At 72.7% G+C, this 46,941-nt stretch carries 39 protein-coding genes and 1 pseudogene; 27 read left to right on the forward strand and 13 right to left on the reverse strand.

The features are described from left to right. The 16 genes and pseudogenes from FJ694_RS26155 to FJ694_RS36810 form a co-directional block, all read left to right on the forward strand. A pseudogene (locus tag FJ694_RS26155) lies at nucleotides 1-608 on the forward strand (hypothetical protein); the annotation flags it as partial. Nucleotide 609: 1 nt separating this feature from the next. After that, nucleotides 610-1,206: a hypothetical protein gene (locus FJ694_RS26160; protein ID WP_157270345.1), complete on the forward strand. Its 597-nt coding sequence runs from the start codon at nucleotides 610-612 to the stop codon at nucleotides 1,204-1,206. Further along, the gene (locus FJ694_RS26165; protein ID WP_157270347.1) at nucleotides 1,203-4,625 is read left to right on the forward strand and encodes a serine/threonine-protein kinase; all 3,423 of its coding nucleotides are present in this window, start codon (nucleotides 1,203-1,205) and stop codon (nucleotides 4,623-4,625) included. The genes FJ694_RS26160 and FJ694_RS26165 overlap by 4 nt, the downstream gene beginning before the upstream one ends. 5 nt (nucleotides 4,626-4,630) lie before the next feature. Next, entirely contained in the window at nucleotides 4,631-6,805 is a 2,175-nt protein-coding gene (locus FJ694_RS26170; protein ID WP_157270349.1) for an RHS repeat domain-containing protein, read from the forward strand. A gap of 11 nt (nucleotides 6,806-6,816) precedes the next feature. Continuing rightward, complete coding sequence (locus FJ694_RS26175) at nucleotides 6,817-7,887, forward strand: hypothetical protein (RefSeq protein ID WP_157270351.1); 1,071 nt, start codon at nucleotides 6,817-6,819, stop codon at nucleotides 7,885-7,887. Then, nucleotides 7,884-8,588 (forward strand): phage baseplate assembly protein V, encoded by a 705-nt coding sequence (locus FJ694_RS26180; RefSeq protein ID WP_157270353.1) that lies wholly within the window; start codon nucleotides 7,884-7,886, stop codon nucleotides 8,586-8,588. Before FJ694_RS26175 ends, FJ694_RS26180 begins: the two co-directional genes overlap by 4 nt. 1 nt (nucleotide 8,589) lies before the next feature. Next, nucleotides 8,590-9,024, forward strand: a complete 435-nt coding sequence (locus tag FJ694_RS26185) for a hypothetical protein (protein ID WP_157270355.1) — start codon at nucleotides 8,590-8,592, stop codon at nucleotides 9,022-9,024. Further along, nucleotides 9,021-9,767, forward strand: coding sequence for a hypothetical protein (locus FJ694_RS26190; RefSeq protein WP_157270357.1), 747 nt, complete (start codon nucleotides 9,021-9,023; stop codon nucleotides 9,765-9,767). The genes FJ694_RS26185 and FJ694_RS26190 overlap by 4 nt, the downstream gene beginning before the upstream one ends. A 16-nt stretch (nucleotides 9,768-9,783) precedes the next feature. Beyond that, nucleotides 9,784-10,245 carry a GPW/gp25 family protein gene (locus FJ694_RS26195; protein ID WP_157270359.1) on the forward strand — a complete coding sequence of 154 codons (462 nt, stop codon included), beginning with the start codon at nucleotides 9,784-9,786 and terminating at the stop codon, nucleotides 10,243-10,245. Continuing rightward, nucleotides 10,242-11,996: a baseplate J/gp47 family protein gene (locus tag FJ694_RS26200; protein WP_157270361.1), complete on the forward strand. Its 1,755-nt coding sequence runs from the start codon at nucleotides 10,242-10,244 to the stop codon at nucleotides 11,994-11,996. Before FJ694_RS26195 ends, FJ694_RS26200 begins: the two co-directional genes overlap by 4 nt. A gap of 25 nt (nucleotides 11,997-12,021) precedes the next feature. After that, nucleotides 12,022-13,344: a hypothetical protein gene (locus tag FJ694_RS26205; RefSeq protein WP_157270363.1), complete on the forward strand. Its 1,323-nt coding sequence runs from the start codon at nucleotides 12,022-12,024 to the stop codon at nucleotides 13,342-13,344. A 42-nt stretch (nucleotides 13,345-13,386) separates the two neighbouring features. Next, entirely contained in the window at nucleotides 13,387-13,860 is a 474-nt protein-coding gene (locus FJ694_RS26210) for a hypothetical protein (RefSeq protein WP_157270365.1), read from the forward strand. Between the two features lie 53 nt (nucleotides 13,861-13,913). Next, nucleotides 13,914-15,308 (forward strand): hypothetical protein, encoded by a 1,395-nt coding sequence (locus FJ694_RS26215; RefSeq protein ID WP_157270367.1) that lies wholly within the window; start codon nucleotides 13,914-13,916, stop codon nucleotides 15,306-15,308. A 35-nt stretch (nucleotides 15,309-15,343) separates the two neighbouring features. Beyond that, nucleotides 15,344-15,544, forward strand: a complete 201-nt coding sequence (locus tag FJ694_RS26220) for a hypothetical protein (protein ID WP_157270369.1) — start codon at nucleotides 15,344-15,346, stop codon at nucleotides 15,542-15,544. Between the two features lie 34 nt (nucleotides 15,545-15,578). Then, nucleotides 15,579-16,358 carry a hypothetical protein gene (locus tag FJ694_RS26225; RefSeq protein WP_157270371.1) on the forward strand — a complete coding sequence of 260 codons (780 nt, stop codon included), beginning with the start codon at nucleotides 15,579-15,581 and terminating at the stop codon, nucleotides 16,356-16,358. 758 nt (nucleotides 16,359-17,116) lie between these two features. Beyond that, on the forward strand, nucleotides 17,117-21,430 hold the full coding sequence (locus tag FJ694_RS36810) for a S8 family serine peptidase (RefSeq protein WP_198321005.1): 4,314 nt from the start codon (nucleotides 17,117-17,119) through the stop codon (nucleotides 21,428-21,430). A gap of 27 nt (nucleotides 21,431-21,457) precedes the next feature. Here FJ694_RS36810 and FJ694_RS26235 read toward each other — a convergent pair whose 3' ends face one another. The 4 genes from FJ694_RS26235 to glgX form a co-directional block, all read right to left on the reverse strand. Beyond that, nucleotides 21,458-22,432, reverse strand: coding sequence for a hypothetical protein (locus FJ694_RS26235; RefSeq protein WP_157270373.1), 975 nt, complete (start codon nucleotides 22,430-22,432; stop codon nucleotides 21,458-21,460). An 805-nt stretch (nucleotides 22,433-23,237) separates the two neighbouring features. Then, nucleotides 23,238-28,325 (reverse strand): malto-oligosyltrehalose synthase, encoded by a 5,088-nt coding sequence (locus FJ694_RS26240; protein WP_157270375.1) that lies wholly within the window; start codon nucleotides 28,323-28,325, stop codon nucleotides 23,238-23,240. Further along, entirely contained in the window at nucleotides 28,318-30,144 is a 1,827-nt protein-coding gene (gene treZ, locus FJ694_RS26245; RefSeq protein ID WP_157270377.1) for a malto-oligosyltrehalose trehalohydrolase, read from the reverse strand. The genes FJ694_RS26240 and treZ overlap by 8 nt, the downstream gene beginning before the upstream one ends. A gap of 227 nt (nucleotides 30,145-30,371) precedes the next feature. Continuing rightward, complete coding sequence (gene glgX, locus FJ694_RS26250; protein ID WP_157270379.1) at nucleotides 30,372-32,504, reverse strand: glycogen debranching protein GlgX; 2,133 nt, start codon at nucleotides 32,502-32,504, stop codon at nucleotides 30,372-30,374. Nucleotides 32,505-32,605: 101 nt separating this feature from the next. Between glgX and FJ694_RS26255 the strand changes: the two genes are divergently transcribed. Next, the gene (locus tag FJ694_RS26255; RefSeq protein ID WP_157270381.1) at nucleotides 32,606-32,845 is read left to right on the forward strand and encodes a ribbon-helix-helix domain-containing protein; all 240 of its coding nucleotides are present in this window, start codon (nucleotides 32,606-32,608) and stop codon (nucleotides 32,843-32,845) included. Continuing rightward, a complete protein-coding gene (locus FJ694_RS26260) occupies nucleotides 32,845-33,264 on the forward strand; it encodes a putative toxin-antitoxin system toxin component, PIN family (protein WP_157270383.1) in 420 nt (139 codons plus the stop codon). Before FJ694_RS26255 ends, FJ694_RS26260 begins: the two co-directional genes overlap by 1 nt. A 30-nt stretch (nucleotides 33,265-33,294) precedes the next feature. On the opposite strand, the gene FJ694_RS26265 is transcribed toward FJ694_RS26260, so the two are convergent. From FJ694_RS26265 to FJ694_RS26290, 6 genes are all read right to left on the reverse strand, one after another. Further along, complete coding sequence (locus tag FJ694_RS26265; RefSeq protein WP_157270385.1) at nucleotides 33,295-34,413, reverse strand: aldose 1-epimerase; 1,119 nt, start codon at nucleotides 34,411-34,413, stop codon at nucleotides 33,295-33,297. 91 nt (nucleotides 34,414-34,504) lie between these two features. Then, nucleotides 34,505-35,212 (reverse strand): hypothetical protein, encoded by a 708-nt coding sequence (locus FJ694_RS26270; protein ID WP_157270387.1) that lies wholly within the window; start codon nucleotides 35,210-35,212, stop codon nucleotides 34,505-34,507. A gap of 126 nt (nucleotides 35,213-35,338) precedes the next feature. Beyond that, complete coding sequence (locus tag FJ694_RS26275) at nucleotides 35,339-35,677, reverse strand: STAS domain-containing protein (RefSeq protein ID WP_157270389.1); 339 nt, start codon at nucleotides 35,675-35,677, stop codon at nucleotides 35,339-35,341. A 70-nt stretch (nucleotides 35,678-35,747) separates the two neighbouring features. Further along, complete coding sequence (locus FJ694_RS26280; RefSeq protein WP_157270391.1) at nucleotides 35,748-36,053, reverse strand: Hpt domain-containing protein; 306 nt, start codon at nucleotides 36,051-36,053, stop codon at nucleotides 35,748-35,750. Beyond that, on the reverse strand, nucleotides 36,040-36,453 hold the full coding sequence (locus FJ694_RS26285) for a response regulator (protein ID WP_157270393.1): 414 nt from the start codon (nucleotides 36,451-36,453) through the stop codon (nucleotides 36,040-36,042). Before FJ694_RS26285 ends, FJ694_RS26280 begins: the two co-directional genes overlap by 14 nt. 15 nt (nucleotides 36,454-36,468) lie before the next feature. Further along, nucleotides 36,469-38,259, reverse strand: a complete 1,791-nt coding sequence (locus FJ694_RS26290) for an ATP-binding response regulator (protein ID WP_157270395.1) — start codon at nucleotides 38,257-38,259, stop codon at nucleotides 36,469-36,471. 477 nt (nucleotides 38,260-38,736) lie between these two features. On the opposite strand from FJ694_RS26290, the gene nifB reads away from it, so the two are divergent. The 8 genes from nifB (at nucleotide 38,737) to FJ694_RS26330 (ending at nucleotide 43,422) form a co-directional block, all read left to right on the forward strand. Then, a complete protein-coding gene (gene nifB / locus FJ694_RS26295; protein WP_157270397.1) occupies nucleotides 38,737-40,323 on the forward strand; it encodes a nitrogenase cofactor biosynthesis protein NifB in 1,587 nt (528 codons plus the stop codon). 50 nt (nucleotides 40,324-40,373) lie between these two features. Next, entirely contained in the window at nucleotides 40,374-40,568 is a 195-nt protein-coding gene (locus FJ694_RS26300) for a 4Fe-4S binding protein (RefSeq protein ID WP_157270399.1), read from the forward strand. 33 nt (nucleotides 40,569-40,601) lie between these two features. Continuing rightward, entirely contained in the window at nucleotides 40,602-40,982 is a 381-nt protein-coding gene (locus FJ694_RS26305) for a HesB/IscA family protein (RefSeq protein ID WP_157270418.1), read from the forward strand. An 8-nt stretch (nucleotides 40,983-40,990) separates the two neighbouring features. Next, nucleotides 40,991-41,557 carry a hypothetical protein gene (locus FJ694_RS26310; RefSeq protein WP_157270401.1) on the forward strand — a complete coding sequence of 189 codons (567 nt, stop codon included), beginning with the start codon at nucleotides 40,991-40,993 and terminating at the stop codon, nucleotides 41,555-41,557. Between the two features lie 17 nt (nucleotides 41,558-41,574). Then, entirely contained in the window at nucleotides 41,575-42,339 is a 765-nt protein-coding gene (locus tag FJ694_RS26315; RefSeq protein ID WP_157270403.1) for a 4Fe4S-binding leucine-rich repeat protein, read from the forward strand. After that, nucleotides 42,332-42,667, forward strand: a complete 336-nt coding sequence (locus FJ694_RS26320; RefSeq protein WP_157270405.1) for a nitrogen fixation protein NifZ — start codon at nucleotides 42,332-42,334, stop codon at nucleotides 42,665-42,667. Before FJ694_RS26315 ends, FJ694_RS26320 begins: the two co-directional genes overlap by 8 nt. A 13-nt stretch (nucleotides 42,668-42,680) precedes the next feature. Further along, nucleotides 42,681-43,040 (forward strand): DUF3024 domain-containing protein, encoded by a 360-nt coding sequence (locus FJ694_RS26325; protein WP_157270407.1) that lies wholly within the window; start codon nucleotides 42,681-42,683, stop codon nucleotides 43,038-43,040. Between the two features lie 76 nt (nucleotides 43,041-43,116). Then, on the forward strand, nucleotides 43,117-43,422 hold the full coding sequence (locus FJ694_RS26330; protein WP_157270409.1) for a 2Fe-2S iron-sulfur cluster-binding protein: 306 nt from the start codon (nucleotides 43,117-43,119) through the stop codon (nucleotides 43,420-43,422). Between the two features lie 154 nt (nucleotides 43,423-43,576). Here the strand turns inward: FJ694_RS26330 and draG are convergent, their stop codons facing one another. The 3 genes from draG to FJ694_RS26345 all read right to left on the reverse strand — a co-directional run bounded on the left by draG (nucleotide 43,577) and on the right by FJ694_RS26345 (nucleotide 45,984). Further along, the gene (gene draG / locus FJ694_RS26335) at nucleotides 43,577-44,494 is read right to left on the reverse strand and encodes an ADP-ribosyl-[dinitrogen reductase] hydrolase (RefSeq protein WP_157270410.1); all 918 of its coding nucleotides are present in this window, start codon (nucleotides 44,492-44,494) and stop codon (nucleotides 43,577-43,579) included. Next, on the reverse strand, nucleotides 44,484-45,302 hold the full coding sequence (locus tag FJ694_RS26340; protein WP_157270412.1) for an NAD(+)--dinitrogen-reductase ADP-D-ribosyltransferase: 819 nt from the start codon (nucleotides 45,300-45,302) through the stop codon (nucleotides 44,484-44,486). Before FJ694_RS26340 ends, draG begins: the two co-directional genes overlap by 11 nt. 61 nt (nucleotides 45,303-45,363) lie before the next feature. Then, complete coding sequence (locus FJ694_RS26345) at nucleotides 45,364-45,984, reverse strand: hypothetical protein (RefSeq protein WP_157270414.1); 621 nt, start codon at nucleotides 45,982-45,984, stop codon at nucleotides 45,364-45,366. 466 nt (nucleotides 45,985-46,450) lie between these two features. On the opposite strand from FJ694_RS26345, the gene FJ694_RS26350 reads away from it, so the two are divergent. Continuing rightward, nucleotides 46,451-46,941, forward strand: a 491-nt coding sequence (locus FJ694_RS26350) for an AAA family ATPase (protein ID WP_157270416.1), incomplete at its 3' end; no start/stop codon positions are given.

The raw sequence follows: 46,941 nt of genomic DNA on the forward strand, positions 1-46,941 counted from the left end.
GCCCGCGCGACGCCGTCCCCGCGCCCCTTCCCGAGGCGACCGCTCCCGTTGCGCCGCCATCGCCCCTGCCGCCCCATCCGCTCCTTGCTGCCGCGGCACCGGCGCCGCGGCCCGGGGTGCCGCAGCGGCGGCACGCCGCCGCGCCGGCCGATGCAACGGGACTGCCCGCCATGGACGCGGCGCCGTCCCGCCCCGACGCGACCGCGCCGCGTCCGGCCGGACCTTCCCTGATACCCGCCTGGCCGCCAGAGACCCGTGCGGCCACCGCTGCCGCGGCGCAGCCGCTGCGCCTGGTGCAGGGCGTGTCCGCGCTGCAGGGCCTGCTGCGCGCCGCGGTGGACGGCGGCCATGCGCCGGTGCTGCCGGCGCAGCCCGTGCCCTCGTCCCTGCCACCGGCCGGCGCGCCGGCCGGGCCCGCGGTGGCGGCGGCCATCGCTGCGCGCCCGCAGGCGTCGCCCTCCGCCACGCCCGACGCCGCGCTGCGCGCGCTGCCGCAGCTCGACGCCCTGGCCGAGGACATGCTCGTGGACCGTCTCGCCGACCGGCTGCAGGAGCGGCTGCGCGAGCAGGCGCTGCGCCAGTTCGGCTTCACCGGGGGGCTGACCTGAAATGGCACTGGAGATCGCCGGCGTGGCCCTGGACAAGCTGCTGGGCATCGACGTCACCGAGGGCGCGCGCTTCGTGCGCCATGCCGTGCCGGGACTGCAGGGCGAGTACGCCCAGGCGCTGGGCCGGCCCAGCGTGCACATCCGCGTGCGCGGCCTGTTCTACGGCCCCGGCGCCACCGACGCCATGGCCACGCTGCGCGGCCACCTGCTCGGCCGCGAGCCGGTGGACTTCATCTGCGAGATCACCGGCCAGGGCTACTTCTCGCAGGTGCTGGTGGACCGGCTCGACTTGGCCCAGCGCGCCGGGCGGCCCGACGAGTTCGAGTTCGAGTGCGCGCTGGTGGAGTACGTGCCGCCGCCCCCGCCGCCGGCCACCGACGTCTTCGCCGGCATCGACGCCGGGCTGCTCGACGAGGCCGCGGCGATGATGGACGACGTGCAGAACGCGCTGGCCGAAGTCGCGGCGCTGGCCGACCTGGTGGCCGGCGCCTCCGACTTCGGCAACCCCGCCACGCGGCTGCCCGCCATGCTCGACGCCGTCAAGGGCGCCACCGCGGGCGCCGGCGGCGTCCTCACCGGCATCCGGGAGCTGTTGTGAGCGGTGCCAGCGCCAGCCTCCCCGACCTGCGCCCGGCGCTGGACGCGGCCACCAACGTCGGCAACGGGCTGGCCTCGTTCACGCAGGTCGTCGCCTCGCTGTCGCAGGGCGGCGCCGGCTCGCCGCTGCACGGCGTGCAGCAGGCCTTCGGCGGCGTGCAGGCCGCGCTCGACATCGACCTGAGCGGCCTGTCGCAGCGGCTGCCGCGGGCGATCGCCACCATCGAGCACGCGCTGCCCGCCGACGCGCTGGCCTTCGTCGAGGATCTGCAAGGCAGCTACCGGTCGCTGCAGGCCTTCATCACCGACAGCCCGCTGGTGCAGCAGGTCGGAAAGAACGGCGACCTGCAGCAGACCGCGCTGGCGCTGCTCGAAGCGGTGCTGCAGCCCTTCGCGCAGCGGCTGCAGCAGCTCGGCGCCTCGCTACTGGATGCCGACACGCTGCAGCAGGTGCGCGACGCCCTGGCGCTGCTGCAGCAGCTCGCCGCCGGGCAGGTGCCCGCCGCGGGCGAGCTGCTCGAATTCCTGTCGAAACAGCTTGTGGGCGTGGCGCCGGACCTGCTGGCCGATGCGCGCGCGCACCTCGACACCGCGCTGGCGCTGCTGCAGCCGTTGTCGGCGGCAGCGCTGGAGGCGCGCATCGGCGCCGTGCGCGACGCGGCCGCCGCGGCCTTCCAGCAACTGGTCGTGGCGCTGCGCGACTTCGACCCGGCGCAGGCCGGCGCCTATCCCGCGCTGGAGGCGCTGCTGCAGGCCTGGTCCGATGCGCTGGCACTGGCCTTCGACGCCATCGACGCCGCCTGCGCCGCGCTGGAGGCGGTGGTGGCGGCGCCGGCCTGGGATGCGCTCTTTCCGGCCCATGCCGCGGTGCTCTCCGCCGTGCCGCTGGACGCGGTGCCCACGGTGGACGCCGCCGTGGCCGCCATTGCCGAGCCCATCGAGGGACTGATCCAGCGCCTGGGCATGGTGCTGTCGCCGCAGGACCTGGCGCGCGAGGTCGCTCGCGCCACGGCCACGCTGCACGCGTTCTTCGCCGAGTCGCCGCTGGCGCAGGTGCGCGAGGTGCTGATCGGCTTCATCGAGCGCATCCGGCAGGCGGTGGAAGCGATTCCCGCCGAGCGGGCGCAGCAGGCGGTCAGCGGCATGCTGCAGCGCGCGCAGCAGGAGCTGCAGGCGCTGGGCATCGACCAAGTGCGCAGCGGCATCGCCGGAGCCTTCGCGTCGGCCAGCGACTTCATCGACCAGAACGTCGGCGACCAGTTGCTCGGGGGCGTCAACGATGCGCTCGACGGCGTGCTGCAGCAGTTCCGGCAGCTGCCCATCGACGACCTGGGCCAGGCGCTGGCCGGCGCGGTGCAGCAGGCCGGCGCGCTGATCCAGCAGCTCGCGGGCGAGCTGTCCTCGGCGCTGGACCAGCTGCGCGAGCTGCTGGCGCAGCTCGACGGCCTGGACTTCAAGCCGCTGGCCGACGAGGTCATCGACGAGATCGACGCGATCAAGGCGCGGCTGGCGGCGATCAAGCCCGAGGCGCTGTCGGACGCGGAAAGGATCGCGATCCAGGCCGGGCTGTCGCTGCTGCGCGCGGTGGACCTGGACACCCTGGTCGAGAACCAGCTCAAGAAGGGCTATGCCGAGATCGACGCGCAGCTCACCGGCGCCGTCAACGCCGTGCTGGCGGCCTGGAACGACTTCCGCGGCCGCATCGTCGGCTTCGACGGCGGCGCCATCACGCAGCCCGTCAACGCGCTGCTCGACCAGGCCGCCGGCGCGGTCAACCAGGTCAACGGCACGCGGGTGCTGGCGCCGCTGGACGCGCTGGTGGACGAGGCGCTGGCACAGGCCCAGGGCCTGTCGCCGGCTGTGCTCCTGGAGCCGCTGAAGGCGCCCTACGCCCGGATGATGGCCACCGTCGGGCGTGCCAACCCGGACGTGTGGGTGCAGCCGCTGCGCGCGCTGCACACCGAGATCGACCGGCTCGTCACCCTCATCGACATCACGCCGCTGCTCGACACGCTGGAGCAGAAGGAGCGCGCGCTGTTCAAGCAGGCGCGCGACGGCCTGGCCGCGGCCCTGGACGGCCTGCACCTGCCCGCGCCGCTGGACACGTTCCTGGACACGATGAAGGCGCTGATGCTGGGCCTGGCCGACGCCGTCTTCGCCGACCCCGACACGGCGCTGCGCCAGTTCAACGCCACGCTGCTGGACAGCGTGAAGCCCAGCTCGCTGTTCAAGCCGCTCGACGACGCCTTCGACCAGCTGCTGGCCGCGGTCGAGAAGCTGCCCGCCGCCGACGTGCTGGCCGCGCTGGAGGCGCTGCGCGCCGGCCTGGGCGCGGCGCTGCCCGCCCTCGACCCCGGCAACGTGCTGGGGCTGATGCGCGCCGCGCAGGCCCGGCTGGAGGCGCTGTCGCCGGGCGCGCTCGCCGGGGCGGCCACGCTGCCGGCGCTGCGCGCGCGGCTGGAGGCCAGGCTCGAAGCCTCTGCCGGCCACGGCGCGGCCAAGGTGTCGCTGCGTGCGCGCTTCGACGCGGTGCTGGTGCCGCTGAACGTGGACGACGCCAACTCACGCCTGCGCCGGCTCGATGCGCGCGTGCGCGCCCTCTCCGACGCGCTGCGCCGCCGCATCAACGGCCTGGACGCCGCCGCGGCGCAGGCCGCCTACGCGCGGCTCGATGCCCACCTGTCGCGGCTGCTGCCGGCCTTCCTGCGCCAGCCGCGGCCGCTCACGGCCGACGACGTGCGCGCCGGGCTGGCGACGCTGCGGCCCTCGACCCGGGCGCGGCGCATCGACGCGGCGGTGGAGCGTTTCCTGGCCGACCTGAAACCGCTGCAGGCGCAGCTCGACGGCGCGGTCAATGGCTTCTTCGGCGAGGTGCGCGAGGCCGCGCAGGTGCTGCACCCGGCCGGGCTGAAGGATGCGGTGTCGGGCGTCTATGCCGCGCTGCGCCAGAAGCTGCAGGTGCTCGACCCCGACGAGCTGGCCGGCGAGCTGCGCGCCACGCTGTGGGAGCCGCTGATGGACCCGCTCCAGGCCATCGACCCGGCGGCGATCCAGGTGCAGCTCGACGCCCTGTACCAGCAGCTGCTGGCGAAGCTCGCGGGCAGCCTGCGCGCGCTGCTCGCGCAGCTGCGCCAGGCCATCGACGGTTTCCTGGCCCAGGTGCGCGCCGCGCTCAAGCAGCTGCTCGACGCGCTCAAGGCGCAGCTGCAGGCCGTGCTGGCCAACGTGACCGCGCTGCTGAAGCAGCTCGACGAGCTCGTGGTGCACGACCTGCTGGAGCGGCTGCTGACGCTGCTGGACAACCTGGAGGCCAGCTTCAACCGCGAGCTCGAGCGCGTGCGCAACGAGTTCGACGCCATGCTGGACGCGATCCCGCTCCAGTCCTCCCGGGCTTCCGCCTCGGCCGCCGTGGCCCTGTGACGGCGATGGACGCACTGCAATGTCTCCAGGCCTTCGACGCGCAGCGCCGCGCCGCCGGTGCCACGCTGCGCCGCGACGGCGCGGGGCTGCCGGTGGAGGTGCGCGAGGGCGCGTCGCTGTGCGCCTATGCCTGGGACCAGGGCGAGCTGGCGTCCATCACCGAGCCCGACGGCAGCCGCTGGGACTACCGCTACGGCGACGATGGCCGGCTGCTGGCGGTGGACCGCGACGGCCGGCCCTGGGCCCGCTACGCCTACGACGCGCATGGCCGCCTCACGGCCGCGGACCGCGCCGACGGCCGCCGCGCCTGGGACTACGACGCGCAGGGCCGCCTGGAGCGCGTGCGCCGCGGCGACGCCGGCCCGTGGGCCTACCGCTGGCAGGACGGCCGCGTGTCGGAGGCCTACTGCGAGCACGAGCACAGCGCCTTCACCTACGACGCCGCCGGGCGCCTCACCGGGCTGGTGCAGCGCGTGGCCGGCGTGGCGCTGGCCGTGAGCTTCCGCTTCGACGGCGAGGGCCGGCTGTCGGCGGTGGAGTTCCCGGACTGGGGCCAGCGCATCGACTACGGCTGGGACGCGCGCGGGCGCGCCGCGTCGGTGGGCTGGAACGGGCGCGAGCTGATGCGCCTGGGCAGCGACGACGACCGGCGCCTGGCCTGGAGCGAGGGCATCGACGGCGTGCGCGCGCAGGCCTGGCACGAGCGCGCGTCAGGACGCGCCTGCGCGGTCGAGTTCAGCCGCGGCGGCGCGCCGCTGTGGCGCGCCGACCTGGAGCGCGACGAGGCCTTCAGGCTGCGCCGTGAAGGGAGCCGCCGCCACACCTACGACGCTCAGGGCCGCCTGGTGGGCGCCGAGGACGGCGACCGTTGCTGGCGCTACCACTACGACGCCGCCGAGAACGTGCGTGCCGAAGGCGACGATTTCGAGGTCGAGTGCGACGCGCTGGGCCGCGTGCGCCGTGTCCGGGATGCCGCGAGCGAGCGCGTCTACCGCTGGGGCGAGGACGGCGACCTGGAGTCGCTGCTGGTCAACGGCGAGTGCGTGGCGCGCTGCCGCTACGACCACAAGGGCCGCCTGGTCGTGAAGCAGGGCCCGGACGGCACGGGCGAGCGCTACCTGTACGGCGCCGACGACGCGCTGCTGGCCGTGGCCGACCTGGACGGCCGGCCGCGGCTGCTGGTGCTGCGGCTGCCCACCGGCATCGTCGCCCTGATCGACTTCCGCCGCGACGCGGCTGGCGCCGTGGTGCGGCTGCACCTGGATGCCGGGGGCAACCTGGTGCTCGCCGGCGACGCGCGCGGGCGCATCGAGGGCCCCTTCGAATACGACCCCTTCGGCGTGCCCCTGCAGCCCGACGGCAGCGTGCCGGCGCTGTACCGGGGCCGCATGTGGCACGCCGAAGCGGGCCTGTACCGCCTGGGCGGGCGCTGGTACGACCCGCGGCTGCGCCGCTTCCTCACGCCCGACAGCCACACCGGCGCGCCCGACGACGCGCGGCTGGTCAGCCCCTTCGTGCCCGCGGCGGCGCAGCGCATGGCGCGCGCGCGGCTGCTGGCCGACTGGCTGCGCGAGCCGCGGCTGCGCTGCCGCTTCGCGTACTGCGCCAACGACCCGGTCAACCGCTTCGACCCCGACGGGCACTGGAGCTTCGGCGGCGTGCTGCTGTCGCTGCTGGGCGTGCTGTGGACGCTGCCCAACACCGCCTTCGGCCTGGCCGTGGAGGTGAGCTGCCTGGTGGGCGAGGTGGTGCGCTGGCTGGCCTGGGTGTTCACGGCGGGACACGCCACATGGCAGACGCCGGGCTTCGACGTGGCGGCCTCGGGGCGGCTCAACGCCTTCGCGCTGGTGTTCAAGGGCGGCTGGCTCGGCTCCTTCAGGAACCTGCTGGGCATCACCTTCGGCAACGTCTTCTTCGTCAACGGCGAGTACCAGGACCACGAGGCCTGGAAGGCGCTGCCCGCCGAGGTCGCGCCGCCGGCCTATGGCGGCGAAGTCAAGATTCCCAAGGAGCAGGTGCTGTACGAGCACGAGCTGCGCCACGTGCAGCAGTACGGCTGGCTCGGCCCCTTCTTCCACCTCGGCCTGCCGCTGTTCGGCGTGTACGAGTGGGACGTGATCCTGCACGGCTACCAGGAAGCCGCGCTGGAGCGCGACGCGCGCGAGCACGCCGGGTTCTGAGCGCCATGGCCATGCTGCAGCCCCGCTTCTCCTTCACGGCCGGCGCGCTGCGCAGCGACAGCGACGCGCCGGTGGCCGCCCCGTCGCGCTTCGTGGTCGAGCGCAGCCTGGAGGTGCCCGTCGACGCGCTGCGCGTGCTGCTGGGCGACAGCGGCAAGGCCGAACCCGGCGACCCGGTGCAGCTCGACCTGGGCGACGCCGACGGCCTGGAGCGCGTCTTCACCGGCCGCGTGGCCGAGTTGCGGCCGCACCTGGGCGGCTGCCGCATGCTGTGCCTGGGCACGATGCTGGCGCTGGTGGACCTGCGCGCCAGCGGCTTCTACCAGTCGCAAAGCGCGGGCGACGTGGCGCGCGACCTGGTGCGCCAGGCCGGGCTGGAAGCCGGCGACATCCAGGACGGCATCACGCTGCCGCGCTACGCCGTCGAGCGCCGCGTCGGCGCCCACGCCCAGCTGCGCCGCCTGGCGCAGCGCCTGGGTTTCAGCCTCTTCAGCGACCGCGAGGGCAAGGTGCATTTCAAGGGGCTCGGAGCCGCGGCCTCGCTGGGTGGCGGCGGGGGGCTGGGCGGGCTGGCGGGGGCGGCGGGCGGTGCGCTGGCCGGCGCGGCCGGTGCCCTGGGACTCGGCGGCACCGGCGCGGGCCTGGCTTACGGCACGCACCTGCTGGCGGCGGAAGGGGCGCTGCAGCCGGCCTTCGCGCGCCGGGTCACCGTCGGCGGCGAGAGCCCGATGTCGGGGCAGGGCGAGGACAAGAGCTTCTGGCTCACCGCCACCGACCGCGACTACGAGGACTCGGCCGGCAGCGGCGACGAACTGCTCATCACCGACAGCGCCGCGCGCACCAAGGACATGGCCGGGCGCTTCGCCGCCGGCTATGCCGCGGCCTTCGCGCGGCGCGGCGCCGCGGTACGCCTCACGGCGCTGGGCCTGCCGGCGCTGGAGCTCGGCGGCACGCTCAGCGCCAGCGGCGCGCCCGAAGGCGGGCTCAATGCCGGCGGCACCATCGTCGCGCTACGGCACCGCTTCGGCGCGCGCGAGGGTTTCGTCACCGACGTGACCATCGCGCCGGAGTCCGGGGCATGAACGAGCTGCTCGACCTGGTGCGCCGCGCCGTGCGCGAGGAGCTGGCGCTGCGGCGCGGGCCGCAGCTGGCGGTGGTCACGGCGCTGGCCGCGCACGAGAGCGCCGACGACACCCACAACCACGAGGTGGACCTGCGCCTCAAGCACGACGGGCTGGAGCTGCTGAAGGTGCCCGTGGCCGTGCCGCACGTGGGCGTGGCCGCGCCGCCGCGCGTGGGCGACCTGGTGCTGGTCGCCTTCGTGGACGACGACCTGCAGCAGCCCGTGGTCACCGGCCGCTTCTATCACGACCAGGAGCGCGCCCCGCTGTTCAAGGACGGCGAGGTGCTGTTCGAGCACCGCCTGTCCGACGGCAAGGTGAACCAGCTGCGCATGGCCGCCGACGGCAGCCTGCTCCTGCAGCGCGACGTCACCAAGCCGGAGGACAACAGCGAGTGCCTGGCCGGCATCCGCATCGACCCGCAGGGGCTGATCGAGCTGAAGTCGGGCGACGATCTCGTGCTCACCATCGACCCGCAGGGCGGCAAGGTGTCGCTGCTGGTCAAGGACAAGCCGCTGGACATCACCTGCAGCAAGCTCACCGTGGACGGCGACGTGCAGGTGAAGAAGACGCTCACCGTGGACGGCGACGGCACCATCAAGGGCACCGGCAAGATCAGCAGCGTGACCATCTCCGGCACCGACATCTCGGGAGGCGCCTGAGATGGCCGACATCACGCTCAAGGGCAAGCTCAACCTGATGGGCACGCTCACCTTCAAGCCCGGCGCCGGCGGCAAGGTGAAGGTCGGCGCCGTGGAGGCGCTGGTCGAGGTGCTGCCGTCGGACCCGCCGCAGTGCAGCGCCGCGCCGCCGGTGATCCTGCCGCCGCCGCCGGCCTCGCCGCTGGCGCCGCAGCCCACGGTGTGGATCGTCAACAGCTTCAACAAGACGGTGAAGGCCGGCACGCGCCCCATCGCCGCGCTGGGCATGGTGATGCAGGGCGCCAGCGGCGCGCCGGTCTGGCCCGGCATGCTGCTGCCCAGCGCCGGCAACGCCACCGTCACGATCAACCACGTGCCCGTCAACGTGGTCAATGACCAGGCCGTGATCCTGCCCTCCGGCGGCTCGGCGGCCTTCTCGGCGAGCGGGCAGACATGAGCGGCATCACGCTCGCCATCACCCAGCCGGCCCACGGCAGCGGCCTCGACGGCCCGGTGGCGCTGCGCGGCACGGCCACGGGCAATGTCGCGGGGCTGTTCTTCAAGTGGTATTCACCGCTCAATCCGGCCGCGACCCAGGCGCACCCGGAGATCAACATTGCCGACCACGGCCCGAACTGCCTCAATGGCACGGTGTCGGCGCTGGCCGAGTTCGGCACGCATGCCCTGACGCTGGCGGCCACCGACCGCGACGGCACGGCGCTGGCCGACATCCGGGCCATCCGCCGCTCCGCGCTCGCCGGCGGCGCGCCGCCGGCCGCGCCCGCGCCCTGCGTGGTGCACCAGCTGCGCGGCGCGGCCTTCCGCACGCCGGCCGCCGACGGCCAGGGCCTGTCCCGGGCCAGCGCCACCATCGAGGTGCTGGCGCCCGGTGTCTGGGCCCGGCCCGGCGCGGCGCCGGGCAGCTGGGTCGCCAATGCCGACTACCAGGCGCTCAACGGCGTGGCGCTGGCGCTGCGGCTGGAGCCGGCCGTGGCCGCGCCCGATCCGGCGAAATGCGCCGACATCGCGCTGGCGCCGCTGGCCGGCCTGCCCTTCTTCCACGCCGAGGACAAGACCTGGCTGCGCCTGACGCGCGCGCTGCCGGCCAACCTGGGCAACGGCGCGCACCGGCTGCTGCTGCGGGCCAGCGCGGGCGGCGCCAGCGTCACCGTCGCGCGCCAGGTCGTGCTCACCGCCTGAAAGGACCGACACCGCCATGCCCCGCGACGACCGCGCCCTGTTCGGCACCGACCTGGCCCTGCTCGACGTGGGCGGCGCGGCCGACCTGACCATGCTCGGCCATGCCGGCGCCTCGGGCGACCTGGCGCTGGCCGTGGGCAACGCCAACGCCGTGCAGGCGCTGACGATGCGGCTGCGCGTGCGCCAGGGCGAGCTGGCCGCCCTGGGCTGGCCCGACTACGGCTCGCGGCTGCATGAGCTCATCGGCGAGCCCGACGTGGCGCGCACGCGGCTCAAGGCGCAGGTCTTCGCCCGCGACGCGGTGCAGGCCGACCCGCGCGTGCTCAAGGTGGAGCAGGTGGAAGTCACGAGCATCCCGGGCGAGCGCTCGGTGCTGCGCCTGGCGCTGCTGGTCACGCTCATCGACGCGCCGCAGCCGCTGAACCTGGTGTTTCCCTTCGCGCTCGACGGCGCCGCCGTGGAGGCTCAACGCTCATGATCGACGTCGGACATCCCTTCTCGCGGCCGTTCCAGTCGCTGGTCGAGTCGCTGCAGGACAGCCTGCTGCTGGGCGTGGAGCAGCCCGGCACGGTGGAGCTGCTGTTTCGCAGCGGCACCGCCGCCTACCCGCTGGCCGGCGCCGGCCCGGTCAGCGGCCTGGCGCCGCAGGCCAGCGGCTTCGTCAAGGGCAAGCCGGCGGTGTTCGACCTGGGCCGCCACTACACCTACGCCGTCGGGCAGCTGGTGTGGCAGGCCCCTGACGCCGCCGACCCCGACGCGGCCGAGGGCTGGTTTCCCGACGACAACTCGCGCCTGACCGTCGGCTATTTCTGGCGCGGGCTGCCTTCGGGCCTGACCGACTTCAACGCCGGCAGCGTCGCCGGCACGCTGGTGCGCGCCGTCGCGCGCGAGCTGAAGCTGCTCTACGAGCAGATGGACCAGGCCTACCGCCGCGCCTTCATCGACCACGCCCAGGGCGTGGCGCTGGACAACGTGGTGGCGCTGCTGGGCGTGGCGCGCAACCCGGCGCTACCGGCCCAGGGGCACGTGACCTTCTGGTGCAAGCGGCCGCCCAAGGCCGACGTGACCATCGCCGTGGGCACGCGCGTGGCCGACGCGCGCGGGCGCATCTTCCGCGTCACGGCCGCCGGCACCATCGCCGCCGGCGCGGCCAGTCCGAAGGTGACCGTGCCGGTGGTGGCGCAGGACACCGGCCCCGAGGGCAACCTCGGCTCGGCCAGCCTCACGGTGATGCCCACGCCGCCGCGCGGCGTGGACGGCGGCGTCAGCAACGAGCTGCCGCTCACCGGCGGCGAGGACGCCGAGGGCGACGACGCGCTGCGCGAGCGCGCTCGGCACGCGCTGGAGAGCGCCGGCAAGTCCACGCTCAACGCCATCCGCTTCGCGGTGCTCAGCGTCGATGGCGTGGACAGCGTGGAGGTGCGCGACTTCTCGGTCGATCCGGCCATCGCGCCGGGCGAGATCCGCGTGCGCTACGCCACGGGCAAGCCCGAGGTGGTGGGTCCGCAGGTGCTGCAGGCGGTGGAGTCCACGCGGGCGGCGGGCATCCGCGCGCGCGTGAGCATGGTGTCCACGGTGACGCTGTCCGGGCGCTTCCTGGTCATTCCGGACACCGCCGGCGCCACGCGCCAGGCCTTCGAGCGCTACAAGCAGGAGGTGGTGGACGCGCTGCGGGCGCTGGGCATCGGCGAGGCGGTGTCGGCGCGCAAGCTGGCCGCGCTGGCCTTCAAGGTGCCGGGCCTGGCCGACGTGGGCGAGGTGCAGCTGCTGCGGCGCGGCCCCGAAGACCCGGCGCCGGTGCCCGTGGTGGCCGACCCGCTGCTGGTGGACGCCGACGCGCAGGCGCGGCCCGACCCGGGCGCGATCCAGGTGCTGCCGCTGCAGGCGCTGTCGGTGTCGGCGGCGCAGCTCGGCGCCGGCGGCACGCTCACCTGCACGGTGAAACTGCTCGACGACGGTGGCGCAGCCTTGAAACTGCTGGGGCTGAAGCTGGCGCTGATGGCGGCCGTGCGTGGCCGGCCCAGCGCCACGCCGAACCAGCCGCTGCAGCAGGTGGCGCAGACCAGCGGCAGCGTGCAGTTCGCCGGCACCGACGGCGCCGCGGCCACTTTCGCGCCGCTGGCCATCCCGAACCTGGACGCGCTCGACGCGGCGACGCTGGAGCTGCAGGTGCAGGCCGCCGCCTATCCCGGCATCCGCGCCGCCACGGCGCCGCTGGCCCAGGCCTGACGCGGGCGCGACGGAGCACGGCCCCATGTCCTTCAAGACCGACCGCCTCGCCGCCCTGTTTCCCGACGCCTATGCGGCCGGGGAGGGCGGAGCGCTGCTGCACGGCGTGCTCGACGCGCTGGGGGCGGAGCTCATGCGCTGCGACGCCGCGGTCAAGGACCTGCTCAAGTCGCACTGGATCGACCACGCGCGCGGCGGCGGCCTGGACGGCCTGGCCGCGCTGCTGGGCCTGCAGCGGCGGCTGCTGCCCGACGGCACGCCCGAAGGCGACGACACGTTCCGGCCGCTGGTCAAGTCGATGGTGTCCTCCTTCGTCGGCGGCGGCACGGTCGAGGCGGTCAAGGGCGCGGTGCGCGCGGCGCTGGGCCTGCCCTACGACCTGCGCCTGTTCGAGCAGCAGCTGGCCGCGCGCGGCGGCAGCACGGCCGCCATCGCGGCGCTGGTGCAGGGCCTGCGCGAGCTGGTGCGGGTCGAGGAGTTCGCGCCGCGGCTGGAGGTGATGCTCGGCAGCGCCCAGCCCACGGCCGACGGCACCCGGCTGCTGCTCGACGTGGAGACCGCCAGCGTCGAGGCCGTGCCGCCGCGCGTGGAATGGACCTTCACGAGTGGCACCGGGCGGTCCTTGTCGCTGCAATTGCAGGGCAGCGGTGCCGGCGTGCGCGCCGACGCCGACTTCACCGTGCCGCAAGGGCGCACGCTGGTGCTGGCGGGCGCGACGCCGGCCGAGTTCACGGCCTCCATCGACAGCGTGGACGTCAGTGCGCGCTTCAAGGCGCTCGACGGCGTCAGGCCGCCCGCGCTACCGCTGGTGCCCTCGGGGCTGTCGAAGTGGGAATTCGCGGCCGCGCGCGGCGCGGCCTTCGACGCCGCCGCCTTCGATCGCGACGAGACCCTCGACGGCGCCGCGTTCTCGGTGCGGCTGCAATGGTTGCGGCTGCAGCCGCTGGTGTTCGACGTGATCGTGCCGTACTTCGTGGACGCGGCCGTGCAGCGCGTGGTGGCGGCCAGCGGCTACGGCGGGCGCTTCCGACTGTTCAAGGGCCTGACGCTGGACGCGCTGCAGCGCGTAGTGGACGGCGCGCGCGCCGCGGGCGTGCGCGGCATGGTGCAGTACGCCATCGCGCTGCCGGCGGAGTCGTCGGAGCGCGCGGCCTGGGAGGACCAGGGCGCGCAGGAGCGCTTCGGCGCGGAGCTGCTGCAGCGCCGGCAGGAGACGCACGATGCCGGCGAGAGCCTGAACGTGGGCGCCCTGGAGAGCGAGGTCGAGCGCCACGACGCCAGTGAAAGCTTTGCCATCGGCGGCGTCTGGGGCGTCGCCGTGTTCGACGGCAGTTTCGGATTCCAGTGAGGCCCGCGCCGGTTCCGGGGAAGACGGGGAAGGAGAAGCCAGATGCTTGAGACGATGGACATGCGGGGCCGGGTGCGGCTCCTGGTGGAAGACCGCGACGGGCGCGTGCTGCTCGACCGCAGCCATGCCAACCGCATCGTGCAGTCCGGGCGCGACCTGGTGGCGCGGCGCTTCGCCGGCGTGCCCGGCACGCCGCCGGCGATCGTGAGCCACATGGCGGTGGGCACCGGCGCGGCGGCGCCCACCGACGCCGACGTGAAGCTCGTGGCCGAGCGCGCGCGCAACGCCATTGCCGCGCCGGTGTACAGCGCCGTCGTCGATGGCGGCGTGCAGCGCGTCAAGGTCAGCCTGCAGACGGTGTTCGACTTCGGCGAGGCCAACGGCGCGGAGCCGCTGCGCGAGGCCGGCATCTTCACCGCGGCGAGTGCCGGCACCATGTACAACCGGGTGGTGTTCGACCCGGTGACCAAGGCCAACACCTTCAAGCTCACGCTGATCTGGGACATCGTGTTCTGAGGCCTTGAGGCCGAGAAGGTTGCGCCAGACAACGACACCACAGGAGAGCCCCGATGCCCTTCAACCCCGACCTGCCCTTTCCCAAGAGCGCCGGCGACCCGATCAAGTCCAAGGACTGGAACGACCTCGTCAACGAAACCCGGCGGCTGGACACGGCCAAGGCCGAGCGCAACGGCGCCGAGGCCTTCAGCGGGCCGCTGACGGTGGCGGGCAGCCTGGGCGTGGGCAGCGCCACGGCGCCCACGGGCGCGCTGGAGGTCACGGCCACGGCCTGGAACCGGCACCTGCGCCTGGTCAACACCAGCAACGCCGGCGCCGGGCCGGGCCTGTTCTTCAAGTCCAGCGCGCGCGACTGGGCTATCCTGGCCACGCACGGCGGCTCCACGGCCGGGGCGGGCAAGCTCAACGTCTGGGACGCCACGGCCGGCCGCAGCCGGCTCACCATCGATGACGCCGGCAACCTGGGCGTGGGCGTGGACGCGCCGGCGGAGAAGCTGCAGGTCGATGGCCGCATGCGCGCGGGCAACCTGGGCGTGGGGCCGTGGCCGGCCAACGCCAACTACCAGTTCGTCGGCGTGGCCACGCTGGACCAGGGCGTGGCGGGCAACTACGCGCTGCTGCAAAGCGCCGTGGGCGGCGACCAGGGCACCACCTTCGTCAACTCGCCCGAGACGGTGCGGCTGCGCATCGGCAACGTGGACCGCGCCGTGCTGGAGAAGGACGGGCGCTTCACCTTCAACTTCTCCAGCAACGGGCTGCGCATCAGCGACGGCTGGACCAGCTTTCCCGACAGCGCCAACAACCGCGCCGAGATCAGCAACGACATCGGCACCTACAAGACGCTGATGATCGTGGGCAACAAGTCCGCCGGCCTGGGGCGGCGCGTGAGCGTGTGGGACCGGCTGGAGGTCAACGGCGCGCACGTGGTCGCCAACGGCGGCATGTCGGTCCAGATCGGCGTGGCCTCCGGTCCCTACGCCAACGACGGCATCCGGGGCAATCCCAACCTGTGGCTCGACGCGGTGGCCAAGGTGATCATCAAGCAGGGCTTCGAGTCGCGCGGCATGGACGTGGCCGAGCGCTTTCCCGTGGCCGAACCGGTCGAGGCCGGGCAGGTGATGGTGTACGACGAGGGCGCGCGCGTGGTGAAGCCGTGCACGCGCGCGGCGGACCCGGTGGCGGTGGGCATCGTGTCGGAGGCGCCGGCCATGCTCATCGGCCGGGGCGAGGGCGAGGCGCCGATCGCGCTGTGCGGCCGGGTGCCGTGCTGGGTCGATGCCGACATCGCGCCCATCCGCGCCGGCGACCTGCTCGTGACCAGCCCGACGCCGGGCCATGCCCAGCGCCTGCCCGAAGGCGCTTCGGGCGCCGGGCGCGTCATCGGCAAGGCGCTGGAGTCGCTCGAGCGCGGGCGCGGGCGCATCCTGGCCCTGGTGCTGGCCGCCTGAGGCACGAACACGCAACGAGACGAGGAACGAACGGCATGGAATTCCAGCTGAGACAGCGCATGGCCGAGCTGCGCGCCGAGTACGACAAGGGCCAGCAGACCCTCATGGACCTGGAGCGCCAGGCCGAGAACCTGCGCCAGACGCTGCTGCGCATCAGCGGCGCGGTGCAGGTGCTGCAGGAGCTGCTGGACGAGCCCCAGGGCGCGGACGGCGGCAAGGCCGCGCCGCCGGCCTGAGCCCGCGGCCCGCGCCACCACCGAAGCGCCCGCCATGCTGCTCGCGCTGCAGAACGCCATCACGCAGCTGCTCAAGAGCGCGCTGCCCGACCTGTTCACCGGTGCCGACGCGGTGCAGCTGGGCTTCGGCAGCGCCGCCTGGACGCTGGACGCGATGTCGGCCGATCCCGTGGCCGGCGAGCCCGGTCCGCAGGCCGCGCAGGACCGGCTGCCCTTCGACCCGGCCGCGCCGGCGGGCCCGCATGCGCTCACGCGCACGCCCTATCCGGGCCCGCGCCGCGTGCGGCTGCGCTCGGCCGCGGGCGACCTGGCGGTGCTGGCGCCGGAGGAGGTGGCCTGGAGCGCCGACGATGCCGCGGCCTTCACGCTGCAGCCGCGCGCCTCTCGCGCGCTGGCCGGCTTCGACCAGGTGCAGGTGGACTACGACGTGCTGGCCGCGGGCACGCAGCTCAAGGCGCAGCACCAGGCGACCTTGAGCTTCGGCGCCGCCGACGCGCAGCGCGCCGAGGCGGCCGCGGTGCTGGCGCTGGCCGTGCTGGTGCTGCAGCGCGAGGCGCTGCGCGCGCAGGGCGGCTTCGACTTCGACGGCGGCGGCTACCAGGCGCGCGGCGTGGTGCAGTCGCTGCATTTCAGCGGCGGCGGCAGCGGCGCCGGCCCGGCGGCGGCGCGCACGCTGCAGCTGGCCGCCGAGATCGACCTGCGGGTGCAGCGGCTGCTGGGCGACGACGAGGGCCGGCCCATCACGCAGATCCTTTCGCCCGGGCGCGGCGCGCCGGGGCGGCGGGTGGACATCGACCCGGTCGTGGACGCCTGAAGTCCACGGGAGACCCGCCATGGCGACGATCCAGGCCTTCGTGCAGCTCGACCCGCTGCGCGCCCCGGAGCAGGACGCGCTGCTGCGCCCGCGCGTGACGGTGCTGCGCCAGGCCGGCGGGCAATACTGGGTCAGCCTGGACGAGGCGCAGGTCGCCACGCTGGTCAGCGAGGGCCTGGTGGTGCAGCCCTTCGAGGCGGCCGACGCGCTGGAGCTGGGCCCGCTGGCCTGGCGCCCGGCGCTGGAGACGCCGCAGCCGCCGCCCGCGCTGCGCGCGCCCGTGCCCGCGGACGACGCCGAGGCCTTCTGGCTGGTGCATTTCATCGCGCCCACCGACAAGGCCTGGGCCGAGGCCGTGGCGCTGGCCGGCGCCGAGGCCATGCACCTGCTGCCGCCGGCCGCCGCGGTCTACCGCATGAGCGGCGCCGAAGGGCGGGCCGTGCGCGGGCTGCCCTTCGTGGACGCCGTGGAACCGTTCCACCCGGCCTTCGTGATCGGCCTGGAGCTCACCGGCGCCGACGCGCCGTTCACGGCCGCCTCGCTGGCGGGCCTCACCCTGGCGCTGCCGGACCCGCCCGCCGGCGGCGGCGCCAACCTGGAGGTGGGGGGGGGGGACGCGCGCGACCCCCCAAAGGGACGCCCCCCCCCCCGGGGCGGGGCGGTCCTGCCCCGCCCTCGACCCCGAATCGGTCCGCCCCGCGCTGCCGGCCGCGGGCGCGGCCGTCGTCGGCAGCGCGCCGCTGGGCTTCCTGCTGCGCGTGCCGCCGGCGGCCGCCGCGGCGGTGCTGTCGGTGCCGGGGCTGCTGGCGGCGACCGTGCCGACGCGCGTGGCGCCGTGCAACTTCAACGCCGGCCTGATCGTGGGCACGAACCAGGTGCGCAACCGCGGCACGGTGGACTTCACCGTCAACCTCGACGGCACCGGCGAGATCGTGGGCGTAATCGACAGCGGCTGCGACACCGGCGTGCTGGCCACGCTGGCCGCCGACATCGCGCCCAACGTGCGCGTGCTGCGCAACCAGGCCAACCCGGCCAACCCGGCGGTGGACACCTTCATCGACGCCAACGGCAATGCCGCCTACCACGGCACGCACGTGGTGGGCACCATCTGCGGCACCGGCGCCGCCTTCGCCGGGCCGCCGCCGGTGGTGGGCATGGCGCCCAACGCCGCGCTGGTGGTGCAGGGGCCCATCCCCAACAACTTCGTGCCCTCGTTCAACTTCGCGGCCGGGCAGGGCGCGGCGCTGATCAGCAACTCCTGGGGCCACTTCCCGGTGCCGGGCCAGCCCAACCGCTACCTGCCCAACCGCGCCGAGGCGGTGGACCGCTGGTGTTTCCTGAATCCGGAGGTGCTGGTGCTGTTCGCCGCGGGCAACGAGGAGACCGATGCCAACGGCAACGGCACGCTCGACGGCGTCGGCATGCGGCAGCAGGCGCTGGCCAAGAACGCGCTGACCATTGGCGCCAGCGAGAACCTGCGCAGCGACGGCGGCTGGGCCAACAGCTACGTCAACTTCTTCGGCAACGGCATGCTCGCCGTGGCCGGCGCCAACGGCGCGGCGGGCACCTTCTCCGTCTCGGACAACCCGGCGCAGGTGGCCCTCTTCAGCGGACGCGGGCGGGTGCGCCGCGCCGGCGGCTCCAGCACCGGGCGCATCAAGCCCGACCTGGTTGCGCCGGGCACCAACATCCTGTCGCTGCGGTCCTCGGCCGTGCCGCCCGTGGCCGGCAGCTTCGACGCCAACGTGCCCGCCGGCGTGCCGGCCGCGACCTACTCGCTGCTGCTGGGCACGAGCATGGCCACGCCGGTGGCGGCGGGCAACGCGACGCTGCTGCGCCAGTTCTTCCGCACCCGCTACGCCCAGCTGCGCCGGCCCTTCCTGCTGGAGGGCGCCGCCATTCCCGTGCAGCCACCGCTGCCGGCGCCGCCCGTGCCGGTGCCCGGCTTCGCCAGCCGCCCGGCCATCGCGCGGCACCCGGACGGGCTGGTCTGCGCCTGGGTCACGGCCGACCTGCCCGGCGCGGCGCGGCGCATCGTGGCGCTGCGCCTGGCGCGGCACCTGAGCAACGGCAGCGCCGTGCCGGTGGAGGCCGCCCCGGTGCTGCTGCAGGCCGGCGTGGGCGACCACGCCGCGCTGCAGGTCGCGGTGGTGGGCGAGCGCACGTACCTGCTGCACCGCCACGGCGACGGCTCGATGCGCCTGTCCTGCTGGAGCCGCACGCTGGCGCCGGTGGCCGGCTTCGGCACGGCCGGGGTGGTGACGCTGCAGCCCGCGGCCCGGCCGGACGACGCCGCGCCGCCGGTGCTGCGCGCGGTGAACGACCAGCTGGTGTGCGTCTGGCCCACGGCCGGCAACAAGGGCGGCTTCTTCCAGCGCTTCCGCGCCAGCGACGGCGGGGCGGTGGACGCGGCCGCCGTGAGCCTGCTGTTCCACGACGCCACCGGCGAGCAGCACCCGCTGGCGTGGTCCGGCAGCGCCTACGGCTTCTGCGGCGTGCTGATCGAGGGCGGGCGCTGGAAGCTGCAGCTGCGCCAGGTCAATGCCGCCGGCCAGGTGCAGGGCGCCGGCCCGGTCACGGTGGCGGACCAGGCGACCGAGATCCGCGAGCCCTGCCTGCTGTGGGATGTGCGCGGCGGCGGCCGCCACGTGATGGCCTGGTGCGACGCGCGCAACGCGCCGGGCGGCGAGATCTGGCTGCAGTTCCTCAACGCGCAGGGTGCGCCGCAGGGCGCGGCGCAGAAGGTGCTGGGCATCGCGGGCGCGCGCCTGCGGCGCCCGCGCCTGACCACGCAGCCCGACGCCGGCTACCTGCTGGCCTGGGAGGACGACAGCCAGGGCGGCCGCTTCGACCTCTACGTCACGCTGCTCGGCGCCGACGGCCTGGTGGACACCCGGCTCGACCCCGACCCGGGCGCCGGCGGGCGGCGGCTGCAGCGCCTGTCGGACACGCCCGGCGACGTCGCCGGCTATGCGCTGGTGCGCGACTCCGAGGGCTTCGTGCTCGCCTACCAGAGCCCGGACGAGCTCAACGCCGACCGCGTGGGCGTGTTCCTGCTGCACCTCACGCGCACGGCGGGCTTCGAGGCGCGCGAGGACGCCGCCACGCCGCTGCAGCGCGGCGGCAACTACGTGGTGGCCGAACTGCTCGACCACGACGGCACGGCGCTGACCGAGCTGTCGGCGGCGTGGACCGGCGCCAGCTGGGACCTGCTGCGCGTGGCGCCCGGCGATGCCGCCGGCAGCCGGCTGCAGTGGCTGCGCCTGACGGCCGACGGCGTGCCCGACGCGCTGCACGGCGCGGCCGGCGTGCGCGAGCTGCCTTTCCCCGGACTGGTCACCGGGCTGGAGCTGCTGTGGACCGGCAACCGGCGCATCGCCGCGGTCAACGACATGGTCTCCGGCGTGGCCGTGCACCTGGCCGACGCCGAGGGCGTGCCCGTGCCCGGCTTCGGCCTCAACGGCGTGGCGCCGCTGCTGGACACGGTGCCGGTGCACGACCGCGTCACGCCGCAGCCCGGCTTCGTGTCGCAGCCGGCCTTCGCGGTGGTGGTGGGCTACGGCGGGATGGTGTCCGGCGCGATGCACCTGCGCATGCAGCGGCTGGACGGCGCCGGCAAGCGCATCGGCAACCCGGCCGACCTGGGCGCGGTGGACGGCGTGGCGGCGCACCAGTGGTTCCAGTTCGTCAACGGCGAGGGCCGGGCCATCGCGGTCTACCACCGCGTCAACGGTGCCGCGACGCAGGTGCTGTGCCGGCAATTCAACCTGCAGGGCAGCCCGGCGGGCGACGAGCGGCGGCTCAGCGCGGCGGCGGGCGAGGCGATCAACGGCGTGGTGGCGCGCCGGCCGGTAGCCGTCAACAGCGCGCGGCGCGAGTACGGCGCGGTGTGGCAGTACCGCTCCGGGCCGGCGGCGAAGTGGGAGATCCGCTTCTCGCGCCTGGGCCGCGACGGCCGGCCGATGGCGACGCACCCGGTGGCGGGCATGGTGCTGGCAGTGGCCGACGTGCCGGTGGTGGACGCGACGATGCCGGAATGGTCGGCCACGCGCGACGCGGTGTCGCCGCAGCTGGTGTGCAGCTACACGCACGCGCCGTGGAGCAGCCCGGTGCCCGCGGGCGTCACGCCGCCGGAATGGAGCTCGTCCTGGGGGCTGGCCTGGATCGGGGTGGAGGCCGATGGCAGCAGTCGGCTGTACTTCACCGCGCTGGACGAGAACGGCCGGCGCCTGCCCGTGCCGCAGCCGCCGCCCTATCCGAAGCCGGCGCTGCCGGCGTCGGGGCTGAACCCGCCGTCGCCCGCGCCGGTGCTGGTGCTGGGCAGCGGCACGGGGCGCATCCGCGACTTCCGGCTGGCGTGGAATGGCCGCGTCTTCCTGCTGGCCTGGACCGAGGAGGAGGGCGGCCGGCTGCGCCAGCGCTGCACCCTGGTGAACCGGCAGGCGGGGCTGGGCGCCTGCGCGCTGCCCAGCGCGGCGCTGCTGCGCGCCACGCTGGTCAACGGCGCCACGAACCTGACGCCGGCGCCGCTGCCCGACCTGGCGGCCGGCTACGGCTGGGGCCGCATCAACATGCGCCAGGTGCTGGCGCCGGCGCTGCCGTTCACGTTCCAGGTGCGCGACGACTGCGCCATCGGGCCGGGGCGCACGGTGCACTACCGCTTCGTGCTGCCGCCGGACACGCGGCTGCTGCGCGTGACGCTGCACTGGACCGACGCGCCCGGCGCGCGGCTGGTGAACCACCTGCGCCTGACGCTGCGCGCGCCCGGCGCGGCGGGCGAGTTCCGCGGCAACCTGTGGGACACGGCCGCCGGGCGCACGCACCTGTCGCGACTGGTGGCGCTGCCGCCGGTGCCGGCCGACAACCACGACACCATCCATCCGTACAAGCAGGTCGTGATCCAGGACCCGGCGCCCGGGGAGTACGTGGTGGAGGTGTCGGCGGCGGCCTTTCCCGCGGACCCCTTCAATCAACAGAACTTGCAGCCGTTCGCGCTGGTGTTTGCCGGGACGGGCGCCGAGGTGACCTACAACCCGGTGGCGACGCCGGTGGCGGGGGCGGCGGTGTATTGAGACAGGAGGCCGACGGCCTTTCCCGGCTCAACGGTGGGTGGGGACGAGCATGAAAGCCTCCAGGCTGGACCTGCCCGGCCTGGGCACCCGCAAGCCGTAGCCCACGATCACGCCCGCGTCGTTGAGGGCGGTGGCATCGGCCAGGTCGGTCCAGCCGGTGCTGAGCGCGGCGGGCAGGTAGTCCAGGCCGACGGCGGTGTCGCCCTTGTCCAGCCACAGCGTGCCGCGGTTTCTCGGGTCCGCGTTGCCGTCGAAATGGAAACCGGCCACGTCCCTGCGGTTGTTGATGCACAGGCCGACGGTGGGGTGGCCCGCGGGATTGGGCATCAGCCTGTATTTGCCGTTGGAGTAAATGAAGGCGACGCGGCCGAACAGGAAATTGGTGGCCGGATACACGTAGCCGGTGATGTCGCCGTGGTCGTTGATGGAGGTGGGCACGACGGCGTCGAAACCCGGCGGCGTGGGCAGTAATTGCGGCGCCTTGCCGCGCAGCGCGCGCACGCCCTGGCGCACGCCGACGCCGTTCTGGACGACTTCCCGAAAACCCACGATGTCGCCGTGATCGTTGATCGCCGTGGCCTGCGCGGCATAACCGCCCCAGGTGCCCAGATCGACGAATTTGTCCTTCCACCAGTACATGGCATGCGAGGCGCCCGGTGCCGCCTCGGACCAGCCCACGATTTCGGATCGGTTGTTGATGCCGGCCGCATGGCTGTGGCCGCCGCCCAGCGAAGCCAGCGTCTCGATATGGCCCTTGAACCAGCGGAAGGCCTGGGTGTAACCACCCTGCCGGAACCAGCCGGAAATCTCGGTGCGGTTGTTGATGCCGGTGGCCTCGCCAGGACCATCGGTGTGAATGGGCAGCGGCGCGAAGCCGGGAATGAACAGGGCCGGGCGGTATCCGCCCGCGATGTCGAAACTCACCTGCCCGGCAGCCAGGCCGATGCCGTTGACCGCCAGCGCCTCGCTGCTACCACCCTGGAAGGTGCCCAGGCGCAGCACCTTGTATTTGGGGGTGGTTGATTTTTCCCGGGTTGACGCCGGGCTGCCGGGGGCGGCATGAGCATTATTCAGCAATGTCGACGCAAACAGGGAAGCCGTAAAAACTCGGCGCTGCATGGAAACCTCCGTATCGAAAGGATGCACGCGTCTCCCGAGGCGTGCCGGAGGGTCAGGCTAGCGACGGGGCTAAAGTTTCACACCCCTGAAACAGGTCATTGCTGGGTGCAACATCTTTGATTCAGCGCAGGGTCTGCAGGGAAAAACGGTGGCAGGGGAAGATATATATGGAATGCAAATGCTTTGCCGGTCAGTTTGATGCGTTTGTGGAAATCAATGAGGGCAATGACTAAAATGTTTTCATCATTTCCTTTCGAAGGTATTCTGGGTTCAATGTGCATTGATTGGACAAGCGGAAGTTGAAATGATTTCGATGGCCGTGCTGCTCTCCAAGGAAATCAGAAAACGCGCCAACCGTAATTCGACACGGTGCGCTCACTACTCCGTCATCCCCGCGCAGGCGGGGATCCAGGCGGACCCCAAGTCGGTGATGGCTGGTCAGCTGGCGCGCCAAGGTCCAAGGCGCGGCAGGCGCTGCACGTCAGCTCGCGGCTGGCTTGGGGGCCGCCTGGATTCCCGCTTTCGCGGGAATGACCGCATTTTCGTTTTGGCCAGCTCTTCGTTGCATGTCTCTCCCAGAGCGTTGCCATGTCCGAATTCTGGCGCGCCATCATGGCGCGAATAGAAGGCCAGGGTTTGAAAAGTGCAGGCCGAAGTGCTTTTCAGGACACCGTTTCGCTTCTCGACTTCACGGCTCGCCCTCCACCGTCAACGCCCCCGCCGGCAACGTCCCGAACACCGCCGACACCCGCAATTTTCCGCCCGCGGCCTCGTGCGTTTCCCCCGTCAATACGTTTCGCAAGCGCAACCCCTGCGCCCACTCCGGCAATTCGACCACCGTATCCCCCCAGGCCGATTCGCCCAGCGGCCACCCCGGCTGCAGCGCCAGCAGCCGGGCGAAGAAGCGCCCGCCGATGGTGATCATGCGTTGCCCGTCCGGGGTTTCCCGGGCAAACGCGACGACGTGGTCGGCTTTTTCTCCGGAGGCCGCCAGCGCCTGGTAATTGCCGCTCTTGAACAGCTCCGGCGCCTCGGTGCGCCACTGCAGCAGCCGCCACGTCATCCAGAGTTTCAATTGTCCGTCGTGCAGCGACGGCGCCAGTTCCTGGATGTTCACGAGGCCGTCCGGGCTGGCCATGCGCTTGCTGAAATCTTCCAGCATCGCGGCGCGCCTGTCGTAATCCACCGGGCGCCGGTTGTCCGGGTCCACCAGGCTGAAGTCGGGCAATTCATTGCCCTGGTACAGGTCCGGCACGCCCGGCAGCGTGTATTTCAGCAGCACCAGCGTCAATGAATTGAGCGCGCCGAACCAGGCCAGCACTTCCGCCTGCGCCTGGATGTCGGTGAGCAGCGGGTTGGGCTTGACGCGCGGCAGCGCGCTGCGGATGAAATTCATCAGCGCGTCTTCATACTCCGCGTCCGGGTTCACCCAGCTGCTGTAGCGCTTGGCCTCGCGCACGGCCTTCAGTGCGTAGCGCTCGATGCGCTCGCGGAATTCGGGCAGGTTGTCCTCGGTCAGTCCGCCCGGCGGCAGCGTGCCCAGCAGCGTCTGCAGCAGCAGGTATTCGTCGGCCTTGGCCGGCATCACGCGCCCGCCCTCGGCGTCGATGCGCGCGCGCTGCAGTTGCGGCGCCTGGTGGAAGCGGCGCAGCGACAGGCGCCAGGCCGCCGGGAATTCGCTGAGCACGTCCAGCCGGCAGCGCACGTCCTCGCTGCGCTTGTTGTCGTGCGTGCTGGTGGCCAGCATGGTGTGCGGCCAGCGCGCGGCGCGGTCGGCGTTGGCGCCGTGGAAGGCGCGCAACGAGAAGCCGAAGGTGCCCGGCTCGCCGCCCACCTCGTTGAGCGGCAGGAAGCGGTTGTAGCGGTAGAAGGCCGTGTCCTCCACGCCCTTGGCCGTCACCGGCGCGGTGAACTGCTGGAAGCGCATCGCGAAGCGGCGCACGCGCTCGCGCAACGCGTCGTCGGCGCCGGCTTCCGTCTCGGCCAGCAGCGTGCGGCGCACGAAGTCGAACACGGTCGTGTCCGCCGCGCGGCTGCGCCGACGCGCCTGGCCCACGGCCCAGTCGATGAAGCGCCGGTCCTGCGCCGAGGGCTCGTGGACGATGTAGGTGCGGTACACCGGCATGCAGGCCGCGACCTCAGCCAGCGCGCGGCGCAGGCTGTTCAAGCTGTGGTCACGCGTGCGCCGGTGCGCGCGCGCGATGCGCAGCAGCTCGGTGGCCAGCACCGTCAGCTCCGAGGCCAGCGACACGCGCATGATCAGCTGTTTGCCCTGGTAGCCGACCTCCTCGAAAGCCTCCTCCTCGCCGCTGACGCGCTGCCAGATGCGGTCGAAGCGATCCCGCGCCGTGCAGTCGATGAGCACGCCGTTGAGCACGTTCATCGCCCGGTAGCCGGTGGTGCCGTGCAGCGCCCATCCTTCGGGCACGTCCTCGTGCCCGGCGGCGATCTTCTCGGCCAGCACGTACAGCGGCCGCGGCGGGCGGCCATCGGCCTCCTGCGCCGGCAGCAGCAGCCCGACGCGGCGCGCGTAGCCCTGCTGCAGCCAGTTGAAGTACTGCGCCGGGTCGTGCAGCCCGTCCGGGTGGTCGATGCGCAGCCCGTCCACCACGCCCGCCGCGCACAGCTCCAGCGCCAGGCCGTGCGTGGCCTCGAACACGGCCGGCTCCTCCATGCGCAGCGCGGCCAGGTCGTTGACGTCGAAGAAGCGCCGGTAGTTGATCTCGTCCGAGGCCACGCGCCAGAACGCCAGGCGCCAGGCCTGCGCGGCGTGCACCGCGTCGATGGCGTCGATGTCCCGCCGCTCGGCCAGCGCCGCCTCGATCGCGCCCTGCACCCGGCCGTCCTCGCGCAGCAGCGCCACGAGCCGCTCCTTGAGCAGCGCCTGGTCGCGCTGGCGCTCGAAGCGCGCCTGCGGCGCCGCGTCCTCGCGCGCGGGCAGGTGGCCGAAGGCCGTGGCCAGGCTCTGCAGCGCCAGTGCCGCCACGCCGTCGAGCCGCGCGGAAGCCGCCTCCAGCAGCGGCGCCACGGTGCGCGGGTCCAGCGGGAAGCGGTGCTCCCAGTACTGCAGCGCGAAGCTGCCGCGCTCGGCGTCGAATGCCAGCTTCAGCTCGCCGGCTTCCAGCACCTGGCCGTAGTGCTGGCCCAGCACCGGCAGCAGCACCTTGCCGCGCAGCTCCGGATCGACCGGCTCCCAGGCGATGTCGAAGTAGCGCGCGTAGGCCGAGGCCTCGCCGTGCTCCAGCACGTCGTCCCACCAGGCGTTGTGCCCGCCCATCACGCCCATGTGGTTCGGCACGATGTCCAGGATCAGTCCCAGCCCCTGCTCACGCGCCGCCGCGGCGAAGCGCTCGAAACCCTCCTTGCCGCCCAGCTCCGGGTTGATCTCGTCGTGCGCCACCACGTCGTAGCCGTGCGTGCTGCCGGGGCGGGCGCGCATGATCGGCGAGAGGTAGACGTGGCTGACGCCGAGTCGGCGCAGGTAGGGCAGCACAGCCGTGGCGTGCTCGAAGTCGAAGTCCTTGTGCAGCTGCAGCCGGTAGGTGGCGCGGGGAATGAGCGCCTGCGCGCGCGGGCGCGTCGCCACCTGCAGCGGCGCGTGCGGGCGCTCGCGCGCCAGCGTGGCGGCAATCGCCTGCACGCGCGCGTCGGCCAGCGCCTCATCGAGTGCCAGCGGCAGCTTCTGGCGCCAGTTCGGGTGCTCGTTGACGGTGCCGGGCAGGTTCGGCTGGTCCTGCACGCCAAGTAAATCTTCGAGCTGCACCACCAGCACCCACGAGGGCGTGCGCGCCATGTACACGTGCACCGCCTCCACCAGCGCGGGCGTGAGCTCCGGCTGCTGGCCCAGGTCGATGCGCGTGCCTTCGGGCAGCAGGCCCTCGTGCTGCAGCGCCAGCAGCAGCCGGTACTTCTCCTGGGCACGGGCGACGAGCTGCTCCTCGAACACCTTGTCGTCCGGGTAGAGGCCGAGCCCCTTGCGCACCTGCAAATCGTGGCCGGTCCACCAGCCCGAGAGCGTGGGCAGGTCGTGGGTGCTGATGGCCACCAGCGCCGCGCGCGGGTACTCGCGCGGGGCCTTGAAGGCGCCGCCCTCGCCGCGCTCGAAGTACAGCAGCCGGTACGACAGCACCTCGGCCTCGGCCAGCGCGGCGCGCATCGCGTCGGCCACCGTGCCCAGGTCCTCGCCGATGACCATGCAGCGGTTGCGCTGGCTCTCCAGCGCGACCACGGCCATCAGTTCCTTGAGCGGGTAGTGCACGTAGGCGCCCTGGCGCGCGCCGAGTCCGGGCGGTATCCAGTACAGGCGCATCAGGCCCATGACGTGGTCGATGCGCAGCGCGCCGGCGTGGCGCATGTTGGCGCGCAGCGTCTGGATGAAGAAGCGCAGCCGGTCGCTCAGCAGCCCTTCGGGACGCAGCGGCGGCAGGCCCCAGTCCTGGCCCTGCACGTTGATCTCGTCCGGCGGCGCGCCCACCGTGGCGCCGCCGGCGTACAGGGCCGCGTGGCCCCAGGTGTCGGCCCCGGCCCGGTCCACCGACACGGCCAGGTCCAGGTACAGCCCCACCGCCAAGCCGCGCGAGCGGCAGCGGTGCGACACGCGCGCGAGCTGCTGGTCCGCCTGCCACTGCAGGTACTCGAAGTACTCGACCGCCTCGCGCTCCTCGCGCTGGAAGCGCCGCACCGCCTCGCCGCGCGGGTCGCGGAATTCCTCCGGCCACACCGGCCAGCCCCACACGCCCGAGTCCCGGGCGTGGAAGCGGGCCTGCAGCGCCTCGAAGGTGGCAAACAGGCGCAATGGCTCGCCGCGCTCGGCCTGGAAGGCACGGAAGGCCCGGCCGCGCGGGCTCACCGTGTCGAGGTGGTGCTCGCGGAAATGCGCCCACAGCAGGCGCATCACCTCGCTCTTGGCAGCGGCCACGCCGCCGTGGTCCACCTGCGCCGCCTCGCGCAGTGCGGCGATCCGCTGCTGGAACGCCGCCGAGCGCACCAGCGCCTGCGCCGCCTCGCATTCGCGGAAATCCTCGACGCCTTCCACGTCCAGGTAGATGGTGTTGAGCTGCGAGCGCGACGACGGGCTGTACGGGCTGATGTGGTGCGGGTTGTGGCTGAAGAGCGCGTGCAGCGGGTTCAGGCCGACGATGCCGGCGCCGCGCTCGCCGAAGCCCACCACCAGCTCGGCCAGGTCCGTGAAGTCGCCGATGCCCCAGTTGCGCCGCGAGCGCAGCGCGTAGAGCTGCACCGCCGGGCCCCAGACGCGGCCCTCGTCCTGCAGCGCCTCGGGGCGCCAGCAGCGCTGCGGCGCGGCGATCAGCAGCGCCTCGCCCAGGGCCGTGCCCTCGCTCTCCAGCGTGAAGCGGTGGTAGCCCGGCGGCAGCGGCGTGGCGATGGACAGGCGCAGCGCGCGCATGGCCTGGCCGTGGATCGTGACCACGCCGGCGAGCTGCTCCAGCGCGTCGGCGTCGGCCTCGTAGCTGTGCACGGCGCCTTCCTCCTCGCGCAGCGTCCAGCGCAGGCGCCGCACCTCGCGCGGCAGCCGCAGCTCCACCTCGAAGCGCGGCTCCCCGGCCTTCACCGCCAGCACCGGCGGCAGCGCCTGCTGCCAGTCCCGGGCCTGGGCCGCGTCCAGCGCCTCGGCATCGGGCCGCTGCGCGCCCAGCTCGGCCAGGATCACCTTCAGCCCCTCGTCGGGCACCTCGTGACGGTTTCCCCAGACGTCGTGCCAGTCGGTGGCGACCTCCAGGCGCTCGCACCAGCGCCGCAACACGTCATCAGCCATCCACGCTCTCCACGCTTTCCACGCTCACGATCACGCCGTCGGGCTGCAGTTGCGCCGCGTCGGCGTGCAGATCGAACACCACCTGCCCGGCCAGCGGCGGGCGGGCCGCCGGCGCGGCGCCGAAGTTGGCCGCCAGACGCAGCGTCGCGCCCTTGCCCAGGTGCCACACCACCTGCAGCAGCCCGTCCTCGACGCGGTGCTTGCCGCCGCTGGCCATGCCGCCCAGCCGCGGCACGATCCACTGCCGGCGCAGCGCCAGCAGCTGCCGGATCAGCGCCAGGCGCCGCGCGTGCGGCTGCTCCTCGCGCTGGCCCCAGTCCGGGCGGCAGACGGTGTAGGTGGCCTCGGCGTTGGGGTCGGGGATGGTGGCGCGCACCGACTCGTCCTTGAACGCCTCGAAGCGGCCGAACTCCTCGCGCCGGCCCTTGGACACCGCCGCGGCCAGCTCCGGCCCGAAGTCGCAGAAGTACAGGAACGGCGCCGAGGCCGCGAACTCCTCGCCCATGAACAGCATCGGCACGTGCGGCGACAGCAGCAGGCAGGCATAGAGCGCGTCCAGCCGCGGCGCGGGCGCCAGGTCGCTGATGCGCTCGCCGAAGGCGCGGTTGCCGATCTGGTCGTGGTTCTGCAGGAAGCTCACGAAGGCGGTGGAGGGCAGCTGCGCGCTGGGCTCGCCGCGCGGCTCGCCCTCGCGGAAGGGCGAGGGGTCGCCCTGGTAGGCATAGCCCTCGGCCAGGCAACGCCCCAGGGTGGCGACCGGGTCGGCGGCGTAGTCGGCGTAGTAGCCGTCGCGCTGCCCCGTGGCCAGCACGTGGGCGGCGTGGTGGAAGTCGTCGTTCCACTGCGCGTCGGCGCCGGTGAGGCCGCCCTGGTCGTCGCGCGCCAGCAGGCTGGCGGCGTTGTCGTCGTTCTCCAGCACCAGGTGCACGTGGCGCAGGCGCCCGGGGCCGGCACGCAGCGCGCGGGCGATGTCCACCACGATGTGGGTCCGGGAGTCGTCGGCGATGGCGTGCACCGCGTCCAGGCGCAGCCCGTCGAAGTGGAACTCCTGGATCCAGTACAGCGCGTTGGCGATGAAGAACTGGCGCACGCAGCCGCTGTGCGCGCCGTCGAAGTTGATGGCCGCGCCCCAGGGCGTCTGGTGCGCGGCGTTGAAGAAGGGCTTGCAGTAGGCGTGCAGGTAGTTCCCCTCCGGGCCGAAGTGGTTGTAGACCACGTCGAGGAACACCATCAGGCCGAGCCGGTGCGCCTCGTCCACGAAGCGCTTGAGGTCCTCGGGGCGGCCGTAGCTGGCGTCGGGCGCGAACTGCAGCACGCCGTCGTAGCCCCAGCCACGGCGGCCGGGGAAGTCGGCCAGCGGCATCAGCTCCACGGCGGTGATGCCCTGCTCCACCAGGTCGGGCAGCCGCGCCATGGCCGCGGCGTAGGTGCCCTCCGCCGTGAAGGTGCCGACGTGCAGCTCGTAGAGCACCGCCTCGTGCCAGGGCCGGCCGCGCCAGCCGCTGTCGTTCCAGCGGTAGCCGTGCGGGTCGATGACCTCGCTCGCGCCATGCACGTCGTCGGGGTTGAAGCGCGAGGCCGGGTCGGGCACCGACAGCCCGTCGGGCAGCATGAAGCGGTAGCGCGTGCCGGCGCCGGCCTCGGGCACGGTGAGCTCGTGCCAGCCGTCGTCCAGCGCCTGCATGGGCAGCAGCCGGCCGCGCCCGGCGCCTTCGAGCTGCAGCCGCAGCGCCTGCGCGTCGGGCGCCCAGAGCCGGAAACGCACGCCGCCGCCGTCGTCCAGCAGCTCGGCGCCGAATGTCATGGTTTGCTGGGTCATGGTCAAAACCGGAAGTAAGAAGCGAGAAGTGACTGACTTTTCATTTCCCGCCAGTCGTAAAAGCAATCCGTTCGTCCTGAGGTATCGAAGGATGAACGGCCCCCACTGCAATGCCGCCATCGCAGCCTGGCGGCTTCGCACTTCGAGGCGCGTAGCGCACCCTGTGCTGAGGTATCGAAGCATCAGTGCGAACGGAACGTTGCACGGGCTCACTCAAGCTGGCTTGTTCAGGCCGTGGCCATCGGCCGCGTGAGCACCACGAGCGAGCGGCCGCGCAGGCCGTAGCGCTCTCCAGCATTCAGCAGGCCGTCCCCCAGCCCTTCGGGCTCGAAGGTGTCGATGAGCACGCGCCAGGACTCGCCGGGGATGTCGGGGATGGTGAAGGCCACCTCCTCGGCCGCGGCGTTGAAGGCGATGAGGAAGTCGTCGTCGTAGATGGGACGGCCGCGCCGGCCCACGTCGTCGATGGCGGCGCCGGCCAGGTACATGCCCAGGCTGCGCGCATGCTCGTGCTCCCACTCCTGCGGGCTCATCTCCTGGCCGTCGGGCTTGAGCCAGAGCACGTCCTTGAGCGTGCCGCCGAAGAGCGGGCGGCCGTCGAAGAAGTCGCGGCGGCGGAAGGTGGGGTGGCCGCGGCGCAGCTCGATGAGCGCCTGCACGAAGCGCAGCTGCGCCTCCTGCCAGGGGGCGAGGTCCCAGTCGAGCCAGCCGATCTCGTTGTCCTGGCAGTAGGCGTTGTTGTTGCCGCCCTGGGTGCGCCCGAACTCGTCGCCGGCCAGCAGCATCGGCACGCCCTGCGACAGCAGCAGCGTGGCGATGAAGTTGCGCTGCTGGCGCTGGCGCAGCGCGAGCACCTCGGGGTCGTCGGTCGGGCCCTCCGCGCCGCAGTTCCAGGAGCGGTTGTTGTCGCTGCCGTCGCGGTTGTCCTCCTGGTTGGCCTCGTTGTGCTTGCCGTTGTAGGCGACCAGGTCGTGCAAGGTAAAGCCGTCGTGGGCGGTGATGAAGTTGATGCTGGCGTGCGGCTTCTTGCCGGAGCGCCCGTACAGGTCGGAGGAGCCGGTGAGGCGGCGCGCGAACTCGCCGATCAGGCCGCCGTCGCCCTTCCAGTAGGCGCGCATGCCGTCGCGGTAGCGGTCGTTCCACTCGGCCCAGCCGGGCGGGAAGTTGCCCACCTGGTAGCCGCCGGCGCCCAGGTCCCACGGCTCGGCGATGAGCTTCACGCGGTTGAGCACCGGGTCCTGGCGGATCACGTCGAAGAAGCCGCCCAGGTGCTGCACCACGCCGCCCTCGCGGGCCAGCGCCGAGGCCAGGTCGAAGCGGAAGCCGTCCACGTGCATCTCCTCGACCCAGTAGCGCAGCGAGTCCATGACCAGCTGCAGCGCGCGCGGGGTTTCGAGGTTCACGGTGTTGCCGCAGCCGGTGTAGTCGGCGTAGTAGCGGCGCTCCTGGCCGAGCATGTAGTAGGCGGCGTTGTCGATGCCGCGCATGGACAGCGTCGGCCCCATCTGGTTGCCTTCGCAGGTGTGGTTGTAGACCACGTCGAGGATGACCTCGATGCCCGCCGAGTGCAGCGTGCGCACCATGGTCTTGAACTCCTTGACTTTCTCCGAGGCGCTGTAGCGCATCTCCGGCGCGAAGAAGCCCAGGGTGTTGTAGCCCCAGTAGTTCTGCAGGCCCTTTTGCTGCAGGTAGTGGTCGTTGACGTAGGCGTGTACCGGCAGCAGCTCCAGCGTCGTCACGCCCAGGCGCTTGAGATACAGCACCACCGGCGCGGTGGCCAGCGCGGCGTAGGTGCCGCGCAGCGCGTCGGGCACCTCGGGGTGGCGCATGGTGAAGCCGCGCACGTGCATCTCGTAGACGACCATGTCGGTCCACGGAATGTCGGGGCGCCGGTCGCCGTCCCAGGTGAAGGCGGGCTCCAGCACGCGGCACTTGGGCATGAAGCTGGCGCTGTCGCGGCGGTCGAAGGAGAGGTCGCCCTTGCGGTGGCCGAGCGTGTAGCCGAAGAGCGCGTCGTTCCAGCGCAGCCGGCCGATGAAGTCCTTGGCGTAGGGGTCGAGCAGCAGCTTGTGGTGGTTGAAGCGGTGCCCTTCCTCGGGCTTGTAGGGTCCGCGCACGTAGTAGCCGTAGGCCAGCCCGGGCCGGGCCTCGGGCAGGTAGCAGTGCCAGACGTCGTCGGTGCGCTCCTTCAGCTCGATGCGGTGCCGCTCGCGCCGCCCGCTGGGGTCGAAGACGGCCAGGGACACGGCCTGGGCATGCTCGGAGAACAGGGCGAAGTTGACGCCCTCGCCGTCCCAGGTCGCGCCCAGCGGATAGGGGCGCCCGGGCCAGACGGTGGTGATGGGGGTTTCGCGGCTCATCGCGGGTGCGGAAGAGCAAGTAAGGCGCCTGCGCCGGGGACGGCGGTGCGGATTCAGTAGCGGCGTATAAAACACCCCGGCACTTGAGCAAGGGAGCAGCCATGGACACCGTTCGCTGGAATGTCGCCGTGTCCCCGGACGTGGATCAGTCCGTGCGGACGTACCTCGCCGCGCAGGGCCGGGGCGGCAAGGGCGACCTGTCGCGATTCATCGAGGAAGCCGTGCGCGCCTACCTCCTGGAACGGGCCGTCGAGCAGGCCAAGGGCGCCGCTTCCGGCATGAGCGAAACGAAGTTGAACGACCTCATCGACGAGGCGGTGCAGTGGGCGCGTGAGCGCTGATGCGCGTCATCCTGGACACCAACGTCCTGCTGGGCGCGCTGATCTCGCCGTACGGGCCGCCCGACACGATCTACCGCGCCTGGCGTACGGCGCGGTTCGATCTGGTGACCTCGACGGCACAACTCGACGAACTGCGGCGCGTGAGCCGCTACCCGAAACTCAAGGCGATCCTGCCTGCCCACCGCGTCGGCACGATGGTCAACAACCTGCAGCGCGCCATCGTGCTTGATGCGCTGCAGCCGCTGCCGCAAGACGTCGAGGCTGCCGACCCGGACGACGCCTTCCTGCTGGCCATGGCGCTGTCGAGCGAGGCCGACTATCTCGTGACCGGGGATCGCCGCGCCGGCCTGCTGCAGCGCGGCCACATCGGGCGCACCCGCATCGCCACCCCGGCCGTCTTCTGCGCCGAGGCGCTGTGACCGCCTGGAAGCCCTCCTGTTCCGCCCGCCTCAGCCCCCGCCCGGCGTGAACAGCTCCAGCCGCACCCGGTATTCCACCGACTCCCCCGGCGCCAGCTGCACCATGCCCTTGCCCCGCGGCTCGTCCCACAGCGGCCCGAACGGGTCGGCCCAGTTGAACTGCGGCTCCAGCACGACGAAAGCCTTTTCCGGCGGCGCGTAGGTCTGCACGGCGCTGACGGCGGGCGAGGGCGAGACGATGCGCAGCCCGTAGCCGGCGCGCGGGTCGGTCACCTCCACGACGGTGTCGCCGCCGCCGGTCTTGTCCAGGTCCGTGAAGCAGTCGTCCAGGTACAGCCCGCCCAGCGCCGCGCCGCCGGGCATCGAGAAGTCGTAGGGGCTGCCGGCCACGGGCACCAGCGCGCCGGTGGGCAGCACCTCGTCGTAGTCGTTGACCGCCATGCGCGTGCGCGCGGGAATGAAGACGCGCGCCTGCTCGCGCACGCCGCTGGGCAGGTTGAAGTACGGATGCCAGCCGATGCCCATGGGCAGCGGCTCGGTGCCGGCGTTGGTGGCCGTGAGCGCCACCTCGAAGGCCGCGCCGCTCAGCGTGAGCTCGAAGCCGATGCGCGTGGCCGAGGGCCAGCGCCCGCCGAAGTCGCCGGCGTCGATCCAGGCGCGCACGCCGTCGCCGCGCGCCGCGTCGGCCAGCGGCTCCCAGCCGTCCACGGCGCGGTCCAGGATCAGCCCGTGGATGGCGTACTGCTCGGCGCCGGGCCGGCTGCCGCCGCCGTTGGCAAACAGCCGCATGGGCCGCCCGTCGATGGTGGTGTCCAGCGCGCGGCCCTCGGAATGGAAGGTGCCGCGGATGCGGTTGGCAAAGGGCAGCAGGAACGCGCCGCCGGCCTTGAAGGCGTTGTTGCCGGTGCGGTCGGCGGGCCCGCTGCCCAGCAGCTCGGCCGCCTGCGCCAGCGGCGGCGCGTGCAGCAGCTCGACCTCGCCCAGCCCGGGCAACTCGGCGCGCAGCTGCCACACCATCATCGCCCGCCCGGGCAGCAGCTCGGCCCGCGTGAAGCGGGGCGCGGCGGCGGTGACGGCCTCGGGTGGGGATTGCAGCGTCACCGCGGCAGGAGCGGGAGAAGGGGAAGAAGCGGGGCTCGCAGCGGTCATGGGCGTCTCTCCTGGCCTGGGCGGCCTTGCGACGCGGCGAGCGGGCAACCGGAGTGCCGGTGGATGCCGGAACGGGCCCGGCGCGTGCGGCTCAGGCCGCGCCCGACAGTCGCCGCCAGCCCGCAAGCAGCCCGGCGCGCACGCCGTGCCGGCGCCGCGGGGCATGGCCGGCGGGTGCCGCCGCGTCGCGCCGTGCCGCCAGCGAGATGCTGGTGCGGATCGTCACCAGCGCGGGCTCGAGCCGGCGCAGCAGCGACAGCGCCGCGCCCACGGGCATGGGGCCGCCCTCGGGATGGCCCGCCGGGCGCAGCAGGCAGTTGTGCAGGTGCACCGTCACGGTGGGCAGCGCGCCGGCCGCCACGGCATAGCAGCGCGACGACTGCAGCAACTCGCCGCTGCACAGCCAGTCCACCGGCGGCGCCTCCGGCACCAGCTCGTGGCCAAGGTAGGCCAGGTGCCAGTTGTCGCCGTGCAGCGCGAAGGTCAGCCCGTCGGCCTCGCGCAGCACCGGGGTGAAGGCCACGTCGTCCTCCACCACCAGCACGCGCTGCACGCCGTCGCGCTGGGCCTGGCTCAGCGCCTCCAGGTGGCCCAGGAAGCGCTCGCAGGCCAGCGGCGTGGGAAATCCGCCCTGCGCCCCGACGGCCACGGCCGCAACCCGCACGCAGCGCACGCGCTCGCCGTCCGGGTCGATGCCCAGCGCTCGCAGCTCCTGCGACAGCGCCGGCTGCGGCGCGTCCGCGCCGGCGCGGACGATGATGCAGATGCGGTCGAAGGTCTTGAGCAGGGCGGAAGTCATGGTGGGGATGTCCGGGCAAAGCTGCGCCACGCCGGCGCATGCGCAGCACCGGCAGCCGTCAGGCACAGGCGGGAAAGGGAAGGGTCGTCAGGCGCTGCGGTGGCCGGCGGCGGCAGCGGCGCCTCCTCAGCCGAAGGAGGCCACGGCGTCGCCGCGGTGGTCGTGGATGTTGAAGACCCGGTGCATGCGCATCAGCTCGAACAGCGCGCGCACCGTGCGCGACATCTCGCACAGCCGGAAGTCGCCCTTGCGGGCGTTGAGCTGGCGCAGGCAGGAGATGAGCGCGCCCAGCCCTGAGCTGTCCACGAACTTCACGCCGGCCATGTCGAGCACGACGCGGGTGCGGTCCCCCATCAGCGACTGCACGGCGTCGCGGAACTCTCGCACGTTGCTGGCGTCGAGGTTGTCCGCCCTGAGCTCGATGACCAGCACATCCTGGCCTTCGATGGTTCCGTTCAGTTCCATGGTGTTGGAGGGTCGTCCTGCCGGGTTCTTCGTTTGCGTGGAATTGGACCGCGACGGGTCCGTGCGAGTGTCATGGGACTGTGACGCCCGCGGCCTGCAGGCACTCGCGCAGCTGCTGCAGCGCCAGCGCCAGGCGCTCCCCGTCGCCGGCCAGGGCCGCATTCTCGCCCGCGCGCGCCGCGTTTCCGAGCGCGTCCAGGCCGAAACTGCCGGCCACGCCGGCGAGCTGGTGCAGCGCCCCGGCGCGCGCGGCGGCGTCGGCGGCGGCCTCGATCTCGCGCCAGCGCTGCGGCAGCCCGGCCAGGAAGCGCTCGCGCAGCCGCGCCATGCCGGCCTGCACCGAGGCCGGGGCGTTGGCCAGGTCAGTCAGGGACATGCTGCACTCCGCGGCCGTGCTCCCAGTAGGGCAGGATGTCCCGGGGCAGCGTCATGGGGTCGAAGGGCTTGACGATCAGCCCCGTGGCGCCGTGCTCCAGCAGCGCCTCGAGCTCGTCGGGCATGGCCTTGGCCGTCATGAACACCACCGGCACGCCCTGCATGCACTCCATCTGGCGCATCGCCGCCAGCGTCTCCGGGCCGCTGAGGTCGGGCATCATCACGTCGAGCAGCACCAGGTCGGGCCTGAACTGCGGCGCCTGCTGCAGCGCGCTGCGCCCGCCCGGGCACAGGCACATCTCGTAGCCGCCGACGGTGCCGAGGCTGAACTCCAGGATCATGCGAATGTCGGCGTCGTCCTCGACGCACATCACGCGGCGCAGTTGGTTCGTCTGGCCCATCGGGTGAGCTCCTTCCTACTTGACGTTGTTGGCACCGGGCCGCGCCGCGCTGCCCAGCACGTTGAGCACGGCCTGCGCCAGGTCCTGCGGGCCGCTGCGCGCGGCGTTGAGCCAGGGCAGGCCCACGCTGTCGCAGAAGGCGCGGTCCACGGTGTCGCCGTAGAGCAGCACGGGGCGGCCGCCGGCCAGGCGGCGCAGCGCGGTGCAGAACTCCACCGGCGCGCCCTGTTCCTTGGGATTGCCCACCACCAGTGCCGGCGGCGCGTCGAGCCGCAGCGCCGCGGCCTGCTCCAGGCTGGCGGCGCTTTCCACGCGGCACAGCGGCGCGAGCCAGCCGGCCACGCGGCGGCGCGCCTCGAAGTCGCTTTCGACGTGCAGCACGACCGGGCCGCCGGCGCGCGGCGCGGCGCCGTTGGCCGGGAACCACAGGCTGAACGAGCCGCCCTGGGCCACGTCGTCGGCCGTGATGCGCCCGCCCATGCGCTCGACGAGCATGCGCGTGATGTACAGCCCCAGTCCCGTGCCGCCCTGGGCGCGGCGGTCGGTGCCGTCGGCCTGCGAGAACTTCTCGAACATGCGCGCCCGGAAGCGCGGGTCGATGCCCGGGCCGCGGTCGCGCACGGTCACGCGCACGCCCTGCGCCGCCGGGGCCAGCGTCACGCTCACCGCCTCGCCCGCGGGCGTGTGCTTGATGGCGTTGGACAGCAGGTTGGCCATGACCTGCTGGAAGCGGTCGGCGTCCAGGCGCACTTCCACCGGCGTGGCGTCGAGCCCCTCGCTCGCGAGCTTCACGCCGGCACGGTCGGCATAGCCCTGGTTGGCGCTCAGCGCCTCGCGCAGCAGCGGCGCCAGCGCCTGCGGGCGCTGGTGCAGCACGAGGCGGTCGCCTTCGAGCTTGGTGAGGTCGAGGATGTCGTCGATGAGCCGTCCCAGCCGCGTGCCGTTGCGCCGCGCCACTTCCAGCAGCGACAGCGCCGGCGGCGGCAGCGCGCCGGCGGCGCCGCCGGCCAGCAGCCCCAGGGCGCCCAGCACCGAGGTCAGCGGCGTGCGCAGCTCGTGGCTGACGGTGGCCAGGAACTCGTCCTTCATGCGCTCGACCTGGCGCTGCTCGGTGAGGTCGCGCAGCACCAGCGTGAAGTGCACGCGGTCCTGGTCGCGCCACTCGCTCAGGCCGAGCTCGGCCACGAACTCCTCGCCGCCGACGCGGCGCAGCCGGCACTCGCGCTGCGCCAGCAGCGCCGTGAGCTCCATGCCGAAGACAGAGCGGCACGTGGCGCCCGCGGCCAGCGGGCGGCCGTGCAGGTCGGCCAGCGTGTGCGCGGCGCGGTTGAACTCCTCCAGCCGGCCCGAGGCGTCGAGCGTGAGCACCGGGTCGAGGATGTTGTCGAGGATGTCGCTCTGGCGCTGCGCCAGCGTGGCGATCTGCGACTGCAGCCCCAGCACGTCCTCGTAGTGGCGCAGCTTGGCGCGCAGCAGCCCGGCGCTCACCGGGCGCGCCAGGAAGTCGTCGGCGCCGTTCTCCAGCGCGTGGATGAAATGCTCCTCGCCCTGCAGCGAGGACGTGACGATCACCGGCATCCAGCGCCCGCCGTCGAGCTCGCGCATGCGGCGCGTGACCTCGAAGCCGTCCATGTCGGGCATGAGCAGGTCCAGCAGCACGGCGTCGGGGCGGCTGCACTGCATCAGCGCCAGCGCCGCGTGGCCGCTGTCGGCGCCCACCACGAAGTGGCCCAGATCGCGCACCAGCGCGCACAGCGCTTCGCGCGACTCGGCGATGTCATCGACGACCAGGATCTGCAGCTGCATGGGGAAGGAACGGGGGCGGGGCAAGGCCGGCGTGAGGGTGGCGAAAGCCCGGCCACGGCACGCGGCCGGCGGGCAGGGACGGCCATCCTAGACGCAGCACCGGCGCCGGCGCGGTGCGGCGCACGCACGCGATGGCCGGGTTTGACAAAGCTTTCACAATTTCCCGCGCCGCCTGGGCTCCAATAGCTCCATCGCAGCCGGTTGGCCGTCGCCGCAAGGCACGGCGCCCCAAGGAGCCGGCTGCGAGGTTTTTGTGCTTGTTTTCCTCCCTGGCGCCCTGAAAGCGCCTTGCGCCTGCCCCGTGTGCCTCCTGGCCGCGCGGCAGGCTTTTTTCCTTGGGGCGGCGCTGCGCCGCTTGTCGCGATTGTCCGGATGCCCACATCGGCCGCCGCGGCCAAGTGCTTGATTTGCCTGCATTCGCGCCCTGGCACGGCTCTGGCAATGGAGTGCGCACTTCCGGCATCCGAGAGGCGCGTCATGTCCGACACCACCGCATTCGTTTCGATCGAGGGATTGAAGAAGGGCCGCCAGGCCGTGAGCCAGATCCTGGAGACCGCGGCCGGCGGTGGTTGCGGCAGCACCGGTGGCTCCGGCAAGGCCAGCTGCGGCTCTTCGGGCGGCCCTGACGACATGCCGCAGGAGATCTGGGACAAGGTCAAGAACCATCCCTGCTACTCCGAAGAGGCGCACCACCACTACGCCCGCATGCACGTGGCCGTGGCCCCGGCCTGCAACATCCAGTGCAACTACTGCAATCGCAAGTACGACTGCTCCAACGAGAGCCGCCCCGGCGTCGTGAGCCAGAAGCTCACGCCTGAGCAGGCCGTGAAGAAGGTGCTGGCCGTGGCCAGCGAGATCCCGCAGATGACGGTGCTGGGCATCGCCGGGCCCGGCGACGCGCTGGCCAACCCGAAGAAGACCTTCGAGACCTTCCGCATGCTCCAAGAGCAGGCGCCCGACATCAAGCTGTGCCTCTCGACCAACGGGCTGGCGCTGCCGCAGATGGTCGATGAGATCTGCAAGTACAACATCGACCACGTCACGATCACCATCAACATGGTCGATCCGCTGGTGGGCGAGAAGATCTATCCCTGGATCTTCTGGGATCACCGCCGCGTCACGGGCCTGGAGGCCGCCACCATCCTGCACCAGCAGCAGATGAAGGGCCTGGAAATGCTCACCGCGCGCGGCGTGCTCACCAAGATCAACTCGGTGTTGATCCCGGGCATCAACGACGACCACCTCATCGAGGTGAACCGCGAGGTCAAGAAGCGCGGCGCGTTCCTGCACAACATCATGCCGCTGATCTCCGAGCCCGAGCACGGCACCTACTTCGGCCTCAACGGCCAGCGCGGCCCCAGCGCCCAGGAGCTCAAGGCGGTGCAGGACGCCTGCATGGGCGGCGCCAACCTCATGCGCCATTGCCGCCAGTGCCGCGCCGACGCCGTGGGGCTGCTGGGCGAGGACCGCTCCGACGAGTTCACGCTCGACAAGATCGAGGAGATGGAGATCGTCTACGACCTCGACAAGCGCCGCGCCTATCAGCAGGGCGTCGAGACCGAGCGCCAGGCCCAGCACGCGGCCAAGGAGGCCGCCCTGGCCGCGGCCGCCGCCGCCGACGGCGTGGACGAGGACATGAAGGTGCTCGTGGCCGTGGCCACGGAAGGCCACGGCAAGGTCAACCAGCACTTCGGCCACGCCACCGAGTTCCAGATCTACGAGGTCAGCAAGGCCGGGGCCGTCTTCGTCGGCCACCGCCGCGTGGACCTGTACTGCCAGGGCGGCTTCGGCGAGGACGAGCAGCTGCCCTCGATCGTCAACGCCATCAACGACTGCCACGCGGTGCTGGTGTCCAAGATCGGCGCGTGCCCGCGCGACGAGCTCAAGGCCGCGGGCATCGAGCCGGTGGACCAGTACGCGCACGAGTTCATCGAGAAGGCCGCGCTGGACTGGTTCGGCGACTACCGCCGGCGCATTGCCGGCGGCGAGATCACGCACCAGCCGCGAGGCGACGCGCGCATCCGCCAGGGCGCCTACACGGGCGGCGCCGAAGCTGCGGCCTGAACTCCGCCCCTGCCCGTATCCCGCATCCCCATCCCCAAGGAGAGCCCACCATGGCTTACAAGATCATCGCTTCCCAATGCTCGGGCTGCTCGGCCTGCGAGCCCGAGTGCCCGAACATGGCCATCCGCGAAAAGGGCGGCACCTTCATCATCGACTCGGCCAAGTGCACCGAGTGCGAGGGCCACTTCGACGCGCCGCAGTGCGTGGCTGTGTGCCCGGTGGACGGCTGCATCAGGAAGGTTTGAGGCCCTGGCCCACAGATCAAGGACAAGATGATGATGCAACCCAACTTCTCGCTCACGCCGGCGGCGGTGAAATTCATGCGCCGCATGGTGCGCTTTTCCGAGACGCCGGCCGGCGGCTTCCGGCTCACGGTGACGCCGGGCGGATGCTCGGGCTACAGCGCCGAGTTCAGCGTCGAGGCCGCGCCCCGCGCCGGCGACGCGGAGCAGGCGGTCGAGGGCCTGCGCATGTTCCTGCCCGCCGAGAGCCGGCTGCTGCTCGACGGCGTGACCATCGACCACGTGGACACGCCGCTGCAGTCGGGCTTTACTTTTGCCAACACCCCTGGGGGCGCCTGCGGTTGCAGCTCCAGCGGCGAAGGCGCCGCGCCGCCGGCCGAGGCCAGCGTGTCGCTGTCTTCCATCAAGCGCATGTGAGCGAAGCCATGGACGCGGCTGCGGGCTTCGACGCCGCGGTGCTTGGGCTGGCCCTGCCGCCCAGCGTGGAGGCGGCCCTGGCCGAGGCCGGCCGGCTGCGCGCCGACCCGCCGGCGGCCATGGCCGCGCTCATGCGCGCGCAGGCCCTGGCGCCCGACCATCCGGCGGTGCTGATCGCGCTGTACCGCCACCACTTCTACGGGCACCGCCTGCACGCCGCGCGCGACGTGGCGCGCCAGGCGCTGCGCGTCGCGGCGCAGGCGCTGGGGCTGCCGGCGGTGTGGCGCCACGTGCGCCTGGAGCCGCTGCCCGGGGCGCGCCACGAGCCGGCCACGCGCTTCTACCTGTTCGTGCTCAAGGGCTACGTCTACCTGAGCCTGCGCCTGGACGACGGCGTGGAGGCGCGCGACGCGCTGGCGCTGCTGCGCGCCCTCGACCCCGAGGACTGCGTCGGCGCGGCACTGCTCGAAGGCGTGCGCCGGCGCGCGCTGGAAGGCAGCGCCGACGACGAGGACCCGGCACCGGTGCCCGTGGCCACCGGTGCGGCGGCCTGGAACCGGTTCACGCCGGCCTGAGCGGGGGAGGGCGCGCGATGAACGACATCCCGGCCCTGGACTGGCAGGGCGCGCCGCTGACCGAGGCCGCCTGCGCCGCCTGCGCGCACGCGGCGCTACAGGCGGCCGGCGGCTGCGAGCGCGGGCGCTGCTGCATGCAGGACGCCTACGCGCGGCGCATCGACCGCTTCTTCCGCACGCACCCGCAGCTTGCCAACGCGCACCTGGCGCATCCGTACTTCGAGGTGCGCGCCATTGCCGCACGGCATGCCGACCTGTTCCGGCTGCCGGCGCTGTTGGACGACCCGGACGAGACGGTGCGCATGCAACTGGCGCTGCGCCTGCCGCAGCGGCTGCTGGAGCGCCTGGCGCTGGACCCGCACCGCGAGGTGCGCATCCGCGTGGCGCAGCGCATCGCCGCCGAGACGCTGCCGTCGCTGCTCAAGGACCCCGACTACCAGGTGCGCCAGACCGTGGCGCGCCGGCTGCCCGAAGCGCTGCTGCCGCTGCTCAAGCACGACGCCGACCTGCAGGTGCGGCTGGAAGTGGCGCGGCGGCTGGCCATGCCCGCGCTGCTGGGCCTGGCGCAGGACCCGGCTCCCGAGGTGCGGCGCATTGTGGCCGAGCGGCTGCCCGCGCCGCTGCTGCACGCGCTCGCCGCCGACCCCGACTGGACCGTGCGCTGGGAGGCCGCCGGCCGCGCCCAGGGCGCGGTGCTGGAGCGGCTGCTGGCCGACGACGAACCCGAGGTGCGCGAGCGCGCCGCCGCGCGCCGCGCCGAACTGGAGTGCCCCCATGGCTGACATCGCCCGAGACGACGACATCATCGAGATCGCGCTGCCGCCGCGCTTCGCCATGGGCGAGCGCGTCATCAGCCGCAGCGTCATCCGCAACGACGGCACCTACAACGGCCTGGACATCGGCGCGGTGCTGGTGCAGCGCGGCGAGGTCGGCTTCGTGCGTTCGATCGGCACCTTCCTGCAGCAGTTCTACATCTACGCCGTGGAGTTCCCGGAGACCGGCCACCGCGTGGGCATGCGCGCCAAGGAGCTGTGCACGCTGGACCACCTGCCCGAGGAGGTGCTGGCGCAGCTGGGCGAGCGTGCCGCGGAGCTGGACGCGCTGCGCTGAAGGCCGGGGCCGCATGAACGCCGCAGCCCTTGCCAAGCGCGCCGTGGCGCCGGCGCGCGAGCGCGTGGTCGAGCTCGACGGCGCGCGCATCCGCCGCGCGCTGCGCGGCCGCAAGCGCTACCGCTACGTGCAGCCGCGCGTGCAGCGCGAGGGCCTGGGCTGGCTGGTGGCCAGCCCCAACTGCTCGCGCAACATCGACCCCGCCGGCGGCGAGATCCCGGTGGCCTGGCTGGTGCCGGCCAACGGGGGGCGCTGGCTGCTGCACCGGCGCGACCACGCCCAGGGCTGCTGGGTGCTGCACTGCGCCGGCGTGACGCTGGCGCAGGCGCTGCAGGACCTGTGCGAGGACCCGCGGCGCGAGTTCTGGCCCTGAGCCGCCGGTAGCCGGTCCGGGACGGGCCGCCTTGCCCTTGCCGCTTTCCACCGCTTTCCCAACCCTGGAGCTGACCATGCCCCAACTCACCGTGCTGCCTTCCAACAAGGTCATCGATGCCGCCGCCGGCCAGACCCTCCTGCAAGCCTTGCTCGCCGGCGGCGAGGCACTGCAGAGCAAGTGCAACGGCCAAGCCAGGTGCGGCGCCTGCCACGTCTTCGTGAAGGAGGGGCGCAAGGGGATCTCGCGCATCTCACCGGCCGAGAACGCCAAGCTCGACAGCATCGTCGGCGTGGGTGCCAAGTCGCGCCTGGCCTGCCAGGCGGTGCTGGGCGAGGAACCGGTGACGGTGGAACTGCTGGGGGCGCTGTCGGGGTTCTGATACCAGTGGGTTCCAGCCAGTGAGACAACGAGCTGCTGGCCGAAGCCGGTAGGAGGCCCGCTTGCGGGCCGAACCCTGCCCAGGCCGCGGATTCGGCCCGCAAGCGGGCCTCCTACCAGCGCTTGCGCGGGCAATCATTCAGCGCGAGTGCCGTTCAGACGAACGGCGCCACCAGCGCCCGTGCCTGCTGCGTCACCTCCCGCGCCACTTCCGGCGCCAGCCGCCGCAGCCAGTGCCGGGGCAGGGCGGCGGCGCCGCAGCGCGCGCCGGCGAGCATGCCCACCAGCGCGGCGGTGGTGTCGGCGTCCTCGCCGCGGTTGGCAGCGGCCACCACCGCCGCCTCGAAGCCGGCATGCCGCGTGAAGGCCCACAGCACCGTCTGCACGGTGTCCACCACGTAGGCGCTGGCGCGGCCGGGGTAGGGGTCAAAGCGGAAGGCCGGGTGCGCTTTCACGAGCTGCGCCACGCGCCGGGCCATGTCCTGGGCATCAGCCCCCGCCAATTGAGCCCGCAACAGCCGGCCCAAGCCGAGGGTCGCCGCATCGGAGTGCGGGTGGTTGTGCGTGAAATGCGCCTGCGCCAGCGAGATGCGCCTGAATGCCGCGTCGTCGTCCAGCGTGGCCAGCGCCACCGGCAGGTTGCGCATCAGCGCGCCGTTGCCGCCGTCGCCCTCGTTGGGCGGCGTGGACAGCGCGCCGTTGCGAATGAAACGCTGGATGCCGCGGCGGCAGGTGTTGCCGCAGTCCACCGGGCGGCCCTTCCACCAGGCCACGAAGGCCTCGGCGACGAGCCGCACGTCGCCCATGCGGCCCAGGCGCCGGCCTTCCAGCAGCGCGCGGCCCAGGGCCAGCGACATCGTGGTGTCGTCCGTCACCTGCCCGGGCGGCAGGTTGAGCCAGCCGCCGCCGACGATGTGGCGATGCACGCCGCCCTGGTCGGCAAAACGCAGCGCGATCTCGCGTGCAGTCATGAACTCCACCGTGGCGCCCAGCGCGTCGCCCAGCGCCAGGCCCAGGTACGCGCCCAGGGCGCGGTCCGGCAGCGATCCCGGCGCGCCGGCTTCAGGCTTCATAGCGGGCCTCCACCTCGTAGTCGCCGCCCAGGGCGAGCACCTCGGACTCGCCCTGCAGCGTTCGCGTGTCCAGCAGCCCGGGCACGAGCAGCAGCTTGCAGCGCGGCACGCGCACGCGCAGCAGCCAGTCGCCGAAGCAGCCCGCGGTCTCGCGCGACAGGCTGAAGGACACGACGTTGTTGAGCCGCACCGTGCAGCGCCGCCCGCGCAGCGAGCCGGCCACGACTTGCTCCTCGCAGCGCGTGCTGCCGCGCCAGAGCTCGACGTGCGGCACCGGGCCCAGCAGCGCGAAGCGCCACAGCATCCACTGGCAGAACTCGAACAGCAGGTCCAGCTGCTGGAAGACGTTGTTGTTGTGGTGGCGGCTGGTGGCCTTCTCTTCGAGGTAGGCCACCCACGCCGGCGAGGGAAAGCGCCGCAGCGGCGCCTTGTGGAACGTGGGCACCAAGCCGAAGCGGCTCTCCACCCAGCCCTTGAGCACCGCGCCGGCCGGGCCGTTGGCGTCCATGCCCCAACCCTGCAGCAGCTTCAGGTAGCTGGCCCGCCAGCGCCGGCCCTCCGGGGCAGCGGCGCGCTGCGCGGGCTTGGCCAGGCCGAAGGCCAGCTCCATGTAGTGGCCGAACACGTCGCGCGCCTCGTCGGCCGAGCCGCACTGGTCCAGCAGCGCGAACAGGCCCGCGCTGCTGGCGCGGGCCCCGGCGATGCGCAGCCGGCGCGGATGGGCGTTGAACGCCGGGCTGCCCAGCAGCGGCGCCGGCACGCCGACCAGGTTGGTGGCGTACCAGCGCGCCGGGTCGGCCTCGTCCATGGCTGCCTCAAGACCCGGCGCATCGGCCACGGCCATGGCGATGGCGATGGCGACCGATGCCTCAGACCGGGCGGTTCTCGTTGGGATTGCGCACCGGGCCCATGAGCTTGAGGCCCTCCTCGTACGTGATCACGTCGAAGGTCACGTCGAACTTGAGCGCCGCGTCGGCCACCGCGTCGGTCTTGCCGGCGGTGTCGAGCCGCTTGAGCTCGCCCTTTTCCAGGTACAGCAGCTCCAGCAGCTCGTTGTAGACCGTGGCCTCGTCGATCGGCAGCACGTAGAACATCGCGCCCTTGAAGGGCACCTGGTACTTCTTGAGCAGGTCGATGTTGTTGCAGAACAGGAAGTACTTGCCGCCGGCGCTGAGCTGCTCGCCCAGCACCTCGGCCACGTCCTTGAGGTGCTCGAAGCTCAGCAAATAGCCCGCGAAGAACGGCAGTTTCCCGTTGCCCTTCTCGGCGATGGCGATGACCTGGTCGCAGCTGAGCTCGGGCGGGCGGGCCTCGTCGGCCAGCTTCGGCGCGAAGCGCAGCGCCAGCTCGCCGCGAAAGCCGACGCGGCCGGGCTTCTTCGTGGCGGCCTTGAGCACGGGATTGAGCAGCCGGCCCTGCGCCTCCAGGGGCGCCAGGGCGGTGTCGGCCAGGGCGGCAGCGACGGGGGATTCGGCAACGGCAGCGGTCATCGAGGACTCCAGTGGGTTGAGAGCGAAACGGTCACGGATGCGACGCGAGAAGGGAGCCTTGCCCTGCATCAAGCCCTGCAAAGCCCTCGCACCGCTCCATGCAACCCCCGTACCACCGGCCCCGGGCCGGGCCAGCCGCCGCGGCGCGGCGCAAAGGCGCCATCCGCGGCGCGGCGGCGCCGGGCTTTGTCGTCTTTCCGACATTCGCACCCGGCTGCGTGGCGCAAACCGTGAGCGAAAAAGCGCCGTGGCGCCTGCACTTTCCGGCGCTTCCCCCCCGTGGTGCCGTGCCGCGCGGCCCGCGCTGCCTGGCATGGCACGGCCATTGCGTAAGGCCGGTTGCGCGGACCCCATGCCAGTCCCCCGAGGCGCTGCAGAAGAAGACCACAGGCACCCAAGGCTGCATTGAGATCGCGACGACCCGCAGAGATTCGTCAACTTCTCGTTCACTCACTGGAGCACTTCAATGGCAAAGCTTCGTCAGATCGCCTTCTACGGCAAGGGCGGCATCGGCAAGTCCACCACGTCTCAGAACACGCTGGCCGCGCTGGCCGAGATGGGTCAGAAGATCCTGATCGTGGGCTGCGACCCCAAGGCCGACTCGACCCGTCTCATCCTGCACGCCAAGGCGCAGGACACCATCCTGTCGCTGGCCGCGGAAGCGGGCTCGGTGGAGGACCTGGAGATCGAGGACGTGATGAAGATCGGCTTCCGCGACATCCGCTGCGTGGAGTCCGGCGGCCCGGAGCCGGGTGTGGGCTGCGCCGGGCGCGGCGTGATCACGTCGATCAACTTCCTCGAAGAGAACGGCGCCTATGACGGCGTGGACTACGTCTCGTATGACGTGCTGGGCGACGTGGTGTGCGGCGGCTTTGCCATGCCCATCCGCGAGAACAAGGCGCAGGAGATCTACATCGTGATGTCGGGCGAGATGATGGCCATGTACGCGGCCAACAA

Origin of the sequence: Azohydromonas aeria (genome assembly GCF_009760915.1) — a bacterium.
In the GTDB taxonomy this organism is placed as follows: domain Bacteria; phylum Pseudomonadota; class Gammaproteobacteria; order Burkholderiales; family Burkholderiaceae_C; genus Azohydromonas; species Azohydromonas aeria.

Coding starts and splice junctions, on each gene's coding strand:
- FJ694_RS26345 (WP_157270414.1), bottom strand. CDS start 45,984: ATGACCGCTGCCGTTGCCGAATCCCCCGTCGCTGCCGCCCTGGCCGAC.
- FJ694_RS26190 (WP_157270357.1), top strand. CDS start 9,021: ATGAGCGGCATCACGCTCGCCATCACCCAGCCGGCCCACGGCAGCGGC.
- FJ694_RS26305 (WP_157270418.1), top strand. CDS start 40,602: ATGCAACCCAACTTCTCGCTCACGCCGGCGGCGGTGAAATTCATGCGC.
- FJ694_RS26275 (WP_157270389.1), bottom strand. CDS start 35,677: ATGGAACTGAACGGAACCATCGAAGGCCAGGATGTGCTGGTCATCGAG.
- FJ694_RS26270 (WP_157270387.1), bottom strand. CDS start 35,212: ATGACTTCCGCCCTGCTCAAGACCTTCGACCGCATCTGCATCATCGTC.
- FJ694_RS26320 (WP_157270405.1), top strand. CDS start 42,332: ATGGCTGACATCGCCCGAGACGACGACATCATCGAGATCGCGCTGCCG.
- FJ694_RS26205 (WP_157270363.1), top strand. CDS start 12,022: ATGTCCTTCAAGACCGACCGCCTCGCCGCCCTGTTTCCCGACGCCTAT.
- FJ694_RS26160 (WP_157270345.1), top strand. CDS start 610: ATGGCACTGGAGATCGCCGGCGTGGCCCTGGACAAGCTGCTGGGCATC.
- FJ694_RS26225 (WP_157270371.1), top strand. CDS start 15,579: ATGCTGCTCGCGCTGCAGAACGCCATCACGCAGCTGCTCAAGAGCGCG.
- FJ694_RS26300 (WP_157270399.1), top strand. CDS start 40,374: ATGGCTTACAAGATCATCGCTTCCCAATGCTCGGGCTGCTCGGCCTGC.
- glgX (WP_157270379.1), bottom strand. CDS start 32,504: ATGAGCCGCGAAACCCCCATCACCACCGTCTGGCCCGGGCGCCCCTAT.
- FJ694_RS26280 (WP_157270391.1), bottom strand. CDS start 36,053: ATGTCCCTGACTGACCTGGCCAACGCCCCGGCCTCGGTGCAGGCCGGC.
- FJ694_RS26330 (WP_157270409.1), top strand. CDS start 43,117: ATGCCCCAACTCACCGTGCTGCCTTCCAACAAGGTCATCGATGCCGCC.
- FJ694_RS26185 (WP_157270355.1), top strand. CDS start 8,590: ATGGCCGACATCACGCTCAAGGGCAAGCTCAACCTGATGGGCACGCTC.
- FJ694_RS26340 (WP_157270412.1), bottom strand. CDS start 45,302: ATGGACGAGGCCGACCCGGCGCGCTGGTACGCCACCAACCTGGTCGGC.
- FJ694_RS26195 (WP_157270359.1), top strand. CDS start 9,784: ATGCCCCGCGACGACCGCGCCCTGTTCGGCACCGACCTGGCCCTGCTC.
- FJ694_RS26210 (WP_157270365.1), top strand. CDS start 13,387: ATGCTTGAGACGATGGACATGCGGGGCCGGGTGCGGCTCCTGGTGGAA.
- FJ694_RS26170 (WP_157270349.1), top strand. CDS start 4,631: ATGGACGCACTGCAATGTCTCCAGGCCTTCGACGCGCAGCGCCGCGCC.
- FJ694_RS26255 (WP_157270381.1), top strand. CDS start 32,606: ATGGACACCGTTCGCTGGAATGTCGCCGTGTCCCCGGACGTGGATCAG.
- nifB (WP_157270397.1), top strand. CDS start 38,737: ATGTCCGACACCACCGCATTCGTTTCGATCGAGGGATTGAAGAAGGGC.
- FJ694_RS26325 (WP_157270407.1), top strand. CDS start 42,681: ATGAACGCCGCAGCCCTTGCCAAGCGCGCCGTGGCGCCGGCGCGCGAG.
- FJ694_RS26200 (WP_157270361.1), top strand. CDS start 10,242: ATGATCGACGTCGGACATCCCTTCTCGCGGCCGTTCCAGTCGCTGGTC.
- FJ694_RS26220 (WP_157270369.1), top strand. CDS start 15,344: ATGGAATTCCAGCTGAGACAGCGCATGGCCGAGCTGCGCGCCGAGTAC.
- FJ694_RS26215 (WP_157270367.1), top strand. CDS start 13,914: ATGCCCTTCAACCCCGACCTGCCCTTTCCCAAGAGCGCCGGCGACCCG.
- FJ694_RS26290 (WP_157270395.1), bottom strand. CDS start 38,259: ATGCAGCTGCAGATCCTGGTCGTCGATGACATCGCCGAGTCGCGCGAA.
- FJ694_RS26240 (WP_157270375.1), bottom strand. CDS start 28,325: ATGGCTGATGACGTGTTGCGGCGCTGGTGCGAGCGCCTGGAGGTCGCC.
- FJ694_RS26175 (WP_157270351.1), top strand. CDS start 6,817: ATGCTGCAGCCCCGCTTCTCCTTCACGGCCGGCGCGCTGCGCAGCGAC.
- FJ694_RS26285 (WP_157270393.1), bottom strand. CDS start 36,453: ATGGGCCAGACGAACCAACTGCGCCGCGTGATGTGCGTCGAGGACGAC.
- FJ694_RS26315 (WP_157270403.1), top strand. CDS start 41,575: ATGAACGACATCCCGGCCCTGGACTGGCAGGGCGCGCCGCTGACCGAG.
- FJ694_RS26310 (WP_157270401.1), top strand. CDS start 40,991: ATGGACGCGGCTGCGGGCTTCGACGCCGCGGTGCTTGGGCTGGCCCTG.
- treZ (WP_157270377.1), bottom strand. CDS start 30,144: ATGACCCAGCAAACCATGACATTCGGCGCCGAGCTGCTGGACGACGGC.
- draG (WP_157270410.1), bottom strand. CDS start 44,494: ATGAAGCCTGAAGCCGGCGCGCCGGGATCGCTGCCGGACCGCGCCCTG.
- FJ694_RS26180 (WP_157270353.1), top strand. CDS start 7,884: ATGAACGAGCTGCTCGACCTGGTGCGCCGCGCCGTGCGCGAGGAGCTG.
- FJ694_RS26260 (WP_157270383.1), top strand. CDS start 32,845: ATGCGCGTCATCCTGGACACCAACGTCCTGCTGGGCGCGCTGATCTCG.
- FJ694_RS26265 (WP_157270385.1), bottom strand. CDS start 34,413: ATGACCGCTGCGAGCCCCGCTTCTTCCCCTTCTCCCGCTCCTGCCGCG.